The 56,495-nt window shown below is 62.7% G+C and carries 57 protein-coding genes and 1 riboswitch (1 of these 58 only partly in view); of the genes, 32 read left to right on the top strand and 25 right to left on the bottom strand.

The features are described 5' to 3' along the window. Both QMA15_RS13235 and QMA15_RS13240 read right to left on the bottom strand, forming a co-directional pair. Positions 1–761, bottom strand: the 5' portion of a protein-coding gene (locus QMA15_RS13235; RefSeq protein ID WP_279163739.1) for a M20 family metallopeptidase. The gene continues 400 nt to the left of window position 1, outside the view; 761 of the gene's 1,161 nt are visible here — the first part of the coding sequence; the start codon lies at positions 759–761; its stop codon lies beyond the left edge, outside the window. Between the two features lie 12 nt (positions 762–773). Further along, positions 774–1,472, bottom strand: coding sequence for an enoyl-CoA hydratase-related protein (locus QMA15_RS13240; RefSeq protein ID WP_003940710.1), 699 nt, complete (start codon positions 1,470–1,472; stop codon positions 774–776). A 67-nt stretch (positions 1,473–1,539) separates the two neighbouring features. Here QMA15_RS13240 and QMA15_RS13245 point away from each other — a divergent pair, with 67 nt between their 5' ends. After that, on the top strand, positions 1,540–2,337 hold the full coding sequence (locus QMA15_RS13245; protein WP_020907041.1) for a purine-nucleoside phosphorylase: 798 nt from the start codon (positions 1,540–1,542) through the stop codon (positions 2,335–2,337). Then, on the top strand, positions 2,334–3,926 hold the full coding sequence (locus QMA15_RS13250; protein WP_279163737.1) for a phospho-sugar mutase: 1,593 nt from the start codon (positions 2,334–2,336) through the stop codon (positions 3,924–3,926). The genes QMA15_RS13245 and QMA15_RS13250 overlap by 4 nt, the downstream gene beginning before the upstream one ends. Here the strand turns inward: QMA15_RS13250 and upp are convergent. Continuing rightward, the gene (gene upp, locus QMA15_RS13255) at positions 3,923–4,546 is read right to left on the bottom strand and encodes a uracil phosphoribosyltransferase (RefSeq protein WP_007727319.1); all 624 of its coding nucleotides are present in this window, start codon (positions 4,544–4,546) and stop codon (positions 3,923–3,925) included. The two genes, QMA15_RS13250 and upp, sit on opposite strands and share 4 nt — an antisense overlap. 81 nt (positions 4,547–4,627) lie before the next feature. On the opposite strand from upp, the gene QMA15_RS13260 reads away from it, so the two are divergent. From QMA15_RS13260 to QMA15_RS13280, 5 genes are read left to right on the top strand one after another with little or no spacing between them, the layout of a single operon-like run. After that, entirely contained in the window at positions 4,628–4,942 is a 315-nt protein-coding gene (locus tag QMA15_RS13260) for a type VII secretion target (RefSeq protein WP_182262352.1), read from the top strand. After that, the gene (locus QMA15_RS13265; protein WP_290284863.1) at positions 4,939–5,931 is read left to right on the top strand and encodes a C40 family peptidase; all 993 of its coding nucleotides are present in this window, start codon (positions 4,939–4,941) and stop codon (positions 5,929–5,931) included. The genes QMA15_RS13260 and QMA15_RS13265 overlap by 4 nt, the downstream gene beginning before the upstream one ends. An 8-nt stretch (positions 5,932–5,939) precedes the next feature. Further along, positions 5,940–6,281, top strand: coding sequence for a hypothetical protein (locus QMA15_RS13270; RefSeq protein WP_259119136.1), 342 nt, complete (start codon positions 5,940–5,942; stop codon positions 6,279–6,281). Continuing rightward, positions 6,278–6,577 carry a YbaB/EbfC family nucleoid-associated protein gene (locus QMA15_RS13275; RefSeq protein ID WP_029255004.1) on the top strand — a complete coding sequence of 100 codons (300 nt, stop codon included), beginning with the start codon at positions 6,278–6,280 and terminating at the stop codon, positions 6,575–6,577. The genes QMA15_RS13270 and QMA15_RS13275 overlap by 4 nt, the downstream gene beginning before the upstream one ends. A gap of 47 nt (positions 6,578–6,624) precedes the next feature. Next, the gene (locus tag QMA15_RS13280; protein WP_020969158.1) at positions 6,625–7,863 is read left to right on the top strand and encodes a hypothetical protein; all 1,239 of its coding nucleotides are present in this window, start codon (positions 6,625–6,627) and stop codon (positions 7,861–7,863) included. Between the two features lie 15 nt (positions 7,864–7,878). Here QMA15_RS13280 and QMA15_RS13285 read toward each other — a convergent pair whose 3' ends face one another. The 3 genes from QMA15_RS13285 to QMA15_RS13295 are packed head-to-tail and all read right to left on the bottom strand — an operon-like array spanning position 7,879 to position 10,666. Then, positions 7,879–8,964: an adenosine deaminase gene (locus QMA15_RS13285; protein WP_097387559.1), complete on the bottom strand. Its 1,086-nt coding sequence runs from the start codon at positions 8,962–8,964 to the stop codon at positions 7,879–7,881. Positions 8,965–8,973: 9 nt separating this feature from the next. After that, positions 8,974–10,269 (bottom strand): thymidine phosphorylase, encoded by a 1,296-nt coding sequence (locus tag QMA15_RS13290; protein ID WP_279163735.1) that lies wholly within the window; start codon positions 10,267–10,269, stop codon positions 8,974–8,976. Further along, the gene (locus QMA15_RS13295; RefSeq protein ID WP_019747693.1) at positions 10,262–10,666 is read right to left on the bottom strand and encodes a cytidine deaminase; all 405 of its coding nucleotides are present in this window, start codon (positions 10,664–10,666) and stop codon (positions 10,262–10,264) included. Before QMA15_RS13295 ends, QMA15_RS13290 begins: the two co-directional genes overlap by 8 nt. Before the next feature lie 253 nt (positions 10,667–10,919). Here QMA15_RS13295 and sdhC point away from each other — a divergent pair, with 253 nt between their 5' ends. From sdhC to QMA15_RS13315, 4 genes are read left to right on the top strand one after another with little or no spacing between them, the layout of a single operon-like run. After that, positions 10,920–11,324 carry a succinate dehydrogenase, cytochrome b556 subunit gene (sdhC, locus tag QMA15_RS13300; protein ID WP_020969155.1) on the top strand — a complete coding sequence of 135 codons (405 nt, stop codon included), beginning with the start codon at positions 10,920–10,922 and terminating at the stop codon, positions 11,322–11,324. Position 11,325: 1 nt separating this feature from the next. Further along, positions 11,326–11,781, top strand: coding sequence for a succinate dehydrogenase hydrophobic membrane anchor subunit (locus tag QMA15_RS13305; RefSeq protein WP_003940699.1), 456 nt, complete (start codon positions 11,326–11,328; stop codon positions 11,779–11,781). A gap of 15 nt (positions 11,782–11,796) precedes the next feature. Next, positions 11,797–13,548: a succinate dehydrogenase flavoprotein subunit gene (sdhA, locus tag QMA15_RS13310; protein WP_019747692.1), complete on the top strand. Its 1,752-nt coding sequence runs from the start codon at positions 11,797–11,799 to the stop codon at positions 13,546–13,548. Then, on the top strand, positions 13,548–14,315 hold the full coding sequence (locus tag QMA15_RS13315) for a succinate dehydrogenase iron-sulfur subunit (RefSeq protein ID WP_003940925.1): 768 nt from the start codon (positions 13,548–13,550) through the stop codon (positions 14,313–14,315). Before sdhA ends, QMA15_RS13315 begins: the two co-directional genes overlap by 1 nt. Before the next feature lie 58 nt (positions 14,316–14,373). Here QMA15_RS13315 and QMA15_RS13320 read toward each other — a convergent pair whose 3' ends face one another. Next, a complete protein-coding gene (locus QMA15_RS13320) occupies positions 14,374–15,396 on the bottom strand; it encodes a LacI family DNA-binding transcriptional regulator (RefSeq protein WP_020969154.1) in 1,023 nt (340 codons plus the stop codon). Between the two features lie 75 nt (positions 15,397–15,471). On the opposite strand from QMA15_RS13320, the gene QMA15_RS13325 reads away from it, so the two are divergent. From QMA15_RS13325 to QMA15_RS13340, 4 genes are read left to right on the top strand one after another with little or no spacing between them, the layout of a single operon-like run. Further along, the gene (locus QMA15_RS13325) at positions 15,472–16,263 is read left to right on the top strand and encodes an SDR family oxidoreductase (RefSeq protein ID WP_020969153.1); all 792 of its coding nucleotides are present in this window, start codon (positions 15,472–15,474) and stop codon (positions 16,261–16,263) included. Next, on the top strand, positions 16,263–17,303 hold the full coding sequence (locus tag QMA15_RS13330) for a Gfo/Idh/MocA family oxidoreductase (protein WP_279163734.1): 1,041 nt from the start codon (positions 16,263–16,265) through the stop codon (positions 17,301–17,303). The genes QMA15_RS13325 and QMA15_RS13330 overlap by 1 nt, the downstream gene beginning before the upstream one ends. Beyond that, positions 17,300–18,166, top strand: coding sequence for a TIM barrel protein (locus QMA15_RS13335; protein WP_279163733.1), 867 nt, complete (start codon positions 17,300–17,302; stop codon positions 18,164–18,166). The genes QMA15_RS13330 and QMA15_RS13335 overlap by 4 nt, the downstream gene beginning before the upstream one ends. After that, entirely contained in the window at positions 18,163–19,164 is a 1,002-nt protein-coding gene (locus QMA15_RS13340; RefSeq protein ID WP_279163732.1) for a Gfo/Idh/MocA family oxidoreductase, read from the top strand. The genes QMA15_RS13335 and QMA15_RS13340 overlap by 4 nt, the downstream gene beginning before the upstream one ends. A 58-nt stretch (positions 19,165–19,222) precedes the next feature. Here the strand turns inward: QMA15_RS13340 and QMA15_RS13345 are convergent, their stop codons facing one another. The 4 genes from QMA15_RS13345 to QMA15_RS13360 form a co-directional block, all read right to left on the bottom strand. After that, on the bottom strand, positions 19,223–20,035 hold the full coding sequence (locus tag QMA15_RS13345) for an ATP-binding cassette domain-containing protein (protein WP_007727336.1): 813 nt from the start codon (positions 20,033–20,035) through the stop codon (positions 19,223–19,225). A 3-nt stretch (positions 20,036–20,038) separates the two neighbouring features. After that, positions 20,039–21,097, bottom strand: a complete 1,059-nt coding sequence (locus tag QMA15_RS13350) for an ABC transporter permease (RefSeq protein ID WP_003940759.1) — start codon at positions 21,095–21,097, stop codon at positions 20,039–20,041. Between the two features lie 63 nt (positions 21,098–21,160). After that, entirely contained in the window at positions 21,161–22,162 is a 1,002-nt protein-coding gene (locus tag QMA15_RS13355; protein ID WP_007727338.1) for a substrate-binding domain-containing protein, read from the bottom strand. Between the two features lie 160 nt (positions 22,163–22,322). Then, positions 22,323–23,318 (bottom strand): LacI family DNA-binding transcriptional regulator, encoded by a 996-nt coding sequence (locus QMA15_RS13360; protein WP_223258044.1) that lies wholly within the window; start codon positions 23,316–23,318, stop codon positions 22,323–22,325. Positions 23,319–23,440: 122 nt separating this feature from the next. Between QMA15_RS13360 and QMA15_RS13365 the strand changes: the two genes are divergently transcribed. Then, on the top strand, positions 23,441–24,466 hold the full coding sequence (locus QMA15_RS13365) for a Gfo/Idh/MocA family oxidoreductase (protein ID WP_279163731.1): 1,026 nt from the start codon (positions 23,441–23,443) through the stop codon (positions 24,464–24,466). After that, a complete protein-coding gene (locus tag QMA15_RS13370; RefSeq protein ID WP_279163730.1) occupies positions 24,463–25,239 on the top strand; it encodes a TIM barrel protein in 777 nt (258 codons plus the stop codon). The genes QMA15_RS13365 and QMA15_RS13370 overlap by 4 nt, the downstream gene beginning before the upstream one ends. Here the strand turns inward: QMA15_RS13370 and QMA15_RS13375 are convergent. Beyond that, a complete protein-coding gene (locus QMA15_RS13375) occupies positions 25,236–26,276 on the bottom strand; it encodes a Gfo/Idh/MocA family oxidoreductase (RefSeq protein WP_134998750.1) in 1,041 nt (346 codons plus the stop codon). The genes QMA15_RS13370 and QMA15_RS13375 overlap by 4 nt on opposite strands. Positions 26,277–26,356: 80 nt before the next feature. Between QMA15_RS13375 and QMA15_RS13380 the strand changes: the two genes are divergently transcribed. The 4 genes from QMA15_RS13380 (at position 26,357) to QMA15_RS13395 (ending at position 29,720) form a co-directional block, all read left to right on the top strand. Next, complete coding sequence (locus QMA15_RS13380; RefSeq protein ID WP_070796149.1) at positions 26,357–27,352, top strand: Gfo/Idh/MocA family oxidoreductase; 996 nt, start codon at positions 26,357–26,359, stop codon at positions 27,350–27,352. 95 nt (positions 27,353–27,447) lie between these two features. Continuing rightward, positions 27,448–28,632: a phytanoyl-CoA dioxygenase family protein gene (locus QMA15_RS13385; protein WP_060938838.1), complete on the top strand. Its 1,185-nt coding sequence runs from the start codon at positions 27,448–27,450 to the stop codon at positions 28,630–28,632. Positions 28,633–28,693: 61 nt separating this feature from the next. Next, positions 28,694–29,011: a hypothetical protein gene (locus QMA15_RS13390; protein WP_230091128.1), complete on the top strand. Its 318-nt coding sequence runs from the start codon at positions 28,694–28,696 to the stop codon at positions 29,009–29,011. A 229-nt stretch (positions 29,012–29,240) separates the two neighbouring features. Continuing rightward, positions 29,241–29,720, top strand: coding sequence for a peptide deformylase (locus tag QMA15_RS13395; RefSeq protein ID WP_230091127.1), 480 nt, complete (start codon positions 29,241–29,243; stop codon positions 29,718–29,720). A gap of 35 nt (positions 29,721–29,755) precedes the next feature. On the opposite strand, the gene iri is transcribed toward QMA15_RS13395, so the two are convergent. From iri to QMA15_RS13415, 4 genes are all read right to left on the bottom strand, one after another. Next, the gene (iri, locus tag QMA15_RS13400; RefSeq protein WP_290284888.1) at positions 29,756–31,183 is read right to left on the bottom strand and encodes a rifampin monooxygenase Iri; all 1,428 of its coding nucleotides are present in this window, start codon (positions 31,181–31,183) and stop codon (positions 29,756–29,758) included. A 121-nt stretch (positions 31,184–31,304) separates the two neighbouring features. Next, positions 31,305–32,690 (bottom strand): MFS transporter, encoded by a 1,386-nt coding sequence (locus QMA15_RS13405; protein ID WP_279163727.1) that lies wholly within the window; start codon positions 32,688–32,690, stop codon positions 31,305–31,307. A 30-nt stretch (positions 32,691–32,720) separates the two neighbouring features. Continuing rightward, entirely contained in the window at positions 32,721–33,869 is a 1,149-nt protein-coding gene (locus tag QMA15_RS13410; RefSeq protein WP_046378299.1) for a Gfo/Idh/MocA family oxidoreductase, read from the bottom strand. A gap of 106 nt (positions 33,870–33,975) precedes the next feature. Beyond that, positions 33,976–34,713 (bottom strand): GntR family transcriptional regulator, encoded by a 738-nt coding sequence (locus QMA15_RS13415; RefSeq protein WP_003941006.1) that lies wholly within the window; start codon positions 34,711–34,713, stop codon positions 33,976–33,978. A gap of 199 nt (positions 34,714–34,912) precedes the next feature. Here QMA15_RS13415 and iolC point away from each other — a divergent pair, with 199 nt between their 5' ends. From iolC to QMA15_RS13455, 8 genes are read left to right on the top strand one after another with little or no spacing between them, the layout of a single operon-like run. Further along, positions 34,913–35,917, top strand: a complete 1,005-nt coding sequence (gene iolC, locus QMA15_RS13420; protein WP_279163726.1) for a 5-dehydro-2-deoxygluconokinase — start codon at positions 34,913–34,915, stop codon at positions 35,915–35,917. After that, the gene (locus tag QMA15_RS13425; protein WP_279163725.1) at positions 35,910–36,809 is read left to right on the top strand and encodes an aldolase; all 900 of its coding nucleotides are present in this window, start codon (positions 35,910–35,912) and stop codon (positions 36,807–36,809) included. The genes iolC and QMA15_RS13425 overlap by 8 nt, the downstream gene beginning before the upstream one ends. 21 nt (positions 36,810–36,830) lie before the next feature. Continuing rightward, positions 36,831–37,703, top strand: coding sequence for a 5-deoxy-glucuronate isomerase (gene iolB / locus QMA15_RS13430; RefSeq protein WP_195791093.1), 873 nt, complete (start codon positions 36,831–36,833; stop codon positions 37,701–37,703). Between the two features lie 14 nt (positions 37,704–37,717). Next, a complete protein-coding gene (iolD, locus tag QMA15_RS13435) occupies positions 37,718–39,673 on the top strand; it encodes a 3D-(3,5/4)-trihydroxycyclohexane-1,2-dione acylhydrolase (decyclizing) (protein WP_279163724.1) in 1,956 nt (651 codons plus the stop codon). A 52-nt stretch (positions 39,674–39,725) separates the two neighbouring features. After that, positions 39,726–40,631: a sugar phosphate isomerase/epimerase gene (locus QMA15_RS13440; RefSeq protein WP_046378296.1), complete on the top strand. Its 906-nt coding sequence runs from the start codon at positions 39,726–39,728 to the stop codon at positions 40,629–40,631. A 26-nt stretch (positions 40,632–40,657) separates the two neighbouring features. Beyond that, positions 40,658–41,698 carry a Gfo/Idh/MocA family oxidoreductase gene (locus QMA15_RS13445; RefSeq protein ID WP_279163723.1) on the top strand — a complete coding sequence of 347 codons (1,041 nt, stop codon included), beginning with the start codon at positions 40,658–40,660 and terminating at the stop codon, positions 41,696–41,698. 2 nt (positions 41,699–41,700) lie between these two features. Further along, positions 41,701–42,585, top strand: coding sequence for a sugar phosphate isomerase/epimerase family protein (locus QMA15_RS13450; RefSeq protein WP_070796145.1), 885 nt, complete (start codon positions 41,701–41,703; stop codon positions 42,583–42,585). 24 nt (positions 42,586–42,609) lie between these two features. Further along, on the top strand, positions 42,610–44,115 hold the full coding sequence (locus QMA15_RS13455; RefSeq protein ID WP_060938832.1) for a CoA-acylating methylmalonate-semialdehyde dehydrogenase: 1,506 nt from the start codon (positions 42,610–42,612) through the stop codon (positions 44,113–44,115). A 61-nt stretch (positions 44,116–44,176) separates the two neighbouring features. On the opposite strand, the gene QMA15_RS13460 is transcribed toward QMA15_RS13455, so the two are convergent. After that, positions 44,177–44,749, bottom strand: coding sequence for a dihydrofolate reductase family protein (locus QMA15_RS13460; RefSeq protein WP_019747666.1), 573 nt, complete (start codon positions 44,747–44,749; stop codon positions 44,177–44,179). 121 nt (positions 44,750–44,870) lie between these two features. After that, positions 44,871–45,269, bottom strand: coding sequence for a hypothetical protein (locus tag QMA15_RS13465; RefSeq protein WP_047888601.1), 399 nt, complete (start codon positions 45,267–45,269; stop codon positions 44,871–44,873). A gap of 103 nt (positions 45,270–45,372) precedes the next feature. Between QMA15_RS13465 and QMA15_RS13470 the strand changes: the two genes are divergently transcribed. Continuing rightward, the gene (locus QMA15_RS13470) at positions 45,373–46,683 is read left to right on the top strand and encodes a D-alanyl-D-alanine carboxypeptidase family protein (protein ID WP_225989366.1); all 1,311 of its coding nucleotides are present in this window, start codon (positions 45,373–45,375) and stop codon (positions 46,681–46,683) included. Here QMA15_RS13470 and yhjD read toward each other — a convergent pair. The 7 genes from yhjD to QMA15_RS13505 all read right to left on the bottom strand — a co-directional run bounded on the left by yhjD (position 46,680) and on the right by QMA15_RS13505 (position 53,324). Continuing rightward, a complete protein-coding gene (gene yhjD, locus QMA15_RS13475; protein WP_279163722.1) occupies positions 46,680–47,714 on the bottom strand; it encodes an inner membrane protein YhjD in 1,035 nt (344 codons plus the stop codon). The genes QMA15_RS13470 and yhjD overlap by 4 nt on opposite strands. 51 nt (positions 47,715–47,765) lie before the next feature. Continuing rightward, a complete protein-coding gene (gene trpS, locus QMA15_RS13480; RefSeq protein WP_279163721.1) occupies positions 47,766–48,800 on the bottom strand; it encodes a tryptophan--tRNA ligase in 1,035 nt (344 codons plus the stop codon). Positions 48,801–48,826: 26 nt separating this feature from the next. Beyond that, a complete protein-coding gene (locus tag QMA15_RS13485; protein WP_019747663.1) occupies positions 48,827–49,321 on the bottom strand; it encodes a barstar family protein in 495 nt (164 codons plus the stop codon). Next, the gene (locus QMA15_RS13490) at positions 49,321–49,854 is read right to left on the bottom strand and encodes a ribonuclease domain-containing protein (protein ID WP_279163783.1); all 534 of its coding nucleotides are present in this window, start codon (positions 49,852–49,854) and stop codon (positions 49,321–49,323) included. The genes QMA15_RS13485 and QMA15_RS13490 overlap by 1 nt, the downstream gene beginning before the upstream one ends. A 26-nt stretch (positions 49,855–49,880) precedes the next feature. Beyond that, entirely contained in the window at positions 49,881–50,726 is an 846-nt protein-coding gene (locus QMA15_RS13495) for an exodeoxyribonuclease III (protein WP_080909703.1), read from the bottom strand. Between the two features lie 36 nt (positions 50,727–50,762). Further along, positions 50,763–51,902 (bottom strand): MFS transporter, encoded by a 1,140-nt coding sequence (locus QMA15_RS13500; protein WP_290285084.1) that lies wholly within the window; start codon positions 51,900–51,902, stop codon positions 50,763–50,765. A 198-nt stretch (positions 51,903–52,100) separates the two neighbouring features. Then, positions 52,101–53,324 carry an NADP-dependent isocitrate dehydrogenase gene (locus QMA15_RS13505; RefSeq protein ID WP_019747659.1) on the bottom strand — a complete coding sequence of 408 codons (1,224 nt, stop codon included), beginning with the start codon at positions 53,322–53,324 and terminating at the stop codon, positions 52,101–52,103. Positions 53,325–53,629: 305 nt separating this feature from the next. Then, a riboswitch (SAM riboswitch) is annotated at positions 53,630–53,770 on the top strand. 143 nt (positions 53,771–53,913) lie between these two features. On the opposite strand from QMA15_RS13505, the gene QMA15_RS13510 reads away from it, so the two are divergent. Beyond that, positions 53,914–55,239, top strand: coding sequence for a bifunctional o-acetylhomoserine/o-acetylserine sulfhydrylase (locus QMA15_RS13510; protein ID WP_279163720.1), 1,326 nt, complete (start codon positions 53,914–53,916; stop codon positions 55,237–55,239). Next, entirely contained in the window at positions 55,236–56,372 is a 1,137-nt protein-coding gene (locus QMA15_RS13515) for a homoserine O-acetyltransferase (RefSeq protein ID WP_279163719.1), read from the top strand. Before QMA15_RS13510 ends, QMA15_RS13515 begins: the two co-directional genes overlap by 4 nt. Positions 56,373–56,495: the final 123 nt, after the last annotated feature.

A 56,495-nucleotide genomic window follows, 5' to 3' on the forward strand; every position in this document is an offset into this window, starting at 1 on the left:
AAGCAGGCGTCGGCACGCTCGGACAGATTGGCCAACGACGCGGCCGTCTCGGCACGCAGGTAGTACAGCAGTTCGGACCGAGCCGGAACGATGTTGGGAGCCGTGCCGCCATCTCTGACGATTCCGTGAATCTGTTGCCCTGGCTGGAGGTGCTGGCGCAACAGTCCGACCGCCACCTGCGCGAGCGTCGCGGCATCGGCGGCATTACGACCGAATTCCGGCGCAGCAGAGGCGTGCGCTTCGCGACCGTGATAGCTGACGGCGATGTCCGCCAGGGCCAGCGAGGTGGCACCGATGATGTCGATCGGTCCTGGATGAACCATCATGGCCGCGCCGACGCCGTCGAATGCACCACGCTCGAGCATCAGAACTTTGCCGCCACCGGTTTCCTCCGCGGGAGTACCGATCACTCGGACTGTGATCCCCAGTTCATCGGCCACGGTAGCCAACGCGATGCCGGCCCCGACCGCGGCGGCGGCAATGATGTTGTGCCCACAGGCATGACCGATCTCGGGCAGCGCGTCGTACTCGGCGCAGATCGCGATGACCAACTCTCCACTGCCGTAGGTGGCATCGAAGGCCGTCGGCAGATCGACGATCCCGTGAGTGACCGCGAAACCGTGCTGCGCCAGCAGGTCCGACACTTTGGCAGCGCTGCGGAACTCCTCGAAGGCAAGTTCCGGATCGCTGTGAATCGAATGCGACAGCGCAATCAGATCAGCCTCTACGGACCTGACTGCGCTGTCGACATTCTGGTTCACGCGATCATTGTCTCACCCGAAGGAGAAGTTGCTCTTGTCAGTCACCTGAGCGAGGTCCGCAAGCGCATCGCGGTGGATGCCTGCCTTGATTCCCGCCAAGTTCTTGCCGTGAGTCGACGTCAGTGCCGATGCCTTGGCCACTGCTGCGGCGAGTACTCCGTCGCCGTCGACCGTTTCCTGCACGATGCCGGCAGCAAGCGCGTCGGCGCCGCCGAATCGACGCCCCGTCGTCATCGCGTCGACTGCCGTCTGCTTGGGCAGACGACTGTTCAACAGTGCTGACATGCCGACAGTGAACGGCATGTTCAGTCCGACCTCGGGGAGGCAGTAGAAGCCGCGGTCCGCGCGCATGATCTGGAAGTCGTGCGAGGACGCGAGCATGGCGCCGGCGCCGAACGCGTGCCCCTGCACCGCCGCGACCGTGGCCATCGGGAAGGTCAACAAACGGCTGTAGATGGTGTGGACCTTGTCCAGGTAGCCGGGCAGACCGTCGAGATTGCCGAAGATCCACGTCGTGTCCAGGCCGTTCGTGTAGAACTTGCCCGTCGCCGTCGTCACCAGGGCTGCGGGTCCCTCGTGCGCTTCGACTTCGTCCAACTTGCTGTGAACAGCGTCGATCCACTCAGGGCCGAAGCGGTTCTCGTTGTCCGTTTCGCCCTCGTTGCCGAGGTACAGGATGAATACGTCGCCGTCGCGTTCGAGATAAGGCATGGATGGGAGAGTAACGCCCGCCAACTCACCCGGCGAACCGACCCGACTCCTCAGTAGGGTTGCTCACATGGGAACGATCGCCGAGGCCGCCGCCGCTGCTCTGTCCGCCATGACTGGCTCTTCGTCACCGTCAGTCGCCATCGTGCTCGGGTCGGGGTGGACCGATGCCGCAGACGTGTTCGGCGACGCCGGTGCGGACGTGACAGCCGAAGTCTCGATGGCGGATCTTCCTGGCTTCGCCCCACCGTCCGCTCTCGGCCATGCGGGCACCATTCGTTCGGTGCGCGTCGGAAACACCGAAGTTCTGCTGCTGCTCGGGCGCGCGCACGCATACGAGGGCCACGATCTCGGTACCGTCGTCCACCCGGTCCGGACAGCCATTGCTGCCGGCGCCGACACGGTCATCCTCACCAATGCGGCCGGCGGTATTCGCGAAAACTACACAGTCGGTCAACCGGTGCTGATCAGTGACCACCTGAACCTGACGGCCCGCTCTCCCCTCGTCGGCGCAGAGTTCGTCGACCTGGTCGACGCCTATTCGCCGGAACTGCGCGCGCTGGCTCGCTCGATCGACCCGGACCTTGCCGAGGGTGTTTACGCCGGGCTTCCCGGTCCGCACTACGAGACTCCGGCCGAGATTCGAATGCTTCGTACACTCGGCGCCGATCTGGTCGGCATGTCGACGGTTCACGAGACCATCGCGGCCCGCGCGCTCGGCGCCCGCGTTCTCGGCATCTCCATGGTCACCAATCTGGCCGCCGGAATCACGGGCGCCCCGCTCGACCATCAGGAAGTGCTGGCGGCAGGCAAAGCATCGGCCGCCCGGATGGGAGTGCTGCTGCGTCAACTGGTCGAGCAGCTGTGACACCACTGAACGTCACCGAGTGGATCGACGCCGATCCGGACCCAGTTACCCGCACAGAATTAGCCGCCCTTTCCGAACATGAACTGGCCGAACGCTTTTCCGCACCACTGACGTTCGGCACTGCTGGGCTTCGCGGGCCGGTGCGCGGCGGACCCAACGGCATGAACCTCGCGGTCGTCATCCGGACCACGGCCGGTCTGGCGGCCTGGCTGACAGCTCGCTGCCAGGGCGGGTCCCGCGTTGTGGTCGGCCGCGACGCCCGGCTCGGTTCAGAGGCATTTGCTCTCGCCGCCGCCGAGGTCATGGCAGCGGCCGGGTTCGAGGTGACCCTGCTCCCCCGCCCACTGCCGACACCGCTGGTGGCGTTCGCGGTGCGCAGGCTCGGGGCAGCGGCAGGTATCCAGATCACCGCCTCCCACAATCCTGCCGCCGACAACGGTTACAAGGTGTATCTCTCGGGCGGAGCGCAACTCGTCTCCCCCGCCGATCGTGAAATCGAGAGCGAGATCGCCCGCATCGGTAGTGCCGCCGACGTCGCGCGAGCATCGGTGATTCCGGCCGACGATTCTCTGGTCGCGGAGTACATCGCCCGCATCGCGACCCTCCCGCACGGCGACGCCCGCTCGATCCGGATTGCGCTCACGGCAATGCACGGCGTCGGCGGGGAGACTGCGACCGCGGCTCTGCGAGCAGCAGGATTCGAGGACGTGCACGTCGTGGCGGAGCAGTTCGATCCCGACCCCACGTTTCCGACCGTCGAGTTCCCCAATCCCGAAGAGCCTGGCGCCGCAGACCGCCTGCTCGCCCTTGCCCGAAGTGTCGACGCGGATCTGGCGATCGCACTCGACCCGGATGCCGACCGCTGCGCCGTCGGAGTTCGCGACGGTGATCAGTGGCGCATGTTGCGCGGCGACGAAACCGGGGTGCTCCTGGCCGACCACGTACTGCACACGGCGCCCGAAGATTCGTTGGTGGCGACGACGATCGTCTCCTCGACTCTGCTCTCGAAGTTGGCGAAAGCTCGCGGAGCCAGGTTTGCGCAGACACTCACCGGATTCAAGTGGCTCACGCGCGCCGGCGACGGACTCGTCTACGCCTACGAGGAAGCGATCGGGCACTGCGTCGATCCGGATGTGGTGCGGGACAAGGACGGAATCTCAGCTGCCGTTCTTGTGGCCGACCTGGCTGCCACCCTCGCGGGCAGCAACAGAACCCTGTTGGACGTTCTAGGCGACTATGCCGTCGAATTCGGACTGCATCGCGGGGACCAAGTATCCCGACGCGTCGAGGATTTGAGCGACATCGCCGAAATGATGAAACGACTACGCGCCGATCCTCCTGGCCAACTCGCGGGTGAGCCGGTCACGACCGAGGACTTGTCCCTGGTTCGCGGCGGTATGCGCACCGACGCAGTTATATTCGACGGGCCGTCGATCCGCGTGGTTGTTCGGCCGTCCGGAACCGAGCCCAAGCTCAAGTGTTATCTCGAAGTTGTCGTCCCGGTGGCGAACCGCGACGACCTCGCGAACGCACTAGAGCAGGCGAAGGCCCGGCTGGCCGAACTCCGAACCTTCGCCCTTTCGCTCTAGCGGGGTCCGAACTGCCGATCGCCGGCGTCACCGAGACCAGGGACGATGAAAGCGTTCTCGTCGAGTCCGTCATCGATGCTCGCGATGACCAGACGAACCGGGTGGCCGGACGCTGCCAGCGCGTCGACGCCGGCCGGAGCGGCCACGACGCACACTGCCGTGACATCCGTCGCGCCACGCGCAACCAGCAAGTCGATGGTGTGCACCATCGAGCCACCGGTGGCGAGCATCGGATCGAGCACGAACACCGGGATCCCGGACAGATCCGCCGGCAGGGATTCGAGGTACGGAACCGGCTGATGAGTCTCTTCGTCTCGGGCCATTCCGACAAAGCCGACGCCGGCCGACGGAATCAGCGCACTCGCCTGTTCGACCATGCCCAGACCGGCCCGCAGCACTGGTACCAACAACGGCGGCTTCGCGAGCCGGATGCCCGTCGTCGCTGCTACCGGGGTGTCGACCGGAAACTCCTCGACCTCCGCGTCACGCATGGCCTCGTAGACCAGCATGTGCGTGAGCCTGCGAAGTGCGGAACGAAAAGTTGCGTTCTCACTGCGTGCATCACGCATTGTCGTCAAGAGGGCCGCCGCGAGCGGATGGTCGACTACGTGCGTTTGCATGACCATCAGAATAGTTCCTCGGGAACCGGAGCACCCCGCGCGGCGTCCAAGAAGGAGTAAGCGCAACGGGGGGAAGACAAGTTGACAAATCTGGATCTGGACACTGAAAGCATCGCGGAGTTCGCCACGCGGTTGGGCACTGTTGCCGACAACGTCGCGCAAGCTCGACAGGACGCGGCGGGTGGCGATCACTTGGCTCTGTCCGCTGTGCTGGGGCTGATCGGCGGCGACTTCGTCGATGTCGCGAGCCGAGCACAGCAAGCGCACATCGACGACATCGATCGACTGTCCGCTGTGATCTCCAGCGTCCAGTCAGTCACCCGCGACGCTCACGCCGTCTATCTCGACTCCGAGGAATCGGTACGAACGACTCTCGCTGAAGCCGCACGCTCATGATCGACGTCGACGCACTCGCACGACCGATCATCGATCTGGTCGACATTGTCGGGACTGGCGTCCCCAGCGCAAGTGGACCCGACGTCGGCATCCGAATCGCTACGGACGCCCTCGAGATCGCATACCAATTGGGAAGCGCTGCTCTGAGCGAACTGGCGTCCTCTCAGAGCTCGTCCACGGCACTCACCGCTGCGGTGACCAAAACCGAGCAGACGCAGACGTCGACGCGAAACCTCGCCGATCGTGGGACCGACATCGCCGGCGTCGTGGACGAAGCAACAACGTCCGTGTACGCGGGAATGACCGAACTCGGTGAGATTCTCCAGTCGTTTCTGACACTCGCGATCAAGGCCGGGCCGACGCTCATGACACCGACGGGCCAATTGATGTTGTTGTCGGCCGCGTTGGAGCACCTCGGACGCGCGGTATCGGTTATCGAGCGGGTACGCGGTGAGCTGGCGGGGTCGACCGACAAGATGTCCGCACTCGTCCCGTCCGTCCCGATACCCGATCCCGCACCTGGAGTCTCCGAGTCGGCGGGCGGTTCCGGTTCCGTCGGTGGTTCTGGTTCCGTCGGTGGTTCTGGTTCCGTCGGTGGAGTAGAGGTCGAGCTTCCCGACGGCTCGATTGCCACCGCACCGAACGCCGAGGCCGCTGCTGCCGTACGCAACGCGCTTACTCAACAGGGTGTCCCGTACGCCTGGGGAGGCACGACACCCGGAGTCGGTCTGGACTGCAGTGGTCTGACGCAATGGGCGTACGGCCAGGCCGGAGTCGATATTCCGAGGTTGGCTCAGGAACAGGGAATCGGGAACCAGGTCGATCAGAACAATCTGATGCCGGGCGACCTCGCGGTCTGGGACGGCCACGTCGCGATGGTGATCGGCAACGGTCAGATGGTCGAAGCCGGCGACCCAGTCGAAGTCAGCGCCATCCGAACCACGAACAGCGGCATGGGCTTTCACGGTTTCTACCGTCCGACAGAATGACAGGAAACATGAACGAGAACATGCGGGAATCACCGCCGATCATCACAGCCGTCGCCGTCAACCGCGCTGGAACCATCGCGGTCCGCGCCACGGAGCACGCCATTCCCGTGGACCTGCGGATCAGCCAGGAGGAACTGCGGTACGGCGGGGAGCGGTTGGCGCAACAGATACTCACGCTGTGCTCGAAAGCAGCGATCGAGGCCGGCGCCCGCCATCGTGTGGAGCTCGAAGAGACCGGAGTCCCGGCAGCGATCCTCGATCGGCTCGGTCTCGCGACCCGAGACGAACTGGCCGATGTCGATGCCGCCGAGAGCCAGATCCTTCCGTCGAGCTGGATGCGTTCGATATGAGCGAGATTGATCGAATCATGGAGCTGGCGAAACACCGGACCGGACTCTTGCAGGACGCCGTCGACGGGGTCGGCGCTCTGCGGGCAGTCGTCTCGAGCGAGGGTGGGATAGTCACGGCGACTGTCGACGGGCTGGGCGCTCTGGTCGACCTACGGATTACCGACGCAATCACCGCGATGAATTCTCGCACTGTGGCCGCATTGACGGTGGCAACAATTCACCAGGCAGTTCGACAGTCCAACGACGAACGAGAGCGACTGGTCAGTGAGCTCCGAGTGGCACTGAAACAAACGTGACGAACCCCCGCTATGCCTTTCGCTCTGCGGTGGATAGGCTTCCGCCCATGGCTGGAGACATCGTCCCTATCGAAATCGGACTCACCGACGGAGACCTCGTCACTTTGTGGGCACCCCGCTGGCGCGAGGGCGACGACGAGTGGGAAGCGTTCCTCGGCCATGAGGAAGACCTGTACGGGTTCTCCTCCGTCGCAGAACTCGCGGCCTTCATCCGAACGGACTCCGACAACGACCTGGTCGAGCATCCGGCGTGGGCCGTCGTCTCCGGACTGTCGGCAGCCGAGCTCGAACCGGAAGAGAACTTCACCTTCGACTTCGTCGGCGTGCCGGAACTGGCCGCAGGTGATCCTGAGGCACTGGCGGTCTCGGAACTCGAAGACACCTTGAACATGGCTCGCAACATCGGCGAGGTGTGCGAACTGGACGCGGTCATCCGCTTCTTCAGCGGCCATCCGGTTCTCGGCGCGCTTGCGACCGGCGCCGGCACCTTCGAAGGTCGCGAAGGCCTGGAGCTGTGGGACCAGGTCGGCGCTGCGATCGTCAAGGACTGGGACGCCGTTCTCGACGCCATCGACAAGGTGGTCACCTCCCCGAAGGTCGACGCAGCTGCCGTCGCGGTCGCCGAAGCTGAACTGCTCGCTGCCGCCGAGAACACCGTCGACGCCGACGATGTCGCCGAGGAGGGCGAGGACGAGGAATTCGACGAAGACGACCTCGACGAGGAGGAAGACGAAGTCGAGACCTTCTGGGGCGAGGTCGGTGTCGACCCGATCCGCATCATCACCTCAGCCGAGACGTTCTACACTCTGCGCTGCTACATGGGCGATCAGGCGATCTTCCTCGGCAAGGACGGACTGATCACCGTCTTCCGTAGCGAGCGCGCACTCGCTCGCTACCTCGCCGACAACCACGAACACGATCTCTCGCAGGTCAGCACGTACGGCGAAATTCAGAATGCTGCCGTCGACGGTTCACTCGAAATCGAGGTCACGGACGAGAACGTCTACGTTCTGCCCGGCATCGCCGACGACCTCGCCCAGGGCCCGGACGTCGTCGACGCCGAGCAACTGGAACTTGCCGTCGAATTGTTCACCGATGCAGCGGATTTCGCCGACGACGACTCCACCGAGGAGGCTCTGTCCGCGTCGAACGAGCTGGGTTGGTACGTCTCGTACCTCCTCAACCCCGATCCGTCGCGGATGGCTCCGAGTGCGCCGTTCACCAAGGAATCCGAGGCCTGGCGCGAACTCGAGCGTGAGTTCGAGGCCCGGCTGCGATCTGAGTAGTCGGGTGCACGTCAGCTAGCCGATGAGCACGGCGTAACCCGGCTTGATGACGTCGTCGATCAACGCGAGGCGCTCGTCGAACGGGATGAAGGCCGACTTCATCGCGTTGATGGTGAAGCGTTCCAGATCGGTCCAGCCGTAACCGAAGGTCTCGACCAACGCGGCCATTTCCCGGCTCATGCTGGTGTCGCTCATCAGCCGGTTGTCAGTGTTGACGGTCACGCGGAAGCGCAAGTCCGCCAACAGTCCGAACGGATGGTCCGCCAGGGCGGCTACCGCTCCGGTCTGCACGTTCGAACTCGGGCACAGTTCCAGGGGAATGCGCATGTCACGGACGTAGTTCGCGAGTCGACCCAGCTCTGCCCCACCTTGGCCGGCTACGTCGATGTCGTCCACGATCCGCACGCCGTGACCCAACCGATCCGCTCCGCAGAAGGCGATGGCTTCGTGGATCGACGGCAACCCGAACGCCTCACCCGCGTGAATCGTGAAGTGGGCGTTCGCATCACGCATGTATTCGAAGGCGTCGAGGTGCCGGCTCGGCGGGTTACCGGCCTCGGCACCGGCGATGTCGAAACCGACGACGCCGCGGTCCCGGAATCGCACAGCGAGTTCGGCGATCTCCCGTGACCGGGCGGCATGCCTCATCGCCGTGAGAAGACACCCAATTCGGATCTCCCGTCCCGCGACCCTGGCAGCGGATTCGCCGGCCCGGAAACCTTCGAGAACGTGCTCGACGACCTCGTCCAAACTCAGGCCTTGTTCCAGGTGCTGCTCGGGCGCAAAACGGATTTCGGCGTATACGACGTTGTCGTCGGCCAGATCCTCGGCGCACTCGCGCGCGACCCGCGCGAGCCCTTCGGGAGTCTGCATCACGGCGACTGTGTGCGCGAATGTTTCAAGGTAGAGCTCGAGCGATCCGCTGTCAGCGGCAGTTCGGAACCATTGCGCCAGTTCGGATGCCGTATTCGCCGGCAGCTCGTCGTACCCACACTGCTCGGCCAGTTCGAGGACAGTCTCGGGTCGGAGTCCTCCGTCGAGATGATCGTGGAGAAGAACTTTGGGTGCGCTGCGGATCGTGGTCAACTCCGGTGCGTTCATTCGCCAACGCTAACGCGAATCACCCACAATTCGCTCGATGAGCAACGGTCGCGAAACGGTGTCGGAATCGGCCCCGATCGACCAGCCTCCGCCGAGGCTCCGCCGCGCAGCATCAAATCTCTCGGGAGTGTCGGTGTGCAGTGTCATCAGCTTCTGTCCGGCGCGGACCACGTCGCCGGGCTTCGCGTGCATCTCGATGCCGGCACCGGCCTGAACGGCTTCGCCCTGTCGTTCGCGTCCGGCTCCGAGCTTCCAGGCCGCGATGCCCACCGCCATGGCGTCGAGTCGGGTCAGTACGCCGTCTCGGTCCGCGGTGACGACGTCGCTGTGCCGAGCTGTCGGCAGCGTCGCGTGTGGGTCCCCGCCTTGTGCGGCGATCATCGCGCGCCACCGGTCCATGGCCGTGCCGTCGGCCAGTTTGTCTGCGGGGTCGATACCGTCGATCCCAGCCGCGGACAGCATCTCCCGAGCCAGGACCAGGGTCAGCTCGACGACGTCGGACGGCCCGCCGCCTGCCAGTACCTCGACGGATTCACGCACCTCGAGAGCGTTGCCAGCCGTCAATCCCAGCGGGGTGTCCATCCCGGTGATGAGAGCACTTGTGCGCACGCCGGCGTCGTTGCCCAACTCGACCATCGTGCGTGCCAACTCTCGCGCGTCGCCGAGGTCCTTCATGAACGCTCCGGAACCGACTTTGACGTCGAGCACCAGGGCGCCGGTTCCCTCGGCAATCTTCTTGCTCATGATCGAACTTGCGATCAGCGGAATGGATTCCACCGTCCCCGTCACGTCGCGCAGCGCGTAGAGCTTCTTGTCGGCGGGGGCCAGGTTCGCTCCGGCAGCGCAGATCACCGCGCCGATTTTCGGGTCCGCGAGAATGTCGACCATCTCCGTCGCCGTGAGCTCGGCTCGCCAACCTGGAATGGCCTCGAGCTTGTCGAGAGTTCCACCGGTGTGGCCGAGTCCGCGTCCCGACAACTGCGGGACTGCAAGTCCACATGCCGCGACGAGGGGCGCGAGCGGAAGGGTGATCTTGTCCCCAACACCACCGGTGGAATGCTTGTCGACGGTGGGCAGCGGCAAGTCCGAAAAGTCCATCCTCCCGCCGGATTCGATCATTGCCTCGGTCCATCGGCCGGTCTCTGCTCGTGACATTCCTCGGAAATAGATCGCCATCGCGAGCGCCGACATCTGCTCGTCACCGACGACCCCCTCAGTGAACGCCTGAACTATCCAGTCGATCTCGGTTCCCGACAACTCGCGGCCGTCACGCTTGGCGCCGATGATGGAAACTGCGTCAAACATGGCGGAGCCCCTCTGCTTGTTCCGGCCCGAAAGCATCAGGCAACAGCTCGCTCAGCGGCTTGAACCCACTGCTCGTGTCGACAAGCATCTCACCCCCGCCGTGCTCGAGAAGAAGCTGTCTGCACCTGCCGCATGGCATCAGAATCGAGCCCTTCGCGTCGCAGCATGTGAAGGCAACCAGCCGCCCGCCCCCGGTGGCGGCTAAGTTACCGACGAGTCCACATTCGGCACACAGGCTCAAACCGTATGAGACATTTTCCACATTGCATCCTGAGACGATCCGACCATCGTCTACCAGGGCAGCTGCACCCACTGCATAGCCCGAGTACGGTGCATAAGCCTGCCGCATGACCACTTGCGCGTTGTGCCGCAACAACTTCCAGTCAATGTCACCCATGGTTCGTTATCCAATCACGCCGACTGAATGGATGCAGAAACCACGCCGAAACCGGCTAGGTGAGATTGGAAAGGCAAACCTTACAAAGAGTTTGGTACGCGTACGAATCCCGCATCTGATTAGTTCCCGGTTTCACATAGGTTTAGAGTCTGAGTCAAGTCGGTTCAGGATCCCGTCGAGCCCGGGCTGAGGTACATCGAAGCTCTCTGCAGGCTCGACGCGTCCACCAATGACGTTGGAGGCACAGCACTCGATGAGTACTACGACTGAAGCCGCTCCTCAGAAGGAGCGCACGAGGTCGCTTTACCGGGGCGACCCCGGAATGTGGTCCTGGGTTCTACACCGGATCACAGGCGTCGCTACTTTCTTCTTCCTATTCGTACACGTTCTCGATACGGCACTCGTTCGGGTCAATCCCGATACGTACGACGCCGTCATCGACACGTACAAGAACCCCCTCGTCGGCCTCATGGAGATCGGCCTCGTCGGCGTCGTCCTCTACCACGCCCTCAACGGCGTGCGCGTGATGTTGGTGGACTTCTGGTCGAAGGGCCCGAAGTACCAGCGCGTCATGCTCTGGACCATTCTGACGATCTGGTTCCTGGTGATGATCCCAGGCGCCGGACGCATCCTCATCAACATGTTTGCGGAGCACTGACATGGCGACTACTCACGGACCCGAAGCCAAGAGCCTGGGCACCTCATACGACCGTCCCGCAAGCCTGGACAACCCGCGGTCCCCGCGCGCGAAGGCTCGGAACAACTTCGAGTTGTACGCATGGCTGTTCATGCGCTTCTCCGGCGTCGCCCTGATCGTTCTGGTCCTGGGCCACATGTTCATCATGCTGATGCTCGACGGTGGCGTTCACCGTCTGAACTTCGCATTCGTCGCAGGTCGCTGGTCCAGCCCGTTCTGGCAGTTCTGGGATCTGACGATGCTGTGGCTGGCACAGCTGCACGGCGGTAACGGCCTGCGCACGGTCATCGCGGACTACTCCCGCAAGGACTCCACGCGCTTCTGGCTGACCACGATCCTCGTTCTCTCGATGATCCTGATCATGGGCCTGGGCACGTACGTCATCTTCACCTTCGACCCCAATATCTCGGCGAGCTAGGGGAGCACAGACTTCATGCAGGAACATCGTTATGACGTGGTCATCGTCGGCGCCGGCGGCGCAGGCATGCGTGCGGCAATCGAAGCTGGCCCCCGTGCCCGCACGGCCGTACTGACCAAGCTCTACCCCACCCGCAGCCACACCGGCGCGGCCCAGGGCGGCATGTGTGCCGCACTGGCGAACGTGGAGGAAGACAACTGGGAGTGGCACACCTTCGACACCGTCAAGGGCGGCGACTACCTCGCCGACCAGGACGCCGTCGAGATCATGGCCAAAGAGGCCATCGACGCGGTGCTCGACCTCGAGAAGATGGGTCTGCCGTTCAACCGCACGCCCGAAGGCAAGATCGACCAGCGTCGATTCGGTGGCCACACGCGTGACCACGGCAAGGCACCCGTCCGCCGTGCATGTTACGCAGCCGACCGCACCGGTCACATGATCCTGCAGACGCTGTACCAGAACTGCGTCAAGCACGACGTCGAGTTCTTCAACGAGTTCTACGCGCTCGACATCGCCATCACCGAGACCGAGGACGGCCCGGTTGCCACCGGTGTCATCTGCTATGAGCTCTCGACCGGCGAGCTGCACATCTTCCACGCCAAGTCGATCATCTTCGCGACCGGCGGCTCGGGACGTATGTACAAGACGACGTCCAACGCGCACACCCTCACCGGTGACGGCATGGGCATCATCTTCCGCAAGGGCCTGCCCCTCGAGGACATGGAGTTCCACCAGTTCCACCCGACAGGACTCGCCGGTCTCGGCATCCTGATCTCGGAAGCCGTCCGTGGTGAAGGTGGCATTCTCCGTAATGCCGACGGCGAGCGCTTCATGGAGCGCTACGCCCCCACCATCAAGGACCTCGCTCCGCGTGACATCGTGGCCCGTTCGATGGTCCTCGAGGTTCTGGAAGGCCGCGGCGCCGGCCCGAACAAGGACTACGTCTACATCGACGTGACGCACATCCCCGAGGAAGTTCTCGACGAGAAGCTCCCCGACATCATGGAGTTCTCGCGCACCTACCTCGGCGTGGACCCCGTCAAGGAGCCCGTGCCCGTCTACCCGACGTGCCACTACGTCATGGGCGGTATCCCCACCAAGATCAACGGTGAGGTTCTGCGCAACAACGACGAGGTCGTCAAGGGCCTGTACGCCGCCGGCGAATGTGCCTGCGTTTCCGTGCACGGTGCAAACCGCCTCGGCACCAACTCGCTCCTCGACATCAACGTGTTCGGCCGCCGCGCCGGCATCGCTGCCGCCGAGTACGCGAACTCCACCGAGTTCGTCGACCTGCCGGAAACCCCGGCTGCGATGGTCGAAGACTGGGTCGGCGTCATCCTGTCCGATCACGGCCACGAGCGCGTTGCGGACATCCGCACCGAGCTGCAGCAGTCGATGGACAACAACGCCTCCGTCTTCCGCACCGAAGAGCGCCTCACCCAGGCACTCAAGGATGTGCGTGCTCTCAAGGAGCGCTACAACCACATCACGGTCCAGGACAAGGGCAAGCGCTACAACAGCGACCTGCTCGAAGCCATCGAGCTGGGCTTCCTCCTCGAAATGGCAGAGGTCACCGTCGTCGGCGCCCTCAACCGCAAGGAATCGCGCGGCGGCCACGCTCGTGAGGACTTCCCGGATCGCAACGACGCCGAGTACATGAAGCACACGATGGCGTACAAGGAGGGTGACGGCCTGCTCTCCGACATCCGTCTGGACTACAAGCCGGTGATCCAGACCCGCTACGAGCCGATGGAGCGTAAGTACTGATGTCTGCGCCTGCTGTAGATGCACCCAAACTCCCCGCTGTTCCCGAGGGGGCCGTCATGGTCACTCTCAAGATCGCGCGGATGAACCCCGAATCGGGCGAGGGCCAGCACTGGGACAGTTTCCAGGTCCCGGCACTGCCCACCGACCGTCTGCTCAACCTGCTGCTGTACGTGAAGGGTTACCTCGACGGCACCCTCACGTTCCGTCGCAGCTGCGCACACGGTGTCTGTGGATCGGACGCCATGCGGATCAACGGTGTGAACCGTCTGGCCTGCAAGCTGCTGATGAAGGACATGCTGCCCAAGGACGGCAAGCCGGTCACCATCACGGTCGAGCCCATCAAGGGCCTGCCCGTCGAGAAGGACCTGGTTGTCGACATGGAACCCTTCTTCGACGCATTCCGCGCCGTGAAGCCGTTCCTCATCACCAGTGGCAACGAGCCCACTCGTGAGCGCATCCAGAGCCAGCACGACCGTGCTCGTTTCGACGACACGACGAAGTGCATCCTCTGCGCATGCTGCACCACGTCGTGCCCCGTGTACTGGAGCGACGGCAGCTACTTCGGTCCCGCTGCCATCGTCAACGCACACCGGTTCATCTTCGACAGCCGTGACGAGGCCGCTTCCGAGCGTCTCGACATCCTGAACGACAAGGACGGCGTGTGGCGTTGCCGCACCACGTTCAACTGCACCGACGCATGCCCCCGCGGCATCCAGGTGACAAAGGCAATTCAGGAAGTCAAGCGAGCTCTGCTCTTCGCTCGATAGTCAGGCCTTCGGCCCTGTGCGCGGTTAGGGAGTCTCCGGACTCCCTAACCGCGCACAGCTATGTCGGGGGCATGTTGAGCGGTGTCACGACTTGAACCGGTGACGTCGTAAAGCCGAAGTGAGCGCCCATGGCGCCGTGTTCTTTCATGACCACCTGACAGGCAGTGCGAACATCCGCCCGCAGATCGTGGTGGAGCACCGCTGATATTCGCCTCTCCCCCAGCAGCTTTCGATTGTCACCGTCGAGATCGTGCGCGATGAAGACACTGCACTCCCGGTTCAGTTCTTCGAACGCGTCGACAGTGGCCAGGTTGCCACCACCGATCGAATACACGGCACGGATCTGCGGATCGGATTCGAGTGCAGCTCGCACCAGTTTCCTACTCGTCTGATCCAGACCATCACTGTTCGGAATGTCGATCAACCGTCGATGCGGAGCCGCGACGCGCATGGCGGATCGAAATCCCATCTCCCGTTCTTCCTCCCCGCGAAAGAATCCGCTACTCATGCTGACCAGCACGTTGCCGTCCCGATCCCCCAGCCACTGATCGATCAAGTACGCGGCGGTGGCTCCGGCGGCTCGGTTGTCGATGCCGATGTAGGCGGCTCGCCTGCTACCGGGAACATCGGTCACCAACGTGACGACCGGAATCTTTGCCGCCACCAACCGGTCGATCGCCGCCACGACTTCCGGAGTGTCGGGAGCCTTGACGATGACTCCGTGGGATCCGCGTCGGCGAATCTTGTCGAGCGTCGACGTCATCGCTTCGACCGAACCGGTTTCACGAAAGTGGAACCGGGAACGAACGACAGCAGGCGCAAGGGTCGGCAGTTCGGCCTCGAGCGCGTCACGGACGGCGTCGGAAAACCTTGCGGGGGTTTGCAACACGACGTCGACGATGAACGTGCGACCGACCAGTTTCAGTTGCGAGCGTTGACGTTCCAGGTCCGTGATCGCTTGGCGAACCTCCGATCGTGTGCCCTCCCGAACTCCAGGACGGTCGTTGAGCACCCGGTCGACGGTGGCCTCACTCAGGCCCGACTGCTGAGCGATCTCCCGTACTTTGAATCGATGCGCCACAACTACCTCACGATGATGGATATTTGATGGTTTTTCACTGTTGCTCGAGGTCTTCGTCACAGCCAGACTAAACCCATGACTTCTCCGCCGGGCGTAACCAGGCCCGCACTCCTCGCCGACACCGTCGTACTGGTCAGTGGCGGCTCGCAAGGCGTCGGCGCCGGCGTCGTTCGCGCCGCAGTCCGTGAGGGCGCTCAGGTGGCTTTCACCGGCCGACGCCCGGACGTCGGAAAGGCTCTCGAGGCAGAACTTCCGGGAACACACTTCATCGAAGCCGATGTGGCGCAGACCAATTCCGCGCTCGCCAGCGTGGCCGAGACGATCTCACATTTCGGCCGCGTGGATGCCCTCGTCAATTCTGCCGGACTCACCTCGCGCGGCACGCTGCTCGACACCACCGAGGAACTCTTCGACCAGCACATCGCGGTGAACCTTCGCGGTCCGTTCTTCACGATGCAGGCAGCCGTCAAGGACATGCGCGAGCGTGCGGTCCCCGGGTCCATCGTCAACATCATCTCCACGTCCGAACTCGGCGGGCAACCGTATCTCGCGCCGTACGTCGCAGCGAAGGCCGGGCTGGCGGGGCTGACCCGCAACGCCGCCCATGCGCATCGCTGGGATCGTATCCGGATCAACGGTCTCGACATCGGGTGGACACAGACCGAGGGAGAAGACCTCACGCAGAGAGCTTTTCACGACGCTGGTGACGACTGGCAGGAACGTGCGGGCAGCACCCTCCCCATGGGCAAGCTCGGACAGGTCGACGAAATCGCCGACTTCGTCGTCTTCCTGCTCTCCGATCGCAGCGGAGTCGTGACAGGCTCGATCATCGACTGGGACCAGAACGTCTTCGGAGGGCTGGACTGATGGGCGCTCGTATCGGAATCATCGGCCTCGGACGAATCGGCAGCTACCACGCCCGAAACCTGCTGACGACGGACGGCGTCGACGCACTGGTTGTCACCGACGTCGACGCACGTCGAACCTCGGACGTGGCAAGCGAACTCGACGTGGAGTCCGCTGCCGATCCCGACGCGCTTTTAGCGTCAGGCATCGACGGCGTTCTGATCGCCGCGTCGTCGAGTTCGCACGCCGACCTGATCGAAGCCGCTGTCCGCCGAGACATCCCGACGTTCTGCGAAAAGCCGGTAGCCGACTCGATCGAATCCTCGGTTCGTGTCCTCGCGACTGCCGAGCAGACGTCGGTACCAGTCCAGATCGGATTTCAGCGCCGATTCGACCCGTCATTTGTGGCGGCGTACAACGCAGTTCGATCCGGAGAACTCGGTTGGATCCACACTCTCCGATCGACCACCCTCGACCCCGCTCCCCCGCCGATCTCGTACATCGAACACTCCGGCGGCATCTTCCGCGACTGCTCGATCCACGATTTCGACATCGTCAGGTGGGTCAGCGGCCGCGAAGTCACCACGGTTTTTGCCACCGGCTCGAATCAGGGTGATCGCGGGATCGCCGATGCCGGTGACGTCGACACCGCCGCAACGGTTCTCACTTTCGAAGGCGGAACCATCGCGGTCGTGTCAAATACCCGCTACAACGGCCGCGGCTACGACTGCCGACTCGAGGTACTCGGCTCGGCGGACTCCGTCGTTGCCGGGCTGGACGACCGCTTGCCACTCCGCTCGCTCGACCCCGGAACATCGTTCCCCTCGCAGGAGCCGTACACGTTCTTCATGGACCGCTTCACGTCCGCCTACCGTGCGGAACTCGAAGCATTCCTCGGCGTTGTCGCCGGGCGTCGGGAATCACCGTGCACGCCCACAGATGCGGTCGAGTCGGCCTGGATCTCCGAAGCTGCAACGCACTCTCTGCGCGAGGGTCGGCCCGTCACGATCACCGAAGTCAAAGATCTGTTCCTTCACGACAAGAATGAGGCACACACATGAGCACTCCTCGCATCGCCGGCGCACCGATCTCCTGGGGCGTGTGCGAAGTCCCGGGCTGGGGCTACCAACTCGACCCTGCGCAAGTCCTCCGGGAAATGCGCGAAGTCGGTCTGGCGGCAACGGAAATCGGACCGGAGGGCTTTCTGCCGACAGCACCCGCCGAAATGGCCAAGGTGCTCGCGGATCATGATCTGAGCGCAGTCGGCGGGTTTGCACCAGTACTGCTGCACGATGACGATCATGATCCGGTGCCCGGCATCTCCCCCATCCTCGACGGTTTTGTCGCCTCGGGTGCCGAGGTTTTGGTTCTGGCCGCCGCGACGGATTCCGACGGCTACGATTCACGCCCAGAACTGGACGAGCAGAGTTGGAAAACCCTGCTGCACAATCTCGATCGCCTCACCGACGCCGCCGCCGAGCGTGGAATCAGGGCAGTTGTCCACCCTCACGTCGGAACGATGATCGAGCAGCGCGACGAGGTCCTGCGAGTGCTCGACGGCTCGGCCATCCCACTGTGCCTGGACACCGGCCACCTGTTGATCGGCGGCACCGATCCGGTCGACCTGGCGCGTCAAGCTCCCGAGCGCATCACCCACGTGCATCTCAAGGACGTCGACGATGCCCTCGCATCACGCGTTCGCAGTGGTGAGCTCACCTACACCGACGGCGTGAAGGCGGGAATGTACCGTCCACTCGGTGGCGGCGACGTCGACATCGCCGGTGTCACAGCCATATTGCAGCGCCACGGTTTCGACGGATGGTACGTGCTCGAGCAGGACACCATTCTGACCGAGGCTCCGTCCGACGAGGGACCGGTGCGTGATGTGCGAGCGAGCGTCGAGTATCTGCGGTCGGTTCTGTGACACCTACCCCGCTGCGGATAGGCATTCTGGGAGCCTCACGCATCGCCGAGAACGCGATGATCAAACCTGCAACGGCCACCGGGCACCGCCTGGTGGCCGTTGCCGCACGCAGCCCCGAGCGGGCCAGAGCCTATGCGGCCCAGCATGGGATCGAACGGGTGGTCGGTTCGTACGCCGAGCTGATCTCGGATCCGGAGGTGGACGTCGTCTACAACGCGCTGCCCAACAGCCTGCACGGACCGTGGAATCTCGCCGCCGTTCAGGCCGGCAAGCACGTGCTGACGGAGAAACCGTTTTCGAGCAACGCGGTGGAAGCGCGTGCTGTAGCCGAGGCAGCGCGCGTGAGCGGAGTGACGCTGCTCGAGGGGTTCCACTACCTCTTTCATCCGGTGAACCGGCGCCTGCTGGATGTGGTTCGGAGCGGCACAGTCGGCGCGGTCACTCGGGTGGAAACCGTACTGCGGATGCCCAAACCATCCGAGAATGACCCGCGGTGGGAGCTCGCCTTGGCAGGCGGGTCACTGATGGACCTGGGCTGCTACGGGTTACATGCTTCCCGGATGCTGAGTGACGTCTGTGGTGGTGCGCCAGTGGTGACCGGGACCCGCCACGAGGAATACGCTTCGGGGGTCGATTCGTGGTTCGACATCGAACTCGAGTATCCCGGCGGAGCGCGGGCATCCGTTGTGACAACGATGTTGGACGAGCAGTACCACTTCACTTTCCGGGTCTTCGGAACCAACGGAGACGTCCTGGTGCACAACTTCCTCCAGCCGGACGTCGACGACCGTGTCTCCGTCACTGTCGATGGGCGCACGAGTATCGAGCATCTGGGCACGAAGTCGTCGTACACCTGTCAACTCGAAGCGTTCGCCGATCATCTGTCCGGGGTCTCGGCGCTGCCGATCGGACCGGGCGACGCGGTAGCCAACATGACGATGATCGACGAGGCGTACATGCATTCCGGCCTCGGGGTTCGGCCGACGACCATCCTCTGACGAAACGACTACAGCCTCGGTTCGATTCGAACCGAGGCTGTAGTCGCGAGGTTTTGATCTAGCGGCGAAGCTCGTGGGTCAGTGTCTCGAGCTCGTCACCGCCCGCCATCTCCTTGGTCAGTTCTTCGAGTGAGATGTCGTCGTACTTGGCGTCGAGCTTCTGCCTGCCTCGGTTGAGGAGCACGAAGTGATCGCCGACCATGTACGCGTGGTGCGGATTGTGCGTGATGAAGATGACGCCGAATCCCTGTTCCTTGGCAGCGGTGATGTAGCGCAACACCATTCCCGACTGCTTGACGCCGAGCGCTGCTGTCGGCTCGTCGAGAATCAGCACGCGGGCACCGAAGAAGATGGCGCGGGCGATGGCAACACACTGACGCTGACCGCCGGAGAGACTACCGATCGGTGCGTCGACGTCAGGCAGTTCGATGCCCATCTTCGACAGTTCCGAAAGAGTCGTCGCGCGCATGGCGTTGGCGTCGAGCGACTTGATCAGACCACCCTTGCGCAGTTCCTGCCCGAGGAAGAAGTTGCGCCACACCGGCATCAACGCAACAACGGCGAGGTCCTGATAGACCGTCGCGATGCCTTTGCCAAGCGCTTCTTTAGGCGAGTGGAACGTTGTCGGTTCGCCGTCGACGAGTAGTTCACCTTCGCTCTGCTGGTGCAGACCGGCGATGATCTTGATCAGCGTGGACTTGCCTGCGCCGTTGTCACCGAGCACACCGGTCACTTCACCCGCACCGACGCGCAGGTTGATTCCCTTGAGCGCGATGATGTTTCCGTATTGCTTACCGACGTCCTTGAGCTCGATCAGTGGCACGTTGCCGCCCGAGTTCGAGAGAGCGGGAACTTCAGCTGTGGTACTCATGTGTCACCTTTTCGCAGCGTAGTTGCGGAATGCGTTGTTGGCGATGACCGCGAACAGCAGCATGGCGCCGAGGAAGAACTTGAACCAGTCCGGGTTCCAGCCTGCGTAGACGATGCCCTGGTTGGTCATACCGAAGATGAATGCGCCGATCGCAGCACCGATCGCGGTTCCGTAACCACCGGTGAGCAGGCAACCGCCGATGACTGCGGCGATGATGTACAGGAACTCGTTACCGACACCCTGACCGGACTGAACGGTATTGAACGAGAACAGCAGATGCATGCCCACGAACCAGGCAGCAAAGCCGACGGTCATGAACAAACCGATCTTGACTGCGGTCACCGGCACACCGATCGCGCGGGCACTGTCCTGATTGCCGCCGACCGCGAAGATCCAGTTGCCGATCTTGGTCTTGAACAAAACAAATGTTGCAATCGCGGTGAACAGCAGCCACCACACGACCGTGATCTTGACGGACACCCCGAAGACCGAGAACGACGACGCGAATACCTTTTTCGCGGAATCGAATCCGGCCATGTCGGAGACGCTGGGTGTGGCAACCTGACCACTCACGAGCTTGGTGACGGCCAGGTTGATTCCGGTCAGCATCAGGAACGAGCTCAGGGTGATGAGGAAGCTGGGAATCTTCGTCTTCATGACGAGGTAGCCGTTGAAGAATCCGACTGCGAGCGAAACGACGAGCGCCAGAATCGCACCCACCCACAGATTGAGGTGCAGGTTGTAGGCGATCATCGACGCGGCGAGCGAGGACGTGGTGACTGCGACGCCGGCGGAGAGGTCGAACTCGCCGCCGATCATGAGCAGGGCGACCGCGCAAGCCATGATGCCGATCGTGGAGCTGGAGTAGAGCACTGTCGCAAGCGCTTCCGGCGTACGGAACGGTGCCGCGACGATACAGAAGAAGATGAAGATGGCGATGGCGCCGACAAGTGAACCCATCTCCGGGCGGAGCAGTAGGCGCTGAATGCGCTTTTGCTCCTTCACCCGTTCATCGGTCACGACTTTGTGGGCGGCAAGGTCGAGATCTGCCTGAGTGGACATGATTTCCCTTCCGTGCTGGACAGGCGCACGGAGGGCGGACTCTCAGCCCTCCGTGCGCCTGGATCAGCGAGTTCCGTTCTTGGCGTACTCGGCGACCGAGTCGATGTTGGTGTTGTCGATGAACGCGGGTCCGGTCAGGGTCGGCAAGCCGCCACCGATCACGTTGCCGTTGTTGAGGTAAAGCCACAGCGAATCGATGGCGAGGTAGCCCTGCAGGAAGGGTTGCTGGTCCACTGCCCACTGCACGTCACCGGATTTGATGGCGTCGACGAGCGCCGCGTTGGTGTCGAAGGTGACGACCTTCGCCTTGCTGCCCGCATTGCCGACCGACGTCACGGACGTCAAAGCAAATGGAGCACCGAGTGCGAGAACTCGATCGATTGCCGGGTCCTGTTGAAGTTTCGCGGTGATGGTCGATTCCACCGACGGCATGTCCTTGCCGTTGACGTTGAGAATCTCCGTCGTTCCCTTGAACGACTTCTTCACTCCGGCACAACGTGATTCGAGGCTCACGTTGCCCTGCTCCTGAATGACGCACAACACCTTGGTGGCACCTTCGGTGTTGAGTCGCTCGCCGGCAGCTTCACCGGCAATCGACTCGTCCTGACCGAAGTACTCCTTGACGCCCATGTCCTTCCAGGTTTCGAGGCCCGAGTTGAGGGCGACCACCGGAATGCCCGCGGCGGTGGCACTTTGGACCGCGGCAACCATGGCGTCAGGCTTCGCGAGGGTCACGGCAATCCCGTCGACCTTGCTGTCGATCGCACTCTGAACCAAGTTGGCCTGATTCGGCGCCTCGGGATCGGCGGAGTACCGAAGCTCGATGTTGTCCTTGGCCGCTGCGGTTTCGGCTCCCTTGCGCACCAGATCCCAGAACGTGTCACCGGGAACTTCGTGAGTGATCATCGCAATGGTGGCGCGGGGCGTGTCCGCCGTACCCGCGCCCATTCCGGATCCGGAAGAATCCGGCTTTCCGCCGGTGCTTGAACAGGCGGCCAGACCCAAGACCACGACTGAGGCTCCGGCCAGTACGGCAACGCTTTTGCGTCCCGTGAGAAACGACATGTGAACTCCCTCTCGACATCAACCAACGGCCCGCGAACGGATGGTGCTCGGTTGTATGTGAAAGATGTAATACCCGTCACAGTCGAATGTCAATAGTTTGTTCTGACATTAGGACTGCTTATCAAAGACCGAACAAACTGATTGAAGTCGAAACTGCAGGTCAATGCCCTGCGGGTCCAGTTGAACCTCGAACCACCAGTTGTGGCTGCGCGACAATGTCCTTGCCCAATGGCCCACTTCCGCCGTCGAGGCGTTCGGAGATCCGCTCCACCGCGGCGCCGCCCAGAAACGCCGTGTCCTGCCCGACACTGGTCAGATCGATGTGCGCCAAACCTGCCAATGCACTGTTGTCGAATCCGATCACGGAAACGTCGCCAGGCACCGAGATCCCGGCACGCAGGAAGACGTCGAGAACTCCGAGCGCGCAGCGATCGTTGAAAGCGAAGACCGCCCCGGGTAACCCACCCTCGACCATCGACCTGGCGGCAGCTGCGCCGAACTCCTCCGTGAGACCGCCGGGAAGAATTCTCGGCTCCAGACCTGCCGCTCGCATGGCCTTGCGGTAGCCCTGACGCCGTTCCTGGGCACCAGGGCCTCGCCCGCCGTCGACGTGGGCGATCGAGCGGTGCCCGAGTTCGACAAGGTGATTCACGGCCATCACCGCGCCCGCCTCGTCATCTGTTCGGACAACATCCACGTGCACTGACGACATCTTCCGCGCGATTACGACAACGGGAACCTTGTCGGCCAGGTCGACGATCTCTGCTTCCGGCGCCTGTGAACCCAACAGCAAGATCGCCTCACACCGGTCGTCGAGCAGGGTCCGCGTTGCACGAGAATCCGGCCGTCGCTCCGAGACCGCACTGAGGACGACGTCGTAGCGCGACCGTTCGGCGGCCACATAGATTTCGTCGAGCAGCTCCGCGTGAAATGTTTGCGCCGCAACGTAACTGACACCGATCAGGCGGCTGCGATGTTGGCGCAGCAGTCGCGCCGCGTTGTCGGGTCGATAGCCGAGTTCGTCCGCGGCCGCCTTGACCCGTACCCGCGTCGCATCGCTGGCACCTGGGACATCACGAATGACGATGGACACCAGTGCGCGTGACACACCGGCCAGGTCTGCTACGTCTTGCAAGGTGGGGCGTCGACTGTTCACCTCCACAGACTAGATCGTTCCAGCGAATAAGCACCGAAGCATTGACGCGCGCCGCATCCGGCGCTTTACTGACATGGACTAGAACGATCTAGTTCCTCATTCTCACTCCGAACGGAGCCCCCATGTCTGCCTCTGTTGCAGTCGGTCTCATCGGCGCCGGATGGATCGGCCGCTTCCACGGCGAGTCCGTCGCGCTGCGTATCTCCGGCACCCGTCTCGTCGCCGTCGCCGATCCTGCGCCCGGCGCTGCGGCGTCGTTGATCGAACGTGTCAGTCCCGACGCCCGCGCGTACACCGACGCCCTTGAGCTGATTACCGATCCGACCGTCGAAGCGGTGCTCATCAGCACGCCCGCATCAACTCACACCGATCTCGTGGTGGCCGCCGCGGAGGCCGGCAAACATGTCTTCTGCGAAAAGCCGATGGCCTTGACACTCGAGGACGCCGATCGCGCGATCGGCGCATGTGCCGCGAACAACGTTGCGCTGCAAGTCGGTTTCAACCGGCGCTTCGCCGCCGACTTCACCGCGGCCCACGACGTGATCACCGCCGGCGGGATCGGAACCCCACAGCTACTTCGTTCTCTGACCCGCGACCCAGGAATCACCGCCGACGTCGCCTCCCGAGTCAAGCCGTGGACCATCTTCAACGAGACGCTGATTCACGACTTCGACGCTCTGCTCTGGCTCAACCCCGGGGCACGCGTCGTCGAGGTGTTCGCGCAGGCGAATGCTCTCATCCATCCGCAGTACAAGGAGCAGGGGTACCTCGACACGTCGATGGTTCAGTTGCGCTTCGACAACGGCGCCCTCGCGTCGGCCGAGGCCAACTTCCAAGCCACCTACGGTTACGACGTGCGCGGCGAAGTTTTCGGTTCCGGTGGAATGGTGAGTGCAGGCGAGGTCACGCGGACCGCGATGCGTCATTACAGCTCACCGGGCGTTCTGGCCGACACACCTCGGGTGAACATCGAACTGTTTCACGACGCCTATGTTGCCCAGCTGGTGCACTTCGCAGACTGCATCCTCTCCGGCAGTGCGCCGTCGGTCGACGGTCTCGATGCTCGCAACGCCCTGGAAATCGCACTGGCCGCAAAAGAATCCGTGGAAACCGGACTGCCCGTCTCGTTGCTGGCGGTGCCGCAGTGAGCCCCTTCGACTTGGCGGTCTCTGCCGAGATGACGTTCACCGAACTCCCTGTCGTCGAGCGTGTTCGGCGGATCTCGGAGGCGGGGTTCGCAGCTGAGATCTGGAGTTGGCAAGACAAAGACCTCGAAGCTCTGGTCGCCACCGGAGCTCGGTTCTCCTCGATGACCGGCTATCTCCACGGCGATTTGTTCGACGAAGCCGGCAGCGCCGAACTGGTACGCACAGCGGCGCTATGCCTCGCTCCGGCAGCGAAACTCGGCGTTCCCCGGCTGAACTTCCATACCGGCGAGCTGATCGACGGACAGGCTGCGCGCCCGCAGTATCGAACTACGGGAGCGATGTGGCTGACCGCCCAACGCGCTCTCGAGAAGATCGCGAGACTGGGCGAAGAAGCCGGAGTCGTCTTCTGCCTCGAGAATCTCAATACGATCGTCGATCACCCCGGCGTACCGATGGCCCGCGCCAAAGACACTCTGGCACTGGTGGAATCCGTCTCACACCCCAACCTCAAGATGATGCTCGACCTCTACCACGCACAGATCGGCGAAGGAAACCTCATCGAACTCGTGCGGCGTTGTGGTGACAACATCGGCGAGATTCAGGTGGCCGACGTACCCGGCCGATACGAACCCGGAACCGGCGAGATCAACTACCCCGCCATCGCACGCGTGCTCGCCGACCAGGGTTACACCGGCACGATCGGTTTGGAGGGCTGGGCATCCGGAGACAGTGACACCGCACTCACTGCTTTCCGGAAGGCCTTTACGCTCTAGCCCTCACCCGGGAACGTGATCCCCACGTGACGGCGGATCTCGTCGAGGATGTCGAGCGTCGCAATGGCCGCGTCGAGCGGATGGACCGGCGACTCGATATCCCCGGCGGTGATCCGCCGCGCCGCCTCGGCCGCCTCGAATGCGAGACCTCCGACGTATCCGTCGACCGGATCGTCGTAGCGCGCAGATCTTCCGTCACCTAGCCGAACAGTGAAGGCCCCGGGCCGGTAGAACGTCGAGTCCAGAACGATCATCCCCTTGTCGCCGCAGATCGAGGCCGTGTTGGGCGTGTCAGCAAGGATCGTGGTGTTCAGACTGGCCTGAGCAATGCCTGCCCAGGACAGAACCGCTGAGATCTGGCCGTTCACCATGTCATTCGCCGGCTCGCCCAGGGCAGCAACCGCAGTAGGAACACCCAATACCCGATACGCGAGACTGACCGGATAGGTCCCGAGGTCGAGAAGTGGACCACCCGCAAGCGCTGGATCGTAGATACGATGATCGGTCTCGAACCGTTCGCCGTGATCGGCCAGAACCGTACGTATGGTTCCCAGCAGTCCAGCCTCGAGGATCTGGTCGATCACGTCGAACTTGGGCAGGAACGACGTCCACATCGCCTCCATGCAAAACAGTCCGAGCGCAGCCGCCCGCTCCTGAATCGCCCGTCCCTGCGCTCCGTTCAAAGCCAGCGGCTTTTCGATCACGACATGCTTGCCGTGATCCAATGCCGCCATCGCGCAATCGAAATGAGCAGTGTGCGGTGTTGCGACATAGACGACGTCCACATCCTCGGAGGCAAGCAAAGCGTCGTAGCTACCGTGAGCGCGTCGGATCCCCCAATTGTCCGCGAAGGCCTGAGCGCGGGTGAGTCCGCGCGAAGCGACGGCCGTGACTTCCTGCGCTGTATTTCTCTGGAGTGACTCCACGAAGCGCTGTGCGATCCAGCCAGGCCCGAGGATCCCCCAGCGCAAAGTCGGAGCGTCGACCGGATCAGGGACCCGGGTGCGAGGGAGTTCCAGAACTGTAGAAGATGTCATGCCTCGAACTGTAGAGTCGAACCTCGAATTATGTAAGGACATTAGGTTGTCCATTTCAATCCTCTGGAAGTAGGAACCTCATGTCGATTCGTGTCGGTGTGATCGGAACCGGCGTCATGGGCGCCGACCACGTCCGCAATCTCCACTCCACGGTCTCCGGGGCAACGGTCTCTGTGGTTGCAGACCTCGATCAAGAGCGAGCAAAGTCCGTAGCATCAGCAGTCGGCGCACGGTGGGTGACCGATCCGTTGAAACTGATCAACGACGCCGGTGTGGACGCCGTAGTCATCGCTTCCCATGATTCAACGCATGCCGACCTCACGCTTGCTGCTGTCGAAGCCGGAAAACCGGTTCTGTGTGAAAAGCCCCTCGCAGTGACAGCAGAGGACTGCCGACGCGTCGCTGCGGCCGAGAACCCCGAAAGCCCCCTTGTGAGCGTCGGATTCATGCGCCGCTTCGATCCGGGATACGTGGCGCTGAAGGCCGAAACACATTCCGGCCGTATCGGTGACCCACTGATCGTGCACTGCTCGAGTCGCACTGTCAGCGCCTACCCGGGTGGCAGCTCGGAATCCACGGTGACCAACTCCGCGATTCACGAACTCGACATCGTGCCGTGGATCTTGAACTCCCCCGTCGTCGCAGCCAGCTGGCACTGCGGGCGCTCGAGTTCGCTGGTGACCGATCGCCAGGATCCGCAGATAATCATGCTGCGCACCGCCGACGGCGTTCTCACCACGGTCGAGGTCTTTCTCAACGCACGGTACGGCTACGACACTCGGTGCGAGGTCGTGGGCGAAATCGGCGCCGCTCGTCTCGCCGAACCGGTGGTCATCCACACCGACGCGGATCGATCCCACTCGTACGGCTATGCGGCGGATTGGATTCCGCGTTTTGCCGAGTCGTATCGCCGCCAACTTCAAGAGTGGATCGACGCATTGAGCACCGGAAGACCGTCGACGTTGGCCACAGCCGCGGACGGCCTGCGGGCAAATCTCGTGGCAGCTGCCGTGATCAAGTCGATGCACTCCGCGGGGGCAACTGTCTCGGTCGAGCCCGTGGGGGAAAGTTTCTGATGTCTTTTTGATGGATTTCAGGGGTAGTTTCGATGGGTTCTCCTTGGCAGTCTTTGAGGTACAGCGCATCTTGAACACCGCAGGAAAGGCCCCGAATGACTCCATCACTGACCGACCACACCGTGCCGTCCGCAGGTAGGTTGCACCGAGAAGACTGCAACATCGACGACTTCGCCGCTTTGGTCGCGCACGACACCGACCTTGCCGATTACCCGTACGCCGATTCAGTGGCCGACGGGGTTCTTCTGTACCGCTCCGAAGCATTGGTAGAGCAATCGTCGAATCCTGAAACCCGGGCCGAGATCCAAGACGAGATCGCCCGGGCGTTACTCACCGGCCCCGGCATCACAGTCTTTCAAGGCGCATTCGACGCGGAGATACTGGATCGCGCCAGCGCGGTCTTCCGTGAACTCATTGCACGCCAACACGAATCCGGTGCAGCGTCAGGAGATCACTTCGCCAAACCTGGTGCCAATGACCGAATCTGGGGCGCACAACTGAAGTTGGCGCTCGAAGATCCCAAGGCTTACGTCGACTACTACGCAAACAGCATTGTCGCTTTGGCTTCGGAAGCGTGGCTCGGCCCCATGTATCAGGTGACGTCGGACGTCAACGTCGTCAATCCCGGTGGCGCCGCACAGAATCCACATCGCGACTACCACCTCGGTTTCATGTCGAGCGACGTAGCCGCGAAGTTTCGGGCGCATGTTCACCGCTTGACCCCTGCCCTCACCTTGCAAGGTGCAGTCGCCCACGTGGATATGCCGGCCGAGACGGGCCCGACCAAGTATCTGCCGTACTCCCAGCAATTCGAAGCCGGATACCTCGCGTTCGAGCGTCCCGAGTTCAAGGAGTTCTTCGAAGCCAACTACGTCCAATTACCTTTGAAGAAGGGAGATGCCGTCTTCTTCAACCCAGCGCTGTTCCACGCGGCAGGCCACAACAAGTCCGCGGACGTCCTGCGTATGGCAAATCTTCTCCAGGTGTCGTCGGCCTTCGGTCGAGCCCTCGGAACCATCGACCGGGAGGCACTCGTCAACGCGATCTATCCGGCACTGCTCGCTCTCAGCGAGGCGGGGTCCGACGAGGCAGTTCGGTGCGCCGTCGCCGCCTCGGCCGAGGGCTACGCCTTCCCGACCAATCTGGACCGAGACCAACCGATCGACGGCCTCGCGCCTCAGACGCAGGCCGAACTCGTGACGGAAGCGGTTCGCGAGCGGATCTCACCTGATCGACTGGCCGATCTACTGAAGGCACAGTCAGCGAGACGAATGAGCTGAGGGACGGCAGCGCTGAAGAGACTTGGGCCGCTTAATGCCGATCGGTCGGTACGCTCGAAGCATGGGGTGGGACTTGTTAGTGCTGTTCGCCATGATCGGCCCGTTGGCGACGTTCGGGTGGGCGGCTGTTCGGGCGAAGCGCCGCGGACTCGGTGGCTCGTTCGTGGGGCCGTTTCAGGAAATGTTCGATCCTGGTGCGGCGCGAGCACAGACGGTCATCGAACAGATCGCGGAACTGCCGGATCCTGCGGACTCCGGCGACCCGGACAACGATGACGATGTGCCGTACACAGTCACCTATGAGGGTGTTCGGCTCCACATCAATCCCGGTAGGGCTCGACAGCGTGGAGGCGAAGGGACCGTCGAGCACGCTGACTGAAAGTTGCACCAGATCCAATGTTCAGACAGCGGTCCGCGCGACGCGGGAGAGTAAACCGGCGCTGCACGGCGGTGAGGAACGTAGCGGTCGAACGCGAACACTCTCGTTGCGTTGGGCAGGAGCAGAGCGGAACATGAACCTCATGCCTGTCTCCGAACTTCTCCGCCTAGGTACCGCGCAACCGATCATTCGCTGGGGCACCCCTGTCCTTCATACGCCAGCTCGGCCAGTGACTGAATTCGGCAGCGATCTCCAAGATCTGCTGGCAGACATGTTCGCTACCAACACCGCCGCAAACGGCGCAGGACTCGCAGCTCAACAGATCGGCGTCGACCTCGCGGTGTTCATCTACGACTGCACCGACGAGGTAGGGACGCAACGCACCGGCGTCGTCTGCAATCCGGTCGTTGACCTTCCTGAAGGAGTCGACCGGCAGCTAGTCGACTACTGCGAAGGCTGTCTGTCCCTACCCGGCGCCTACACAGACCTCGCGCGACCCGACTTCTCGACCTGTCGCGGAAACGATCAATACGGCAACCCGATCGAAATCACTGCAGGTGGCACCCTCGGGCGCTGCTTCCAACACGAGACCGACCACATCAACGGCATTGTCTTCGGCGACCGACTTCCAACGCGCAAACGCAAACAGCTCTATCGCGACCACGACGAAGTATCGGATCAATACACAGCCCATTGGCCGGCGTGTTAAGCGGCCAGTCGGCTTAGAGGTGGAACCAGATAGCCCTACGCCGTTGGCCGGCCGAACCACTTAAACAGCTGAGTATCCAACTCCGCCTGTGTATCCCCGACCCATGCCACATGACCGTCCGGCCGAAGCAGGACAGCCGGAACTTCCAATTCAGTGCTTGTGTCAACGATATGGTCGGCGCGATCGCTCCAACCGTCGACGGACAGTTGGCCACCCTGGTCGAGAAGAAGTCCGCGGCCAGATCGCATCAGGTCGTACAGGTTGCCGCGGGTCAACGCGATGTTCCGCAGCCTCCGACCGAGTAGGTCGTCGCCTTCGCCGAAATCGTAGCGAATCGAGATCGCAGTGATCTTCTCGGTCAAATAGCGCTTGACGTCTTCGAATTCCATCAGCTCGGAGATCAAGCGCCGCACCGCTTGTGGTCCGGCAGCGGTGGAGATCAACTCGGCCTGGGCGCGCGTGTTGTCCAGCACGTCGGCAGCCACCGGACGCCGTTCCGATTCGTACGTGTCGAGCAGGCCCTCCGGTGCCCAGCCGTTGATCTCGGCGGCGAGCTTCCAGCCGAGGTTGAAGGCGTCCTGCACACCGAGATTGAGACCTTGACCGCCCATCGGTGGGTGGATGTGTGCGGCGTCGCCGGCGAGAAACACCCGGTCGCGCCGGTAGTGCTCCGCCAGACGGGTGGCGTCGCCGAAGCGCGAGAGCCACCGCGGCGAGTGCACACCGAAGTCGGTACCGGCAATGACCAGTAGCTGTTGTTTGATGTCGTCGAGGGTGGTCGGTGTTGCGCGGCCGTCGGCAACTTCGGCTGCAGGAACCACGACACGAAAAGCACCATTGCCGGCGGGACCGACTCCGAATCGTTTGTGCGTTTCCCGGATTTCGGCGACAACGGCGGCCAGTTCATCAGCGGGCATGGTCACGTCCATTTCGCCGATCAACGTGTCGGCGCTCGACGGCTCGCCGGGAAACCCGACGTCGATCAGCTTCCGAACAGTGCTGCGGCCGCCGTCGCAGCCCACGAGGTAACGCGCGTGAAGTGTTGTGCCGTCGGACAATTCCGCTGTGACGTTGTCGGTATCTTGACGGATCGCGACGACGCGCTTCCCTCGCTGAATGTCCGCGCCGACTTCGGTGGCATGTTCGGCAAGAATCCTGTCGATCTCGGGCTGAGGTATGCCCAGGACGTACCCGTGCGCAGTATCGAGGTGCGCGGGTGCCGGCTTGCTGATCCCCGCGAAGAATCCACCGAGCGGATACTTGCGGCCGTGCGCGAGGAACTTGTCCAGCAACCCGCGCTGCTCCATGATTTCGATGCTGCGCACATGGATGCCGAGGGCACGGACGAACTGAGTCGGCTCCTCGTCCTTGTCCACGACGACGACATCGACGCCCTGTAGCCGGAGCTCACCTGCCAGCATCAATCCAGTTGGTCCAGCACCGACAATGATGACGTCACTCATGCGATCCCCTCCTTCGGGCAAGGCTTTTGCTTGCTCGCAGCAGACGAGTGTGCACCATCACCGGGGCCTTGCCGCAAGCCCCGGGTCCCGCGTTATGATGAAGGTGGCGGAAGACGCTTCATTATCGGCGCACCAACACCACAGCACCTGTATCGCGTGGGAGCCGCCAACTCTCGATCACCGTCGGCACCAGCATGGCCCCGAGAACACCCAGCGTCAGAGAAAACGGCACTCCGCCGCTCAGATCCTCCGACTCCGCCAACGGTGTGCAGAGCGTGATCACCAACGCGGACAGTGCAATACCCAGACCGGATGCCAACTCTTGCAGCGTTGCATGCAGAGTATTTGCATCGGTCAGCTCACCCGAGTCGACGTCGGCGAACGCCAAGCTGTTGTACGCGGTGAACCCGATGGATCGCAACGCGCCGCTGACAAACAGTGCAACAGCGATAACGACGTCCGGTGTCGTCGACGAGATCAGTACCAGCGCACCGAAGCACACCACCGACAGAACTCCGTTTCCCACCAGAACTCGTCTGATCCCGAATCTACGCATGAGCGGAGTGGTGAGCGGTTTGATCGCGATATTCCCCGCGAACAGGGCCATCACCAGCAGACCGGCCTTGAACGCCGACATTCCGAATCCCACTTGGAACAACAACGGCAGCACAAACGGCACGCCCATGATCACGAGCCGGTACAGCGAGCCGCTCGACGCGACGAGCCGAAACGATCGAAGTCGGAGGACGCCGAGCGCGATGAGCGGATGATCCGACCGGACGAGGTGAATGACGGCCAAGCTCAACAAGATCAGAGCCGCAATGATCCCGAGGCCCACTCGTAGCCAGTCGGTTCCGACACTGTGCACGCTGTCGAGCGCCACGACAAGCACTGCGACGCCTGCTCCGATCACCACCAATCCCAGCCAGTCGAGGCTCCGTTTCTGCGTTTGCCGAATGTCGGGCACCATGCGCAATGCCAGCAGAAACCCGACGATCCCGATCGGAACGTTGATCAGAAAGATCCAGCGCCACGAAGCGATCGACACGATGGCTCCACCCACAGCGGGCGCAAGAACCGGCGCTGTGAGCGCCGGCCACGTCAAGTAAGCGATAGCCCGTACGAGTTCCGCCTTCGACGTCACCCGCAATACTGCGAGCCGCCCTACCGGCACCATCATGGCGCCGCCTACCCCTTGTAGTGCGCGCATTCCCACCAGCATCGGGAGGGACGTGCTCAGTGCACATCCCACCGACGCCACCGTGAAAACGGCTATGGCAGAGATGAAGACACGTCGCGTTCCGAACCTGTCGGCCATCCATCCGCTCGCCGGGATCAGGACGGCCAACACCAGGAGATACGAAGAAACGGCGACATTGACGTCGACGGCGTCAACTCCGAAGGATTGGGCGATCGACGGCAGTGCGGTTGCGAGAATCGTCGCATCGAGCATCTCCATGAACAGTGCTGCTGCCACCAGCAACGCCAGTCCGCGGGGAAATGTCACTGCGCCAGAGCCTTTCGGAGCAATTCTCGATCAGCCGAGAGAAATCCAGCCACCGGAGGAGACCGAGGCAACCATCGCGTCCAGAGCCTGCGCCGACGCGACAGCATCAGCGATGGTCGCGCCCTGCGGCGCTCCGTCCACGATCGAGGAGACGAAATTGCGAGCCTCGATGACCTTCAGGTCGTCATAACCCATGGCGTTGGCCGCGCCGGGTTGGAAGCGGCCGAACTCTCCCGACTCGGGGCCGACCAAAACCGTCGTGACGGATTGGTCCTGATACTTCGAGCCGAGGCTGGTGCCCAGTTCACCCATCCGGCGGTAATCCCAGAACACGGCACCCTTCGTACCGTGAATCTCGAATCCGTAGTTGTTCTGCTCTCCCACGGCGACTCGGCACGCTTCGAGGGTGCAGCGGCCGCCCGAGCCGAGCCGCAGCAGTGCGCTGACGAAGTCTTCGTTCTCGACAGCTCCCATCTCCCCGCCGCTGGCTCGGGCATGTCCACTGGTAGCGGCGGACGGACGCGCACGCTCCGGGATGAAGATCGCAGTATCAGCAACGAGAGCGTCGACGTCACCGAGAAGATGACGAATCAGATCGATGCCGTGCGAAGCCAAGTCGCCCAGGACGCCGGCGCCGCCGCGCTCACGCTCGTATCGCCAACTCAAAGCGCCTTCAGGGTGGGCCGCATAGTCGCTGAGGAAACGAAACCTCGAGTGCGTGATCGTGCCCAACTCCCCTGAGTCGATCAGGCTTTTTGCCAGGGCTACAGCCGGCGCGTTTCGGTAGTTGAAGCCGACGGTCGACTGCACACCGGCCTTCGAGACCGCTGCGGCAACAGCTTTGGCGTCTTCCGTGGACAAGCCGACGGGCTTCTCGATCCAGATGTGTTTGCCGGCTTCTGCCATTGCGACGCCGATTTCACGGTGCAAGAAGTTCGGGGCCGTGATGCTCACCGCGTCGATGGCCGGATCGGCTGCGATATCGCGCCAGTCCTGGGTGAAAGCTTCGAAACCGAATTGGTCCGCCGCTTCCTCCCCTCGGCCCGGCACCTCGTCGGCGACGGCGGCCAGGCGGATCACGGGAAGCTGGGGATAGTGCTGCCGCAGACGCAGATACGCCTGCGTGTGTACGCGGCCCATCCATCCGAATCCGGCAACTGCTACTGAAATGCCTGTCATGAGGCTCCGTTCGGGTCAAATGATCGAAGGATCGCAGAAATGCTGGGATCACAAATCACCCCCACTGACTCGGTCAGGCGGGTACTCGTGTCACCGGGATCGAGATCTAGCGGTCGACCACGGTGGTGTCGAAGTAGTAACGCGACGCTCGGTAGCAGTGGCTGCCGTACTCGACGGCACTACCTGAATCGTCAAATGCAGTGCGGCTCATGGTCAAGAGGGCAGCACCCACTTTCTCGTCGAGCAATCCTGCTTCTTCGCGAGTCGCCGCCCGAGCGCCGATTCGCTGCCGCGCCACACGGATGTGAACTCCGCGAGTTCGCAAGGTTTGGTACAGCCCTTGCGTCTCCAACTCCTCGGGATCGGGTGCGATGTCCACCGGAATGTAGTTGGTCATCACTGCAAGCGGTTCGCCGTTGGTGCTTCGCAGACGCCTGATGGTGGCCACTTCGGCGTCAGGTTCGAGGTTGAGTTCCGCGGCAACGTCCTCGGCGGGAACTCCCACCGTGAACTCGAGCAGCTTGGTCGTCGGCGCCTGGCCGGCCCTCGCAAGGTCGTCGAACAGGCTGGTGAGCTCGACCGGGCGGTGCACCGGACTTTGCACCACCTGAGTTCCGACTCCCCGCTTACGAACAAGTAGGCCCTTGTCCACCAGTTCCTGGATCGCACGTCGAGTGGTCGGACGTGAGAGATTGAGCCGTTTGGCCAACGCCAGTTCGTTCTCGAAGCGATCACCTGGGGCAAGTTCGCCACCGAGAATAGCGCCCTCGATTGCCTGGGCCAGCTGAAAATACAGCGGCACCGGGCTCGAGCGGTCCAACTCGACGGCGAGTGCTGCGACCACGGTCAACTCCGATCTGTCTTGGGAAGGCGCCGTATCGACGCTACTTCTCTCGGCAGTGTATGCGAACACTAACATTCACTTGACCGCAAGTCATAATGTCCAGACAAACTATTGACAATCGCTGTGTCGCGGCGCACAGTTTCAGTCATACAACGGTGCCCTGCGCGGGCAGCCCACCACGAACTCTCGGGAGTCAGTCTTGACAAGCATCAACACTCACCAGAGCGGGTCACACATCCCTGACGCACCATTCGACGTGCTTGCCATCGGCCGATCGGGGGTGGACATCTACCCACTTCAAACCGGTGTCGGACTCGAAGACGTCGAGACCTTCGGCAAGTTTCTCGGCGGCAGCGCAGCAAACGTCTCGGTGGCGGCTGCACGCCTCGGCCGGCGAGCAGCACTGATCTCCGGCGTAGGCAGCGATCCCTTCGGAAAGTTCGTCACACGCGAGTTGGCACGTCTGGGCGTCGACAACAGGTTTGTCGTCACCAATTCCGAGTACCCGACACCGGTGACGTTCTGCGAGATCTTCCCCCCTGACGACTTCCCGCTGTACTTCTACCGCAAGCCGCATGCGCCCGATCTTCGGATCACCCCGGAAGATATCGACCTCGACGCCGTTCGAGGAGCATCCCTCTACTGGTCGACTGTGACGGGACTGTCCGAAGAACCGAGTCGCAGTACACACTTCGCTGCTTGGGAAGCCCGCGAACGACGCCCGCTGACGGTCCTCGATCTGGACTACCGCCCGATGTTCTGGTCGACACCCCAAGAAGCGACCACTCAGGTGCAGCGCGCTCTCGCGCACGTGACGGTAGCCGTCGGAAACCGCGAAGAGTGCGAGATCGCGGTCGGTGAGACCAACCCGAACAAGGCCGCTGACGCGCTTCTCGACCTCGGAGTCGAACTGGCGATCGTGAAGCAGGGCCCGAAGGGTGTTCTCGGCAAAACACGAAAGCAATCGATCACCGTGCCGCCCAATGCCGTCGACGTGGTCAACGGGCTGGGTGCCGGCGACAGCTTCGGCGGATCACTGTGCCACGGACTGTTGGCCGGGTGGCCACTGGAGAAGGTACTGCGCTACGCCAACGCGGCCGGTGCCATAGTCGCATCTCGGCTCGAATGCTCCACTGCGATGCCAAACGCTGAAGAAGTCCACGATCTCGCCGAAGCCACAGCCACGGAGGCAGTCAATGTCTGACAAGCTCGCCGCCCGCCCCCTCGCCACCACCTACGCCGACGTGACGGAACTGCGTGCGAGCGATCCGCAGATCATCGAAAAGTCCTGGGCAGCAAGAACTCCTCGCGCCACCGTTCGAGGCAACGGACGACTGATGATCGTCGCTGCCGATCATCCAGCGCGTGGGGCATTGTCTGTCGGCGGCAAGCCGACAGCGATGAACAGTCGTACCGATCTGCTCGACAGATTACGCAACGCGCTCGACAATCCCGGAGTCGACGGCGTTCTCGGTACCGCGGACATTCTCGACGATCTGCTCCTCCTCGGGGCCCTCGAGGACAAGGTCGTCTTCTCGTCGATGAACCGCGGCGGCCTGGCGGGCGCGAGCTTCGAACTCGACGACCGCATGACCGGATATACCGCGGCGGGCACCGCGAAGTTCGGAATGAACGGCGGAAAGATGCTGCTGCGCATCGCCCTCGACGACGCGGGCACCCTGCCCACCATGACGGCATGTGCCGAGGCCGTTGACGAACTGGCCGCGGCCGGACTGATCGCGATGCTCGAGCCGTTCCTCTCCAGTCGCGTCAACGGCAAGGTGGTCAACGATCTCAGCCCCGACGCCGTCATCAAGTCCATCCACATCTCCCAAGGTCTCGGCTCCACCTCGGCGTATACGTGGATGAAACTGCCGGTCGTCGACGAGATGGAACGCGTCATGGATGCGACCACCCTCCCGACGCTGCTCCTGGGCGGCGATCCGCAGATCGCGCCGGAAGAAACGTACGCGAAGTGGGGCGCTGCCCTTCAGCTGCCGTCCGTGCGCGGACTGATCGTCGGGCGCGCGCTGCTCTACCCACCGGACGGCGACGTGACCGCGGCCGTCGACACCGCAGTCAAGCTCGTCCACTAGAACCGACCTGGCAGGAGCAAGATGTTCAGCAAGTACTACGTCCCCGCCGGATCGTCCGCCGACGGTGATTTCACGACAGTGGTCACGCCGGAGTCCGCCGGGTGGGCCGAATCCAGCTTGTGGACACTCGAACTCGCCCCCGGCGCGAGCGTCCACCTGCAGTCCGGCGAGAACGAGATAGTCGTCGTTCCACTGTCGGGTTCGGCCGTGATCGTTGCCGAGGGGACGGAGATCGCCCTGACCGGCCGCGCGTCGGTCTTCGACGGACCGAGCGACTTCGCCTACATAGGACGCGATTCCGACTACACAGTGGCCAGCGCAGGTGGAGGCCGCTTCGCCCTGTGCGGAGCGCGCGCCGGCGCAAAGCTCCCCCATCGCTACGGTCCCGCATCAGGAGTTGCCGTCGAACTCCGCGGTGCCGGTAACTGCAGCCGACAGGTTCACAACTTCGCCACCGCAGACACTTTCGAGGCAGACTCCATCATCGCGTGTGAGGTCATCACCCCCGGCGGGAACTGGTCGTCGTATCCCAGCCACAAGCACGACGAGAACAGCGACGTCGAATCGGCCCTGGAAGAGATCTACTACTTCGAGATCGACCGCAGCCCCACCGGGACCGAAGGGTTCGGCTACCACCGCGTGTACGGAACCGCCGAGAGACCTATCGAGGTGCTCGAGGAAGTCCGCTCGGGCGACGTCGTCCTCGTGCCGCACGGCTATCACGGCCCGTCCATCGCAGCGCCGGGCCACCACATGTACTACCTCAATGTCATGGCAGGTTCGGGCGAGATCCGGGCGTGGAACATCTGTGACGATCCGCAACACACCTGGCTACGTGGAAGCTGGGATCACCAGGACATCGACCCTCGACTGCCGTTGCAGTCCCACAACTGACGGAAGTGAAAGCTGTGGCACCCACCAACAACGCAACCGGCAATCGTCTACCTCGCGACGAGCCGACCGTATACCTCACCGTTTCTCAAGCTGTCGTCCGCTTCCTCGCCAACCAGTACACCGAACGCGACGGCCAGCGCACCAAGCTGTTCGCCGGCTGCTTCGGAATCTTCGGGCACGGCAACGTCGCCGGACTGGGGCAGGCACTCTTGCAGGCCGAGATCCAGGATCTCGATGCCGGCCGTGAGCCGACACTCCCCTACGTGCTCGGCCGCAATGAACAGGCGATGGTGCACTCGGCTGTCGCGCACGCCCGCATGAAGGACCGCCTGCAGACGTGGGCAGTCTCGTCCAGCGTCGGCCCCGGTGCCACCAATATGATCACCGGCGCGGCGCTGGCCACCATCAACCGTCTACCTGTATTACTCCTTCCCGCAGACACTTTCGCGACCCGCGCCAGTGCCCCCGTCTTGCAGGAACTCGAACTCCCGTCGAGCGGCGACGTCACGGTCAACGACGCTTTCAAGCCGGTCTCACGATACTTCGATCGGGTATGGCGCCCGGAGCAGTTGCCGAGCGCTCTGCTCGCCGGGATGCGCGTTCTCACTGATCCCGTCGAGACCGGCGCAGTCACCATCGCCATCCCGCAGGACGTGCAGGCCGAGGCATTCGACTGGCCCGAGTCTTTCTTCGCCGAACGGGTGTGGCACGTGGCCCGCCCGCTCCCCGAGCGATCGGTGATCGAACGCGCCGCCGCGATCATCCGCTCGGCTCGCAAGCCACTGATCGTCGCCGGCGGCGGCGTGATCTACAGCCAGGCCACCGACTCTCTGGCAGCGTTCTGCGCGCAGACCGGAATCCCCGTGGGGCAGAGCCAGGCCGGCAAGGGTTCATTGGTCTACGACCATCCACAATCCGTCGGGGCGGTGGGGTCCACCGGCACTACGGCCGCAAACGCACTGGCCACCGAGGCGGACGTCGTCATCGGAATCGGCACGCGGTACAGCGATTTCACGAGCGCGTCCCGCACCGCATTCACCAATCCCGACGTTCGCTTCGTCAACATCAACGTCGCTTCACTGGACTCCGTGAAGCAGGGCGGAGTCAGTGTTGTCGCCGACGCACGTGAGGCACTCGACGCGCTGGCACTTGCACTGAACGACTACCGGGTGGACGACGAATACGCGTCCAGGATCGGTGCACTCGCTCGCGATTGGGATGCGATCGTCGAATCCGTCTACAACCCAGCCGAACCCGCTGCCGACGGGTCACTGAATCAGAATCAGGTGATCGGCCTGGTCAACACTCTGTCCGATCCACGTGACGTCGTGGTGTGCGCTGCCGGGTCCATGCCAGGTGACCTCCACAAGCTGTGGCGAACCCGTGATCCCAAGGGGTATCACGTCGAATACGGGTACTCGTGCATGGGATACGAAGTTGCCGGCGGTCTAGGCGTCCGCATGGCGTGCCCCGATCGCGACGTGTTCGTGATGGTCGGCGATGGTTCCTATCTGATGATGGCCACCGAATTGGTCACCGCCGTACAGGAACGCCTCAAGGTCATCGTCGTCCTGGTGCAGAATCACGGATTTGCCTCCATCGGTTCGCTGTCCGAGTCGCTGGGTTCCCAGCGCTTCGGCACGCAGTACCGCTACCGCTCGAATGACGGACGTCTCGACGGAGGTGTTCTCCCGGTCGATCTGGCCGCGAACGCCGCCAGCCTCGGTGTCGACGTCATCCGCGCCAACACCGCCGCCGAGTTCGCCGACGCGATCAAAGTCGCCAAAGCAAGCGACACCAGCACGGTCATCCACGTCGAAACCGATCCGCTGATCGGCGCCCCGGACAGCGAATCATGGTGGGACGTACCGGTATCAGCTACTTCCGAACTGGAATCGACCAAGAACGCCCGGACAACCTACGAGTCCTGGAAGAAGATCCAGCGACCGTATCTACGTCCATCCGAATGAAAATTCCGCACAGCCACACCCCAAAAAGCCTGCTCGCGAAAGGAATCTAGACATGAGCGCGATTCGCGTCGGATCAGCCCCCGACTCCTGGGGTGTGTGGTTTCCGGACGACCCTCAGCAGACCCCATACACGCGATTCCTCGACGAGGTGTCCGCGTCGGGATACGAATGGATCGAACTCGGTCCGTTCGGATACCTTCCGACCGATCCAGCCAAGCTGACTGACGAACTCGGAGCACGCGGCCTCAAGCTTTCGGCCGGTACCGTTTTCGAACACCTGCACCAGGACGATTCCTGGGATGCCGTCTGGAATCAGATCAAGGACGTCGCCAAGTTGACCGCAGCCGTCGGCGGCAAGCACGTAGTGGTCATCCCCGAGATGTGGCGCGATCCTTCCACCGGAGTGGTACTCGAAGATCGAAATCTGACTCCCGAGCAGTGGCGCAAGAAAACCGACGGCATGAACGCTCTCGGCAAGGCGATGCTCGAGGAGTACGGCGTCATGGCGCAGTACCACCCTCATGCCGACAGCCATGTCGATATCGAGGACAACGTCTACAAGTTCCTCGAAGGTACAGACGAGCGTTTCGTGAACCTGTGCCTCGATACCGGCCACATCAGCTACTGCGGCGGCGACAACCTGGCCATCATCAACAAGCATCCGGAGCGCATCGGGTACCTGCACCTCAAGCAGGTGGATCCGGCGATCGTCGCCAAGGTGGAGGCGGAGGACCTGCCGTTCGGCGAAGCCGTCAAACTCGGCGCGATGATCGAACCACCGCGTGGAATCCCGGACATGCCGCCGCTTCTGGAGGCCATCGAGAAGCTCGGCATCGACGTGTTCGCGATCGTCGAGCAGGACATGTATCCCTGCCATCCCGACACACCGCTGCCCATCGCAGCGCGCACTCAGAAGTACCTGTCCACCTGTGGCGTCCCCGCCGTCCGTTTCAGCTGAGCAACACAATCGAGGAGTACCACCGCATGTCTGACAACCAGGATCTCCGGATCGCAGTGCTCGGCGTCGGCATCATGGGGGCCGATCACGTCGACCGCATCACCAACAAAATCGGCGGTGCCCGAGTCACTGTCGTCAACGACTACTCTCTTGCCCGCGCCGAGGAAATCGCAGCATTGACGCCGGGGTCACGCGTCGTCGTCGATCCGTTCGATGCCATCGCAGCCGAGGACGTCGACGCCGTTGTGCTCGCAACCCCGGGCCCGACCCATGAGAAGCAGGTACTTGCCTGCCTCGAAGCAGGCAAGCCGGTTCTCTGCGAGAAGCCGCTGACCACCGACGCGGGCAGTTCGCTGGCGATCGTCAAAGCCGAAGCAGCGCTGGGAAAGAAACTGATCCAGGTCGGTTTCATGCGCCGGTTCGACCACGAATACACCCAGCTCAAGGATTTGATCGACAGCGGCGATCTCGGTCGCCCTCTCGTTGTTCACTGCGCGCACCGCAATCCTGCGGTTCCGAACGGCTTCGACAGCGCGATGATCGTCAAGGACTCACTCGTCCACGAGGTCGACGTGACGCGATTCCTGCTCGACGAAGAGATCACCTCGGTGCAGATAATTCGGCCGTCTGCGAATTCGCGTGCTCCCGAGGGCATTCAAGACCCACAGATCGCTATATTCGAGACCGAGTCCGGTAGACACGTCGACGCCGAGGTGTTTGTCACCACCGGAGTTGCCTACGAGGTGCGCACCGAAGTTGTCGGCGAACTCGGAAGCGCGATGATCGGACTCGACGTGGGACTGATCCGAAAGACCAAGCCCGGCAACTGGGGTGGGCAGATCACCCCAGGATTCCGCGAACGCTTCGGGCAGGCATACGACACCGAGTTCGCCCGGTGGATCAAGGCAGTGAAGACGGGCGCCGGCACCGGCAACTACATCGACGGACCTGGCGCCTGGGACGGGTACGCCGCGGCAGCTGTCTGCGCCGCTGGCGTGAAGTCTCTGGAGACGGGTCAGCGCGTCGTCGTGGACATGGTTGCGCGCGACTCTGTGGCCGGGGCGTAGCGATGAAGGTCGCACTCGATCCCACCCCGTTCCATCACGATTACTCGCTGCTGGAGCTTCCCCGAGTTGTTGCCGATCTCGGGTACGAGTACCTGCAGCTCACACCGCACGTCGACATGATCCCGTTCTTCAATCACCCGAAAGCCGACGACGCGCTCGTCACCGAGTTCCGGAAGGCCTGCGCGAGTGCGGGAGTCGGCATCGCGTCGGTGCTCCCGGTCCTTCGGTGGTCCGGCCCGGACGAGGACGCTCGCGAAGCAGCAGTGCGTTACTGGAAGCGGGCCATCCAGATCACGGTCGATCTCGGTGTCAACGTCATGAACACCGAATTCTCCGGCCGCCCCGAGAAAGCCGAAGAGTCCGAGCGTGCGTTCTATCGTTCGATGGAGGAACTGCTTCCGATCATCGAACGCGAGGGGATCGACGTCCTGATCGACCCGCACCCGGACGATTTTGTCGAAGACGGACTTGCCGCGATCCGCACGATCCGTGGCGTGAATTCCAAGAACCTCGGCATGGTGATCGTGGCGTGCCACCAATTCCACATGGGTGGGGACCTTCCCGCCATCATGGAGGCCGCCGGCGACATGGTCCGTCTCGTACATGTGGCAGACACCATGGATCATCACCGTTCCCACGGACTTCGCTACATCACCAATCCGCCAGGCAATGCCGTTCGAGTGCATCAACACCTCAAAATCGGGGACGGAGACGTCAACTGGGACGAATTCTTCGGCGGCCTCGGCAAACTCGGCTTCTACGATCGTGACAACACCGTGATGGTGTCGAGCGTCTTCGCCGAGAACGAAAACGCACACGAGGTTTCCCGGTACCAGCGCGAGACGATGAACGACTATGTCGCCAAGTACACCTCCCCGAACTCCTGAGCCACCAGACCACTAGGAAATACCATGACCAGCACTGATACTCGAGTCATCGCGCACTGGTTGGACGGCAAGTCGTTCGCCGGAACATCCGAGAACACCGCCCCCGTCACCAACCCCGCCACCGGACAGATCACCGGCCGACTCGCCCTGGCGAACCTCGAGGACGCTCGCACCGTCATCGACGCTGCTGCGGCGGCCTTCCCCGCCTGGCGTGACACCTCCCTGGCCCGGCGCACACAGATACTGTTCAGCTTCCGCGAACTCCTCAACGCTCGCAAAGGTGAACTCGCCGAGATCATCACAGCCGAGCACGGCAAGGTTCTCTCCGACGCCCTCGGCGAAATCAGCCGCGGACAAGAAGTAGTCGAATTCGCCTGCGGAATAGCGCATCTCCTCAAGGGCGGATACACCGAGAATGCATCGACCAAGGTCGACGTCTACTCCATCCGCCAACCCCTCGGCCCCGTAGGCATCATCTCCCCCTTCAACTTTCCCGCGATGGTCCCGATGTGGTTCTTCCCGGTCGCCATCGCCGCCGGGAACACCGTGATTCTCAAACCCTCGGAGAAGGACCCCACCGCGGCGATCTGGCTCGCCGAACTCTGGGCCGAAGCCGGTCTGCCCCCCGGCGTCTTCAACGTCCTCCAAGGTGACAAGCTCGCCGTCGACGAACTTCTGGAAAACAAAGCAGTCAAAGCGATTTCGTTTGTCGGATCCACCCCCATCGCCCAGTACGTCTATGCCACCGGCACCGCCAACGGCAAACGCGTGCAAGCACTCGGCGGCGCCAAGAACCACGCCATCGTTCTGCCGGACGCCGACCTCGACCTCGCCGCCGACGCAATGGTCAACGCGGGATTCGGCTCCGCGGGCGAACGATGCATGGCGATCTCCGCCCTGGTCGCAGTCGGCGACATCGCCGACGAACTGGTCGCCAAGATCGTCGAGCGGACCACTCCCCTCGTCACCGGTGACGGCACCAAGAACTCCGACATGGGTCCGCTCGTCACCAAGGCCCACCGCGACAAGGTCGCCTCATACGTCGATGCAGGCGAGAAGGACGGCGCCACCATCGTGGTCGACGGACGTACAGTCCAGGCCGATGGTGGACCGGACGGCTTCTGGCTTGGACCCACCCTCATCGACCACGTCACCACCGACATGTCGATCTACACCGACGAAATCTTCGGGCCTGTTCTCTCCGTCGTGCGCGTCGATACCTACGACCAAGCCCTCGAACTGATCAACAACAACCCGTACGGAAACGGCACCGCCATCTTCACCAACGACGGCGGCGCTGCCCGACGCTTCCAGAACGAGGTGGAGGTCGGCATGATCGGCATCAACGTCCCCATCCCGGTTCCCATGGCCTACTACAGCTTCGGCGGCTGGAAGAACAGCCTCTTCGGTGACACCCACGCTCACGGGACAGAAGGTGTTCATTTCTTCACGCGAGGTAAAGCCGTCACCAGTCGCTGGCTCGACCCCAGCCACGGCGGCATCAACCTCGGCTTCCCCGAAAACAGTTAGCCGCAAGACATCTGTGGCCGAGACTCTCGAAGAGGCTCGGCCACAGATGTTTTCGAGAGGTCTACGCGACCGTGGGGTGGTACGTCAGCACCTGAACTCCGGATTCGTACCGACGATCGTCCTTCAACTCGAGGTCGATCTTGTCGGCCGATTCGGGGAACACTCTCCCGCCGGACCCGAGAATGACCGGGAAGACCATCAGCCGTAGCTCGTCGACCAGACCGGCCAGCAACAACGCGTGGACGAGCGTCCGACTTCCCGCGACCAGGATTTCGCCGTCGATCTGCTCCTTCAACTTCGGAACGGATTCCTCGATGGGACCGTCGAGCGCCGTCGAGTTGTTCCATTCGAGCGGCTCCGTCGAACTCGTGACGACGTACTTGGGCATCTCGTTCATCTTGTCCGCAAAGCCTTGGTCGTCTTCGCGCTCAGGCCAGGCACCGGCGAAGCTCTCGTAGGTCCGTCGACCGAGTAGAAGCACGTCCGCGGCGAGGGTTTCGTCGAGTTTGAACTTCATCTGATCGCCCTCCTGGTACGGAAAGACCCATCCAGTGTGCGCATAGCCCGGTTCGCCACCGGGCGCTTCCATAACCATGTCCAAAGACACGAATTCTGTCACCACGATCTTGCCCATACCGATCCCCTGTCGTCAGTGCGTGTGCGCCATTCGAGTAGTCGACTACCCCACTGTTACAGACTCTGCGTGGTGGTGGAACTCATCGGCGGCGATCTTCGATTGTCACCACATAAAGACGTCAGCACACAACCCAGGCGCCGTTCTCCTTGATCAACGTGATGTCCTCGCGCATCATCTCGGACGGATCCTCGGTGCTGTAATGGCGAGTGTTGGCTGTTGCCGAATCCCCGTTCACGACGATGTTCTCCACTCCGTCTAACCTCAGACTCGCAAGCGTGTCGTCGAACGGCGACTCTTCGGCCCGGGGGCTCTCGCTGCGCATCGAACTGCATTGAGTGCTGTCCACTGCCTCCCAGTCCCTTTCGGCCATGAATTCGAAACTCTGACCGACTACGGCAGAGATTTGGCTCTCGGCCGACGGTTCCGAATCGCCGGAACATCCCACGACGGCGGCTGACGTTCCGATGAGTGTCATTGCGGCGAGCGTCAGGCGTCCGCGTATGACTGTGAGGTTCATCCGTCCACTATGACCGATGTACAAACCGAATCGCCTGTTTTCGATCCCTCTGCTTGCGTGGCGATTCGGACGTTCCCTCACGTTCGCATACCCTCGTATATCGATGATGTGGCGTCGAAAGTGTGCAGTGGCAGTGGCCGGAACAGTGCTCTCAGGGAGCATTGCGTTTACCGGTGTCGTAGGGACCTCGGGAGTGGCCGGCGCCCAACCGGCCCCGCCGCCGCCCACCACCACCGAGGCACCGTTCACAACACCCAACACCGACAGCTGCCCGTTCACGAGTAGCCCGGCGCCGGCGATCGATCTCTCCGAAGCACCCGCGCCCGGATCCACGGCCCCGACTGCTGTCCCGATTCCGGAAAGCCCCGTCGGTGGAGACAAGCTCGGCGAGTGTGGCGTCGTGCTTCCTGACGGCGCTCCCCCGCTCCCGGCCGACATCGCGGCATCCGGATGGGTACTCGCGGACGCCGAAACCGGTGAGGTCCTCGCCGCGAAAGATCCGCACGGTCGCTACCGACCGGCCAGTACCATCAAGATGCTGTTGGCTCTCGTCGCTCTCGACGAACTCGATCTCGACACCGAAATCACCGCAACTGCCGAAGACGCGGACGCTGAAGGTAGCGCTGTCGGCATCGGCAAGGGCGGCAAGTACACCAACCGGCAACTGATGCAGGGTCTGGTCATGGCATCGGGAAACGATGCCGCGCACGCTCTTGCCCGCCAACTCGGCGGTGACGCTGCAGCCGTGTCGAAAATGAACGCACTCGCGGCCGAACTCGGCGCCCTCGACACCCGCACGGCAACTCCATCCGGACTCGACGGCCCAGGGATGAGCAGTTCACCGTACGACCTGGCCGTAATCTTCCATACAGCCCTCCAGAATCCGACGTTTGCCGGACTGATCCATACCGAAACCGTCGAGTTTCCCGGCTTCCCCAAGGATCCGACGATTCCGGACGATCAGGATCGCCCCGGATTCACTCTCGCGAACGACAATCAGTTGCTCTACAACTACGACGGCGCATTGGGCGGCAAGACCGGCTTCACCGACGACGCCCGCCACACGTACGTCGGTGCTGCGGAGCGCAACGGCCGGAAACTACTGGTGACATTGATGGGCGGCGAAGCCAAGCCGATCCGTCCGTGGGAGCAGGCTGCCCGTCTACTCGACTACGGATATGCACTTCCCGCGAGCACAACCGTCGGCTCGTTGACGGACCGATCGACCGACGATGCCACGCCCGACGTCACTCGCACACCGTCTGCCGCTGCACCCGGCTCGATCTCGGCAGCACCCACCGCTACCGACACCGAGTCGGACACCACTGACCGCATCCTCATCGGTGCTGTCGGCGGAGTTGTGGTGATCGCACTTGTGGCGGGAGCCGTTGCTCTGAACCGTCGAAGGCGCTAACGCGGCCGACGGCGCATGAAGCCCGAAAGACCCAGGCCGGCAACCGCACCCGTGGCGATCAACGCAGCCACGCGAGACGGTGAAGCTCCGTCACTGACAACGATTCGCGGCGAGATCACGGCCGGATCCGGCGGCGGAACGAAGGCGAGAGCCATACTTTCCTTTGTCGTCGCCGCCCACGCCGTGCAGAACAGCAGCATCCTCGACGCCGTGTACACGAACACGAGCAAACCGATGATCGGGCCGAATGCCACGCCCGCCGGGCCACTGGTGACGGCCGCGAGGTAGATCGCACCTACCTGCTTGAAGATCTCGAATACGACCGCGGCGATAAGCGCTGCCTGCGCGGCGCTGCGCAGCGTGACAGGCTCGCGCGGTAGCCGGGCAATCACCCACAGGAACACCGCCCACGTCGCCAGGAGTGAGAGCAACAGTGAAACGACTCTGAGCCCCACACCGACACCGGTGATGTTCTCGAGGTTGAGCCATTTCACGATCTGAGTCGCAACCGGCCCGCTGCTCAGCGCCGACATTCCCAGTGAGACGACCATGGCGAGAGCCAGACCGATGAGGGCCCCTGCGTCACCGAGTTTGGTACGAACGAAACCCTTCGGCTCGCGCTTGCTCTCCCACATCGCCGTCAGCGCGTCGCGAACATTTGCCATCCAACCGAGACCCGCGTACGCGGCACCCAGGAGACCGAAGATTCCGACGCTCGCGCGCGAGTCGATAGCCGAATCGATCAGCGTGTTGATGGTGTCACCCAAGCTGCCCGGAATGCTCTTGGTGATCTGCTCCTGAATCGACTCCAGGTACTCGGGATGCCCGGCCAATACGAAACCGGCCACTGCAAACGCGACCATCATGATCGGAATCAATGCGAGAACACTGAAGTACGTGATTCCCGCAGCGTAGTAATCGCCCTTTTGCTCTTGGAAACGTCCTGCGGCGCGAACCAGATGATCGAGCCAGGGTCGCGCTGCTCGTTGCTTCTCGAGAAAGCTCGGTGCGTCGTCGTCCGTGTCAGCCATTGCCGTCCCCCTCATGTTCGGTCAGGCGTCGTGAGTCCGAATTCGCGTAAGTCAGCCCTTCGGTGCCAGGAATCCGACCTTGTCATAGACAGCGGCGAGAGTGCGTGAAGACACCTCACGGGCGCGGTGCGCTCCAGCCGCGATGATGCGATCCAGCTCTGCCTCGTCGGCAAGGTAACCGTCGACCTTCGCCTTGAGTGGGGTGACGAACTCGGTCAGCACATCAGCGGTATCGGTCTTGAGGTCGCCGTACCCCTTGCCCTCGTAACCGGCCACCAGAGTCTCGATCGGCACTCCCGAGAGAGCCGACTGAATGGTGAGCAGGTTGCTGACGCCCGGCTTGGCCTGCGGGTCGAAACGAATCTCGCGCTCGTTGTCGGTGACGGCCGACTTGATCTTCTTTGCCGACACCTTCGGATCGTCGAGCAGATTGATCAGTCCGGCCGCACTGGCGGCGGACTTGCTCATCTTGGCGGTCGGATCCTGCAGGTCGTAGATCTTTGCCGTGCCCTTGATGATCTGCGGCTCGGGAACAACGAACGCCTTGCCGTAGCGGGTGTTGAACCGGCCGGCCAGATCGCGTGCGAGTTCGAGGTGCTGACGCTGATCCTCACCCACCGGAACTCGCTGCGGGCGGTACAGAAGGATGTCCGCGGCCATCAGAACCGGATACGTGAACAAACCAACACTGGCGTTGTCGCTGCCTTGCTTGGCGGACTTGTCCTTGAACTGCGTCATACGGCTGGCTTCACCGAAACCGGTCATGCAGTTCAGGACCCACGCCAACTGTGCGTGCTCGGGAACCTGACTCTGTACGAACAGCGTCGCCCGATCCGGATCGATCCCCACCGCAAGGAGCTGAGCCACCGCAACCTTGGTGCGACGACGCAATTCCTTCGGGTCCTGCGTCACCGTGATGGCATGAAGATCCGGAATGAAGTAGAAAGCGTCGAAATCGTCCTGCAACGGAACCCACTGCTGCAGCGCACCCAGGTAGTTGCCGAGGTGGAAAGAATCCGACGTCGGCTGGATTCCGGAAAGCACGCGAGGCTTTGCGGTGGGCTTCTGTTCTGCAGGGGTCGACATGGTTCCGATCTTTTCACGAGTGGAAATCAGTGCAGTGGCGTGGTGCCCGGGTAGTCGAGTTCGACGAGGTCTTCACCGTGGGTGGTGAGGTCCTCCGCACCGAACTGGTAGACGGTCCGGAAAACGACGGGTTCCCATTCTTCGGTGTAGAAGTCCATCGTTTCGCGGAACCACTCCAACTGATCCTGTTGCTCGGACAGTAGAGAACCCGCACCTCGGATCACAACTACATATCCGGCGCCGAGTCCGAGTACGTCGTCGAGATCGCGCATGACATCGTCGAAAGCGTCTTTGTTGCGCCCGAAGTGGGACGGAAACTGGAAGGCTGCCGCGAACTCGTCGAAGACCTGCGCCGTTGTTCGCATGTTCTCTCCGCGAACCACCCGAACGACAAAATTCTCGCCACGAAGTTCACGTGCAAGATCATCCGCAACGGCCGGGTCGCTCTGCAGGGCCACCGAAGCCACATCCGAAGACGGATCCAGCCACTGCGCCACGCTGACCGTAGACGAGTCCGACATCAGCGAATCCTCACAAACGTGTCGTAGTGATCGAGGGTGTACCACGCCGAACCGTCGTTACCGGTGACGATTCGCTCGGCATCACGACCTTGGCCGTTTTTCTTCGCGTTGACGTCCCATTCCTGATAGACGACACGTCCGCCACCGGCACCGACAGCGGGCAGACGCCCTTCGCTGTTGCGGAAGGTGATGCCGCCCTTGGTGCCCGGCGCATTGGCGGAATCCGGCCACCGCCCGGCGTCGATCTCCACGAGCGTGGCGAGAACGCGCGTCGGCGCATCGCTGTTCGTCTGCTGCGTTGTCTTGACGGCGGAGCTGGAGGGCGCGGAGCTGGAGGGCGCGGAGCTCGACGGCGCGGCCTTGGTGGTAGCACCCGGCTTGGCTTGAACAGTCGAGGACTGGGCACTCGAGGACTTCGCAACCGACGACGCCGAACCGTCGGAGTCACGTGAAGAAAGGGTGACCGCCAGTACGAGCGCCACCACCGCCACCACGACGGTGATGATGGCGTTGCGCGTCTTTGCGCTCGGCATTTTCAGTCCTTCAGGCACGAGCGCTCCTACCGGTACGAGACGGTGACAGGCGCATGATCCGACCAACGGAGGTCGTAGGACTCAGCGCGTTCCACGATGGCAACCTTGGCCCGTTCGGCGTATCCGCGGGTGGCAACCTGGTAGTCGATACGCCAACCCGAATCGTTGTCGAATGCCTTGCCGCGGTACGACCACCACGAGTACGGACCGTCGACACCCGGATGGAGGGTGCGGAAGACATCGACCCACGCGGAATCTTCGGCGAACAGCAGATCCATCCAGGCGCGCTCCTCGGGGAGGAATCCCGAAGACTTCTTGTTGGTCTTCCAGTTCTTGAGGTCGAGTTCGGTGTGCGCGATGTTCCAATCGCCGCTGACCACCACGTGACGATCGGCAGCCTCGGCCGCCGCAGCGGTGGAGGCGAGGTGAACTGCGAAGGACGCCATGAACCGCTCCTTCTCCTCCTGCTTCGGCGTGAGCGCCTCACCGGAGGGCAGGTACAGGCTCGCGACGGTCAGATCCGCGAAGTCGGCTTCGATGTATCGACCGGCGTCGAGAAACTCGTCGTCGCCGTGACCGATCCGCACCGCGTCAGGTTCCGTGCGTGAAAGCACCGCGACTCCGTTGCGTCCCTTCGCGGACGGCTCGGCGGAGACGAGGAACCATCCGTTGCCGAGCGCTGGTTCGAGAGTCTCGCGAAGCTGATCGTCCGACGCACGCGTTTCCTGAAGGCAGATGAAATCCGCCGACGTCTTCTCCAGCCAATCGAGCATGCCCTTGCGGGCAGCTGCTCGAACGCCGTTGACGTTCACGGACGTGATGGTGTGGGGCGCAAGAATGTGGGAGTCAGCAGTTTGTGGCACGGCAAGCACCGTAGCCGATTCCACCGACGCGGATGGGCGCCCAGGTCAGCGCACGGCCCTACGCTGCAGAATCACCGCAACCGCCAGCACGACGAGACCCGCGACGGCCAGCAACGACCCAACCGCTGCCGGTGCGGTATACCCGTAACCGGCAGCGATGACGACGCCGCCGATCCACGCTCCGAAGGCATTGGCGATGTTCAGCGCGGCGTGATTGAGAGACGCAGCCAAGGTCTGAGCGTCCTCGGCGACATCCATCAACCGTGTTTGAAGGCCAGGAACCATCGAAGACCCGGCAAGCCCGATGAGGAAGACGAAGACAAGCGCCGTGTACGGATTGCGCACGGCGATCACGAAGACCGCGAGGATCACCACGAGGGATCCCATCGACAGGAACAAACCCTTCATCAGTGCGCGATCCGCGAGGTATCCACCGACGAAGTTGCCGGCGACCATGCCCAGTCCGTACAGCATGAGCGCCAGAGGAATGAACGAAGCACCGAGACCGGACACGTCGGTGAGCGTCGTACTGATGTAGGTGTAGACGGCAAACATCCCGCCGAATCCGACCATTCCCACGATCAGGGTCATCCACACCTGAACGCGGCCCAGCGCCCCGAGTTCGGTGATCGGATTCGTCACCGGCATACCGTCCAACCGCGGAATCCAGACGAACAGCGAAGCAACGGTTGCCACCCCGATCACGGCGACCAAGGCGAAGGCGCTGCGCCAGCCGAGTGCCTGGCCGATCCAGGCCGCGACCGGCACCCCGATCACATTGGCCACGGACAGACCCATCATCACCATCGCCACGGCCTTCGCGCGTTTACCTGGTTCGGCCAAATGAGCGGCGACCAGTGCGGCGACTCCGAAGTACGCGCCGTGCGGCAATCCAGCGACGAATCGAGCCATCATCTGCGTCGTGTACGAGGGCGCAAAGACCGAAGCGGCATTGCCGACGGTGAATGCGACCATGAGTGCGATCAACAGGGTGCGGCGCGGTACCCGTGCGGTGAGAGCAGCGATCAGCGGAGCACCGACGACAACCCCGAGCGCGTACGCCGAGATCACGTGACCCGCGATGGGTTCCGAGACGCCGAGCCCGGATGCCATTTCCGGGAGCAATCCCATGGCGACGAACTCGGTTGTGCCGATACCGAAACCGCCGAGGGCAAGAGCGAGCATCGCTGGACCTCTGGCGGAACGAACCCCGGGTGTCGAGGTGTCAGAACGGGAGAGGGTAGACGAAGTCACTGATCAATTGTGGTCTCACACCTGGTTGAACTTCCAAGTGAGAGCGGGTGAGTTCACTCACGTGAGACCGCGAACACAAATGGGACGCCCGGTTTCCCGGACGTCCCATCAGAAGGTGAAACAGTGAATCTACTTCGCGGCCATGGCCTTCTGCAGGTTCACGTCGAGTGCGCCGAGGAACTCCTCGGTGGTCAGGTAGCCCTGATCGCCGCCGACCAGCATCGAGAGGTCCTTGGTCATCTGGCCGCTTTCGACGGTCTTGATGACAACGTCTTCGAGCGCCTGCGCGAAGCCGATGACCTCAGGGGTGCTGTCGAGCTTGCCACGATGCTCGAGCCCGCGGGTCCACGCGAAGATGGACGCGATCGGGTTGGTCGAGGTGGGCTTGCCCTGCTGGTGCTGACGGTAGTGACGCGTCACGGTGCCGTGAGCAGCCTCTGCCTCACAGGTCCTTCCGTCCGGTGTCAGCAGAACCGACGTCATGAGGCCGAGCGAGCCGAAGCCCTGGGCCACGGTGTCGGACTGGACGTCGCCGTCGTAGTTCTTGCATGCCCAGACGTATCCACCCTCCCACTTGAGTGCGGAAGCGACCATGTCGTCGATGAGGCGGTGCTCGTAGGTCAGACCTGCGGCATCGAACTCAGCCTTGAACTCGGTCTCGTAGACGTGCTGGAAGATGTCCTTGAAGGCACCGTCGTACGCCTTGAGAATGGTGTTCTTGGTGGACAGGTACACCGGGTAGTTCTGCTGCAGTCCGTAGGTGAGCGACGCGCGAGCGAAGTCACGGATGGACGTGGTGAAGTTGTACTGCCCCTGGACGACGCCGCCCTCTTCGGGGAAGTTGACCAGTTCGTGCTCGATCGGTGCGCTGCCGTCCTCAGGCGTGTAGGTGATCATCACCTTGCCGGGGCCGGGGACCTTGAAGTCTGTGGCGCGGTACTGGTCGCCGAATGCGTGACGGCCGATGATGATCGGCTTGGTCCAGCCCGGAACGAGTCGCGGAACGTTGGAGATGATGATCGGTGCGCGGAAGATCGTGCCGCCGAGAATGTTGCGGATCGTTCCGTTCGGGGAACGCCACATCTTCTTGAGACCGAATTCCTCGACACGTGCCTCGTCCGGCGTAATCGTGGCGCATTTGACGCCGACGCCGTGCTTCTGGATCGCGTGCGCTGCGTCGATGGTGACCTGGTCGTCGGTCTCGTCGCGGTACTCGATACCGAGGTCGTAGTACTCGAGGTTCACATCGAGATACGGATGGATCAACTTGTCTTTGATGAACTGCCAGATAATGCGCGTCATCTCATCGCCGTCGAGTTCGACGACGGTGCCCTCAACCTTGATTTTGGACATGGGTGCTTCGCGTCCTCCTAGGAAGTTTCCCTGGTTACACGGTTGCGGTCACACTTTGTGAGTGGGTCCGCGAACGGTTCGATTATCAAACCTAGACGGTGTGGACTGATCTCGGGAGATGAGTCCCAAACAAGACAAGCGTACTGCTAACCCGTGAGGCCGCAACCGGCAGGTCCACCCATCGGTCTCTACTCGCGAGTAACTTTTGCCTGCTAGTGGGCTGCGCCGCTCTGTCTCGCGTGCGGTTGCGGCTCACAATTCGCCCCGCGTCAGGACTGCGCTCACTTCCCGGTAGAATCCGACTTGGTCATGAGTGCCAGCGTCAAGCCCCGGCTCGCTGGACGGCAACCCTCCAACCGCGGTGGGGTGCCCCGGGTGATGACCAGGTTTCCCGACGTGGATCTGCTCACGCAGTTCCACCGCAATTCGGGTGACAAGCGCGGGTCCGACAGGGACGGACCCCAGACCGGGCCGAGCCCCACGGAGGTAACTCAGTATGTGTCGCACTTGTAGATAGACCCCAGCACGGGGCGGCGATCCTTCGCCCCCGTCCGACATCTATCCGTCAGACCACTGGAGTGAACAAATCATGACCGACAACACAGCCGACGCCGCAGCAACTTCTGATCCGACCGCGAACTGGTCGTTCGAGACCAAGCAGGTGCACGCCGGGCAGACAGCGGACACCGCCACCAATGCGCGCGCTCTGCCGATCTACCAGACCACCAGCTACGTCTTCGACAGCACCGATCACGCTGCGGCACTGTTCGGCCTCGCCGAGCCTGGCAACATCTACACGCGGATCATGAATCCCACACAGGACGCCGTCGAACAGCGCATCGCCGCCCTCGAAGGCGGAGTCGCCGCACTCCTCCTCTCCTCGGGCCAGGCTGCCGAAACCATCGCGATCCTCAACATCGCCGAAGCCGGCGACCACATCGTCTCGAGCCCGTACCTGTACGGCGGCACGTACAACCTCCTGCATTACACCCTTCGCAAGCTGGGCATCGAAGTCACCTTCGTCGAAGATCCCGACAACCTCGAGCAGTGGCGCGAAGCCATTCGCCCGAACACGAAGGCGTTCTACGGCGAGACGATCGCTAATCCCAAGAACCACATCCTCGACCTCCCCGGCATCTCGTCGCTGGCCCACGAGAACGGTCTTCCGTTGATCGTGGACAACACAGTCGCGACGCCGTACCTGCTCCGCCCACTCGAACACGGCGCCGACATCGTCGTTCACTCGGCCACCAAATACCTTGGCGGACACGGCACCGCGATCGCCGGCGTGATCGTCGACGGCGGCACCTTCGATTGGACGCAGGGTCGCCACACGAACTTCACGACGCCTGATCCCAGCTACCACGGCGTCACCTTCGCAGACCTCGGCGCGCCGGCGTTTGCACTCAAGGCGCGCGTCCAACTGCTACGCGATCTCGGCTCCGCCGTGGCGCCGTTCAACGCGTTCCTCATCGCGCAGGGCATCGAAACCTTGAGCCTGCGCATCGAGCGTCACGTGTCCAATGCCCAGAAGGTCGCCGAATTCCTCGACGGCCACGGCGAGGTGGCCTCCGTTTCCTACGCGGGACTCCCCTCCTCGCCATGGTTCGAACGCGGAAAGCAGCTGACGCCCAAGGGAACCGGCGCCATCGTCACCTTCGAGCTGCCCGGAGGTATCGATGCGGGCAAGACGTTCGTCAACGCCCTGACGCTGCACAGCCACGTCGCCAACATCGGCGACGTTCGCTCACTCGTCATCCACCCCGCCTCGACGACACACTCGCAGCTCACCCCCGAAGAGCAGCTCGCCTCCGGTGTCACACCCGGACTCGTTCGCCTCGCGGTCGGTATCGAAGGAATCGACGACATCATCGCCGATATCACCGTCGGCCTGGCTGCGGTGGCAAACTCGTGACCGTGAACGAATTGGAGCCCAGGATCGACCTCCTTCCCCCGCCCGACGGCCAGGTGGGGTTCGTCGACATCGGCGCCCTGGAACTCGAGAGCGGCGCGGTACTCCCCTCGGTTTCGCTCGCCGTTCAGCGGTGGGGTGAGCTGTCCCATAACCGCGACAACGTCGTACTCGTCGAGCACGCACTGACCGGAGACTCACACGTCACCGGACCGATCTCCGCAAATCAGCCCTCCCCCGGTTGGTGGAACGGGATGGTCGGCGCCGGCGAACCGATCGACACCGGCGAATGGTGCGTCATCGCAACCAATGTCCTCGGTGGTTGTCGCGGCACGACCGGTCCCAGTTCGCTGGCCGACGACGGCAAGCCGTGGGGCAGCAGGTTCCCGGAGATCTCCATCCGGGATCAGATCGCGGCGGAGAAGAAGCTCGTCGATCTCCTCGGGATAGACCAGTTGGCCTCGGTAGTCGGCGGATCCATGGGCGGCATGCGCACCCTCGAATGGGCAGTTACCTACCCGGACAGCATTCGCTCCGCGTTGGTTCTCGCAACCGGTTCACGGGCCACTGCAGATCAGATCGGCACCCAGACGACGCAGATCGCTGCCATCGTCTCCGATCCGGATTGGCAGGGCGGTGACTACCACGGAACGGGGCGGGTACCTCGCGCCGGACTCGGGATCGCCCGTCGCATCGCGCACCTGACGTACCGCACCGAGTCCGAACTGGATGCACGCTTCGAGAACTCCGCTCAGAACGACGAAAATCCTTGGAACGGTGGACGATACGCCGTCCAGAGTTATCTGGAACATCAGGCAGACAAGCTGGTCGACCGCTTCGACCCGAGCACGTACGTCCTCCTGACCGAAGCCATGAACCGGCACGACATCGGTCGTGGACGCGGCGGCGTTGCAGCGGCGTTGGCATCGATCACGGCGCCGGTCGTCGTGGGCGGCGTGGACTCGGATCGGCTGTATCCCCTTCGTTTGCAGGAGGAGATCGCGGACGGCATTTCGACGTGCACTGGCCTCGAGATTCTCAAGTCCAGAGACGGCCATGACGGCTTCCTGACGGAGGCGGACGCTGTCGCCGGACTGCTTCGCCGAACGATGGAGTTCGCACGCACGGCCCGCTGATCCGGCACAGAGGCACAATTTCAGGATCCGTCAATGTCGGGAAAACCACAGCTGATCTGCAGGTTTTCCCGACATTTTCATTGGCGTCCCTGAGCCGGCGCGGCTAGCATCGGCGAACGTGAA

The organism is Rhodococcus sp. APC 3903 (assembly GCF_030407755.1).
Lineage (GTDB): Bacteria > Actinomycetota > Actinomycetes > Mycobacteriales > Mycobacteriaceae > Rhodococcus_F > Rhodococcus_F erythropolis.

Bases quoted from the DNA above. Each gene is read 5' to 3' on its own strand.
- QMA15_RS13240 (WP_003940710.1), bottom strand. From the start codon at position 1,472: ATGCCTTATCTCGAACGCGACGGCGACGTATTCATCCTGTACCTCGGC.
- QMA15_RS13245 (WP_020907041.1), top strand. From the start codon at position 1,540: ATGGGAACGATCGCCGAGGCCGCCGCCGCTGCTCTGTCCGCCATGACT.
- upp (WP_007727319.1), bottom strand. From the start codon at position 4,546: ATGCAAACGCACGTAGTCGACCATCCGCTCGCGGCGGCCCTCTTGACG.
- QMA15_RS13265 (WP_290284863.1), top strand. From the start codon at position 4,939: ATGATCGACGTCGACGCACTCGCACGACCGATCATCGATCTGGTCGAC.
- QMA15_RS13270 (WP_259119136.1), top strand. From the start codon at position 5,940: ATGAACGAGAACATGCGGGAATCACCGCCGATCATCACAGCCGTCGCC.
- QMA15_RS13275 (WP_029255004.1), top strand. From the start codon at position 6,278: ATGAGCGAGATTGATCGAATCATGGAGCTGGCGAAACACCGGACCGGA.
- QMA15_RS13280 (WP_020969158.1), top strand. From the start codon at position 6,625: ATGGCTGGAGACATCGTCCCTATCGAAATCGGACTCACCGACGGAGAC.
- QMA15_RS13285 (WP_097387559.1), bottom strand. From the start codon at position 8,964: ATGAACGCACCGGAGTTGACCACGATCCGCAGCGCACCCAAAGTTCTT.
- QMA15_RS13290 (WP_279163735.1), bottom strand. From the start codon at position 10,269: ATGTTTGACGCAGTTTCCATCATCGGCGCCAAGCGTGACGGCCGCGAG.
- QMA15_RS13295 (WP_019747693.1), bottom strand. From the start codon at position 10,666: ATGGGTGACATTGACTGGAAGTTGTTGCGGCACAACGCGCAAGTGGTC.
- sdhC (WP_020969155.1), top strand. From the start codon at position 10,920: ATGAGTACTACGACTGAAGCCGCTCCTCAGAAGGAGCGCACGAGGTCG.
- QMA15_RS13305 (WP_003940699.1), top strand. From the start codon at position 11,326: ATGGCGACTACTCACGGACCCGAAGCCAAGAGCCTGGGCACCTCATAC.
- sdhA (WP_019747692.1), top strand. From the start codon at position 11,797: ATGCAGGAACATCGTTATGACGTGGTCATCGTCGGCGCCGGCGGCGCA.
- QMA15_RS13315 (WP_003940925.1), top strand. From the start codon at position 13,548: ATGTCTGCGCCTGCTGTAGATGCACCCAAACTCCCCGCTGTTCCCGAG.
- QMA15_RS13325 (WP_020969153.1), top strand. From the start codon at position 15,472: ATGACTTCTCCGCCGGGCGTAACCAGGCCCGCACTCCTCGCCGACACC.
- QMA15_RS13330 (WP_279163734.1), top strand. From the start codon at position 16,263: ATGGGCGCTCGTATCGGAATCATCGGCCTCGGACGAATCGGCAGCTAC.
- QMA15_RS13335 (WP_279163733.1), top strand. From the start codon at position 17,300: ATGAGCACTCCTCGCATCGCCGGCGCACCGATCTCCTGGGGCGTGTGC.
- QMA15_RS13345 (WP_007727336.1), bottom strand. From the start codon at position 20,035: ATGAGTACCACAGCTGAAGTTCCCGCTCTCTCGAACTCGGGCGGCAAC.
- QMA15_RS13350 (WP_003940759.1), bottom strand. From the start codon at position 21,097: ATGTCCACTCAGGCAGATCTCGACCTTGCCGCCCACAAAGTCGTGACC.
- QMA15_RS13355 (WP_007727338.1), bottom strand. From the start codon at position 22,162: ATGTCGTTTCTCACGGGACGCAAAAGCGTTGCCGTACTGGCCGGAGCC.
- QMA15_RS13365 (WP_279163731.1), top strand. From the start codon at position 23,441: ATGTCTGCCTCTGTTGCAGTCGGTCTCATCGGCGCCGGATGGATCGGC.
- QMA15_RS13375 (WP_134998750.1), bottom strand. From the start codon at position 26,276: ATGACATCTTCTACAGTTCTGGAACTCCCTCGCACCCGGGTCCCTGAT.
- QMA15_RS13380 (WP_070796149.1), top strand. From the start codon at position 26,357: ATGTCGATTCGTGTCGGTGTGATCGGAACCGGCGTCATGGGCGCCGAC.
- QMA15_RS13385 (WP_060938838.1), top strand. From the start codon at position 27,448: ATGACTCCATCACTGACCGACCACACCGTGCCGTCCGCAGGTAGGTTG.
- QMA15_RS13390 (WP_230091128.1), top strand. From the start codon at position 28,694: ATGGGGTGGGACTTGTTAGTGCTGTTCGCCATGATCGGCCCGTTGGCG.
- iri (WP_290284888.1), bottom strand. From the start codon at position 31,183: ATGAGTGACGTCATCATTGTCGGTGCTGGACCAACTGGATTGATGCTG.
- QMA15_RS13410 (WP_046378299.1), bottom strand. From the start codon at position 33,869: ATGACAGGCATTTCAGTAGCAGTTGCCGGATTCGGATGGATGGGCCGC.
- QMA15_RS13425 (WP_279163725.1), top strand. From the start codon at position 35,910: ATGTCTGACAAGCTCGCCGCCCGCCCCCTCGCCACCACCTACGCCGAC.
- iolB (WP_195791093.1), top strand. From the start codon at position 36,831: ATGTTCAGCAAGTACTACGTCCCCGCCGGATCGTCCGCCGACGGTGAT.
- QMA15_RS13440 (WP_046378296.1), top strand. From the start codon at position 39,726: ATGAGCGCGATTCGCGTCGGATCAGCCCCCGACTCCTGGGGTGTGTGG.
- QMA15_RS13445 (WP_279163723.1), top strand. From the start codon at position 40,658: ATGTCTGACAACCAGGATCTCCGGATCGCAGTGCTCGGCGTCGGCATC.
- QMA15_RS13450 (WP_070796145.1), top strand. From the start codon at position 41,701: ATGAAGGTCGCACTCGATCCCACCCCGTTCCATCACGATTACTCGCTG.
- QMA15_RS13455 (WP_060938832.1), top strand. From the start codon at position 42,610: ATGACCAGCACTGATACTCGAGTCATCGCGCACTGGTTGGACGGCAAG.
- QMA15_RS13460 (WP_019747666.1), bottom strand. From the start codon at position 44,749: ATGGGCAAGATCGTGGTGACAGAATTCGTGTCTTTGGACATGGTTATG.
- QMA15_RS13465 (WP_047888601.1), bottom strand. From the start codon at position 45,269: ATGAACCTCACAGTCATACGCGGACGCCTGACGCTCGCCGCAATGACA.
- QMA15_RS13470 (WP_225989366.1), top strand. From the start codon at position 45,373: ATGATGTGGCGTCGAAAGTGTGCAGTGGCAGTGGCCGGAACAGTGCTC.
- yhjD (WP_279163722.1), bottom strand. From the start codon at position 47,714: ATGGCTGACACGGACGACGACGCACCGAGCTTTCTCGAGAAGCAACGA.
- trpS (WP_279163721.1), bottom strand. From the start codon at position 48,800: ATGTCGACCCCTGCAGAACAGAAGCCCACCGCAAAGCCTCGCGTGCTT.
- QMA15_RS13485 (WP_019747663.1), bottom strand. From the start codon at position 49,321: ATGTCGGACTCGTCTACGGTCAGCGTGGCGCAGTGGCTGGATCCGTCT.
- QMA15_RS13490 (WP_279163783.1), bottom strand. From the start codon at position 49,854: ATGCCGAGCGCAAAGACGCGCAACGCCATCATCACCGTCGTGGTGGCG.
- QMA15_RS13500 (WP_290285084.1), bottom strand. From the start codon at position 51,902: ATGCTCGCTCTTGCCCTCGGCGGTTTCGGTATCGGCACAACCGAGTTC.
- QMA15_RS13505 (WP_019747659.1), bottom strand. From the start codon at position 53,324: ATGTCCAAAATCAAGGTTGAGGGCACCGTCGTCGAACTCGACGGCGAT.
- QMA15_RS13510 (WP_279163720.1), top strand. From the start codon at position 53,914: ATGACCGACAACACAGCCGACGCCGCAGCAACTTCTGATCCGACCGCG.